At 74.5% G+C, this 57,671-nt stretch carries 10 protein-coding genes and 1 pseudogene (1 of these 11 running past the window's edge); 7 read left to right on the top strand and 4 right to left on the bottom strand.

Annotated features, from left to right (window positions below; genetic code table 11):
* From ACIOWN_RS31775 to ACIOWN_RS31760, 4 genes are all read left to right on the top strand, one after another.
* Positions 1–2,209: part of a type I polyketide synthase coding region (locus ACIOWN_RS31775; RefSeq protein WP_401984128.1), annotated on the top strand (this coding region is incomplete at its 5' end). Its footprint begins 19,736 nt before the window's first position; the window shows 2,209 of its 21,945 annotated nt.
* A 20-nt stretch (positions 2,210–2,229) separates the two neighbouring features.
* Positions 2,230–19,152, top strand: a complete 16,923-nt coding sequence (locus ACIOWN_RS31770) for an SDR family NAD(P)-dependent oxidoreductase (protein ID WP_401984126.1) — start codon at positions 2,230–2,232, stop codon at positions 19,150–19,152.
* A 51-nt stretch (positions 19,153–19,203) separates the two neighbouring features.
* The gene (locus ACIOWN_RS31765) at positions 19,204–25,347 is read left to right on the top strand and encodes an SDR family NAD(P)-dependent oxidoreductase (protein ID WP_401984124.1); all 6,144 of its coding nucleotides are present in this window, start codon (positions 19,204–19,206) and stop codon (positions 25,345–25,347) included.
* Between the two features lie 154 nt (positions 25,348–25,501).
* Complete coding sequence (locus tag ACIOWN_RS31760) at positions 25,502–26,695, top strand: cytochrome P450 (RefSeq protein WP_362357425.1); 1,194 nt, start codon at positions 25,502–25,504, stop codon at positions 26,693–26,695.
* 129 nt (positions 26,696–26,824) lie between these two features.
* Here the strand turns inward: ACIOWN_RS31760 and ACIOWN_RS31755 are convergent, their stop codons facing one another.
* Genes ACIOWN_RS31755 through ACIOWN_RS31740 form a run of 4 tightly spaced genes read right to left on the bottom strand, consistent with a single transcriptional unit; the run spans position 26,825 to position 30,742 of the window.
* Positions 26,825–27,025: a ferredoxin gene (locus ACIOWN_RS31755; protein ID WP_376491618.1), complete on the bottom strand. Its 201-nt coding sequence runs from the start codon at positions 27,023–27,025 to the stop codon at positions 26,825–26,827.
* A gap of 52 nt (positions 27,026–27,077) precedes the next feature.
* On the bottom strand, positions 27,078–28,277 hold the full coding sequence (locus ACIOWN_RS31750) for a cytochrome P450 (RefSeq protein ID WP_401984122.1): 1,200 nt from the start codon (positions 28,275–28,277) through the stop codon (positions 27,078–27,080).
* Positions 28,277–29,335 carry a DegT/DnrJ/EryC1/StrS family aminotransferase gene (locus tag ACIOWN_RS31745; protein ID WP_401984120.1) on the bottom strand — a complete coding sequence of 353 codons (1,059 nt, stop codon included), beginning with the start codon at positions 29,333–29,335 and terminating at the stop codon, positions 28,277–28,279. Before ACIOWN_RS31745 ends, ACIOWN_RS31750 begins: the two co-directional genes overlap by 1 nt.
* Before the next feature lie 15 nt (positions 29,336–29,350).
* A complete protein-coding gene (locus tag ACIOWN_RS31740; protein ID WP_401984119.1) occupies positions 29,351–30,742 on the bottom strand; it encodes a glycosyltransferase in 1,392 nt (463 codons plus the stop codon).
* 392 nt (positions 30,743–31,134) lie between these two features.
* On the opposite strand from ACIOWN_RS31740, the pseudogene ACIOWN_RS31735 reads away from it, so the two are divergent.
* The 3 genes and pseudogenes from ACIOWN_RS31735 to ACIOWN_RS31725 all read left to right on the top strand — a co-directional run.
* Positions 31,135–35,265 (top strand): annotated as a pseudogene (locus ACIOWN_RS31735) (beta-ketoacyl synthase N-terminal-like domain-containing protein); the annotation flags it as partial.
* 319 nt (positions 35,266–35,584) lie between these two features.
* A complete protein-coding gene (locus tag ACIOWN_RS31730; RefSeq protein ID WP_401984117.1) occupies positions 35,585–45,148 on the top strand; it encodes a type I polyketide synthase in 9,564 nt (3,187 codons plus the stop codon).
* Positions 45,149–45,165: 17 nt separating this feature from the next.
* On the top strand, positions 45,166–57,671 hold a 12,506-nt coding region (locus tag ACIOWN_RS31725), incomplete at its 3' end, for an SDR family NAD(P)-dependent oxidoreductase (RefSeq protein ID WP_401984115.1).

Below are 57,671 nucleotides of genomic sequence, written 5' to 3'. Positions count from 1 at the left end.
GGACAGCTTCTTCGACGCCGCCCCCGGCTCCTGGCTCGACCTGCCGACCTACGCCTTCCAGCGCGGCCGGTTCTGGCCGGACACCCTGCCCGCCACCGCGCAGGGCACCGTGTCCGCCGGGGAGGCCGACGGCACCGACACCGCCTTCTGGGACGCCGTCGCGCAGGAGGACTTCGGCTCGCTCGAGTCCGTCCTCGACGTCGAGGGCGACGCCCTGTCCAAGGTGCTGCCGGCCCTGCTCGACTGGCGCCGCCGCAAGTCCGAGGAGACACAGCTCGACAACTGGCGCCACCGCATCGTCTGGAAGCGTCTGACCGGCGCGGCGATGGCCCACCGCAAGCCGCTCACCGGCACCTGGCTGGCCGTCGTCCCCGAGGGCCTCGGCGAGGACCCGTGGGTGACGACCGCGCTGGACGCCCTGGGCACCCGGGTGGTGCGCGCCGAGGCCGGCAGCGCCGCCCGGGAGGCCATGGCCGCCACCCTGCGTGAGGCCACCGCGGAGGGCACCCGCTTCGCCGGCGTCGTCTCCCTGCTCGCCCTGCGCGAGACGGTGCACGGCGACGTGCCCGAGGGCGTCGCCCTCACCGGCACGCTGCTCCAGGCCCTCGGCGACGCCGGGATCGAGGCCCCGCTGTGGTGTGTCACCCGCAGCGCCATGTCCGCCAACCGCACCGACCGCCCGCGCCGGCCGCTGCAGGCCGCCGTGTGGGGCCTGGGCCGGGTGGCCGCGCTGGAGTACCCGCACCGCTGGGGCGGCCTGGTGGACCTGCCGGAGCGCGCCGACGAGCGTGCCGCCGCCGGACTCGCCGCCGTCCTCGCCGGACTCGACGGGGAGGACCAGGTCGTCGTGCGCGGCTCCGCCGTCCTCGCCCGCCGCCTCGTACCGGCCCCGGACCGCGGGCAGAGCGGCGCCTGGAACCCGGCCGGCACCGTGCTGATCACCGGCGGAACCGGCGCCCTCGGCGCCCATGTGGCCCGCCGCCTGGCCAAGGAGGGCGCCCAGCACCTGGTGCTGCTCGGCCGCCGCGGTCCCGAGGCGCCCGGCGCCACCGCCCTGCGCGACGAACTCCAGGAGCTCGGCACCGGCGTCACCCTCGCCGCCTGCGACGCCTCCGACCGGGATCAGCTCACCGCGGTGCTCGACGCGATCCCGGCCGACCGGCCGCTGACCGCGGTGATCCACGCGGCGGGCGTGCTCGACGACGGCGTCATCGACCGGCTCACCCCGGAGCGGTACCAGCAGGTGTTCCGCGCGAAGGTCACCTCGGCGCTGCTGCTCGACGAGCTGACCCGCGACCTCGACCTGGCCGCGTTCGTCCTGTTCTCGTCCGCCTCCTCCGCGGTCGGCAACCCCGGCCAGGCCAACTACGCGGCGGCCAACGCGGTCCTGGACGCCCTCGCCGAGGTCCGCCGGGCGCAGAACCTGCCCGCGACCTCCGTGTCCTGGGGCGCCTGGGCGGGCGGCGGCATGGCCGAGGGCCACGGCGCGGACGAAGCGGCCCGCCGGGCCGGTGTCGGCGCCATGGACCCGGACCTCGCCGTGGAGTCGCTGCTGCGGCTGGTCACCGGCAAGGAGCCGACCGCGGTGGTCGCCGAGGTCGCCCTCGACCGGTTCGCCTCCGCCTTCGGCGGCACCCGGCCGAGTGCCCTGCTGCGGGAGTTCCCCGGCTACCGGGAGACCGTCGCCGCGGCGGCGCCCGAGTCCCCGGAGGGCACCCTCGCCGACCGGCTGGCGGGCATGCCGCCGGCTCGCCGGCTCGACACCGTCGTGGACCTGGTGCGCACCCGTGCCGCGCAGGTCCTCGGCTACCCGGACACCGGCGCCGTCGGCGCCGAACGGTCCTTCCGGGACCTCGGGGTGGACTCACTGGGCGCTGTCGAGCTGCGTAACCAGCTCGGCGCCGCGACCGGCCTGAGCCTGCCCGCGACGCTGGTCTTCGACCACCCGACGCCGCTCGCGCTGGGTGAGTTCGTCCTCGCCCGGCTCGTCCCCGACGAGCCGGCCGTGTCCGACGAGGAGACCGAGATCAGGGCCGTACTGGCCTCCGTGCCGCTCGACCGGCTGCGTGAGATCGGCGTCCTGGAGCCCCTGCTCCAGCTCGCCGGACGCGGCGGTGGGGCCGGCGACGACGAAGACGACGAGTCCGTCGACTCGATGACAGTGGCAGACCTGGTGCGGGCCGCGCTCAACGGCCAGTCCGACCTGTAGCGCGAAGTGATGGAGCAGAGATGAACGCCCCTGCTGAGAACGTAGTCGAGGCACTGCGCGCCGCGGTCAAGGAGACCGAGCGGCTGCGGCGCCGCAACCGGACGATCGTGGCCGCGGCCCGGGAGCCGATCGCCGTGGTCGGCATGGGCTGCCGCTTCCCCGGCGGCGTCGACTCACCACAGGCCCTGTGGGAGATGGTCGCCGGCGGCACCGACGTGATCTCCGAGTTCCCGGACGACCGCGGCTGGGACCTGGAGGCGCTGCGCACCAGCGGCACCGACGACCGGGACACCTCGGTCAGCCAGCGCGGCGGCTTCCTGGACTCGATCGCCGGCTTCGACCCCGGCTTCTTCGGGATCTCGCCGCGCGAGGCCGTCACCATGGACCCGCAGCAGCGGCTGCTCCTGGAGACGTCCTGGGAGGCGATCGAGCGCGCCCGCATCGACGCCACCGGGCTGCGCGGCACCCGCACCGGCACCTTCATCGGCACCAACGGGCAGGACTACGCCTACCTGCTGGTGCGGTCCCTCGACGACGCCACCGGCGACGTCGGCACCGGCATCGCCGCCAGCGCCGTCTCCGGCCGGCTGTCGTACACCTTCGGCCTGGAGGGGCCGGCGATCACCGTCGACACCGCCTGCTCCTCCTCGCTGGTCGCGCTGCACCTCGCCGTGCAGTCGCTGCGCAACGGCGAGTGCACCCTGGCGCTGGCCGGCGGCGTCAACGTGATGTCGACGCCGGGCTCCCTGGTCGAGTTCAGCCGGCAGGGCGGCCTCGCCCGCGACGGCCGCTGCAAGGCGTTCGCCGACTCCGCCGACGGCACCGGCTGGTCGGAGGGCGCGGCCGTGCTCGTCCTGGAGCGCCTGTCCGACGCCCAGCGCAACGGCCACCCCGTGCTCGCCGTCGTCCGCGGCTCCGCCGTCAACCAGGACGGCGCCTCCAACGGCTTCACCGCCCCCAACGGCCCCTCCCAGCAGCGCGTCATCAGGCAGGCCCTGTCCAACGCGGGCCTGAACACCGGCGACGTCGACGCGGTCGAGGCGCACGGCACCGGCACCCCGCTCGGCGACCCCATCGAGGCCCAGAGCATCCTCGCCACCTACGGGCAGGACCGGGAACAGCCCCTGCTGCTCGGCTCGATCAAGTCGAACATGGGCCACACCCAGGCCGCGTCCGGCGTCGCCGGGATCATGAAGATGGTCATGGCGATGCGCAACGGGGTGCTGCCGAAGACCCTGCACGTCGACCGGCCCTCCACCCACGTCGACTGGACGGCGGGCAAGGTCGAGCTGCTCACCGAGAACCGCCCCTGGCCCACCGCGCCCGACCGGCCCCGCCGCTCCGGCGTCTCCTCCTTCGGCGTCAGCGGCACCAACGCGCACGTCATCGTCGAGCAGGCGCCCGAGACCCCCGCGGCCCAGCCGGAGGAGACCCCGGCCGCGCCCCGCACCGCGGGCGTCCTGCCCTGGGTGCTCTCGGCGCGCTCCGCCGCCGCCCTGCGCGAGCAGGTCGCCGCCCTCGTCGCCCACCTGGACACCCCCGGTGCCCCCGGCGCGCTGGACACCGCGTACTCGCTGGCCACCACCCGCGCGGCCCTGGAGCACCGGCTCGCCGTCGTCACCGGCGCGGACGGCACCGCCGGCCGCGAGGCGCTCACCTCCTGGCTGGTGGGCGGCCCCGCCCCGGACGCCCACGAGGGCCAGGCCGTCGGCCGCACCCGCAGCGCCTTCCTGTTCTCCGGGCAGGGCGCCCAGCGCCTCGGCATGGGCCGTGAACTCCACGCCCGCTTCCCCGTGTTCGCCGAGGCCCTGGACCGCGTCCTCGACCTGCTCGACGAGGAACTCGGCGCGAGCCTCGCCGACATCGTCTGGGGCGACGAGGAAGCCCCGCTGAACGAGACGGGGTTCACCCAGCCCGCCCTGTTCGCGGTCGAGGTCGCCCTCTACCGGCTGGTGGAGTCCTGGGGCGTCACCCCCGACTTCGTGGCCGGTCACTCGGTCGGGGAGATCGCGGCCGCGCATGTGGCGGGGGTGTTCTCGCTGGAGGACGCCTGCCGGCTGGTGGCCGCGCGTGCGGGTCTGATGCAGGCGCTGCCGGGGGGCGGTGCCATGGTCGCGGTGGAGGCGACCGAGGACGAGGTGCTGCCGCTGCTGACCGAGGGTGTCGCCGTCGCCGCCGTCAACGGTCCGACCTCCGTCGTGGTGTCCGGTGAGGAGGCGGCCACCCTCACGGTCGCCGAGCAGTTGGCGGCGAAGGGCCGTCGTACCAGCCGTCTGCGGGTGAGCCACGCCTTCCACTCGCCGTTGATGGACCCGATGCTGGAGGACTTCCGCGCGGTCGCGGAGACGCTCTCCTACGACGAGCCGCGCATCCCGGTCGTCTCCAACCTCACCGGCGCCATGGCGGCGGACGGGCAGTTGACCGACCCGGAGTACTGGGTGCGTCATGTCCGCGAGGCCGTCCGGTTCGCCGACGGCGTCCGCGCGCTCGCCGAGGCCGGCGCCGACGTCCTGCTCGAACTCGGCCCCGACGGCGTGCTCGCCGCCCTGGCCCAGCAGTCGGCCACCGCCGTCACCGTCCCGTTCCTGCGCAAGGACCGCCCCGAGGAGCACAGCGCCGTCACCGCGCTGGCCCGGCTGCACACGGCCGGCGTCACCGTCGACTGGGCGGCGTTCCACGACGGCACCGGCGCCCGTACCGCCGAACTGCCCACCTACGCCTTCCAGCACGAGCTTTACTGGCCCAAGGCGACCGCGACCGCCGTCGACGCCACCGGTCTCGGCCTCGCCTCCGCCGACCACCCGCTGCTCGGCGCCGCCATGTCGGTGGCCGGTTCCGACGAACTCCTGCTCACCGGCACCCTGTCGCTCGCCACCCACCCGTGGCTCGCCGACCACAGCGTCGGCGGAACGGTCTTCTTCCCCGGTACCGGCTTCCTGGAGCTGGCCGTGCGCGCCGCCGACCAGGCCGGCTGCGACCGGGTCGAGGAACTGGCCGTCGACACGCCGCTCGTGCTGCCTCCCACGGGCGCCGCGCAGATGCAGATCTCCGTCGGTTCCGCCGACGAGGACGGGTCGCGCGAGCTGCGGTTCTTCACCCGGCCCGGCGAGGACTTCGACGCCGAGTGGACCCAGCACGCCACGGGCCGTATCGGCTCGGGCGAACACCTCATCGGCTTCGACACCACCGTATGGCCGCCGCGTGACGCGGAGGCCGTCGACATCGAGGGACTGTTCGACCGTCTCGCCTCGGACGGCCTGGACTACGGTCCGGTCTTCCGCGGAGTACGTGCGGTGTGGCGTCAGGACGACACGGTCTACGCCGAGGTCGCGCTGCCCGACTCGGTCGAGGACGCCGTCGCCTTCGGTCTGCACCCGGCGCTTCTGCACGCGGCCCTGCACGGCACCGTGTTCCTGTCCGACGACAGCAGCCTGCTCCCCTTCGCCTGGGAGGGCGTGTCCCTGCACGCGGACGGGGCGAGCACGCTGCGGGTGCGGATCGCCTCGTGCGGCGAGGACGCGGTGCGGATCGCGGCGGTCGACCCGGCCGGTCAGCCGGTCGTCTCCGTGGAGTCGCTGACGCTGCGTGCCGCGGACGCGGAGGCCGGTGCCCGGCCACGTCGCGATGACGCCAACTCGCTCTTCCGCGTCGACTGGACCCCCCGTACGGTCGCCGCCCCGGCCGCTCCTGCCACCTGGGCCGTGCTGGGTGATGACCCGTTCGGTCTGACGGCCGCGCTCGCCGCGGACTCCGAGGCGGTCGCGGGCGTTCACGCTCCGGCCGCCACGCTTGAGGAACTGGCCGCCCGGAGCGGGGCCGTTCCGGACATGGTCGCCGTCACGGTCCGCGGCGATGTCGACCAACGGTGCGAGGCCGCACATGAGTTGGCCCGTGAGGTGCTTGCTCTGGTGCAGGAGTGGCTGGCCCAGCCCGCCTTCTCCTCCTCCCGGCTCGTCGTGGTGACCCGCAGCGCCGTCGCCGACGGCGAGCACGGCCCGCTCGATCTGGCCGCTGCCCCTGTGTGGGGTCTGGTGCGCTCCGCCCAGTCCGAGAACCCGGGCCGGCTGCTTCTGGCCGACGTCGACGACACGGCCGAGTCCCTGGCCCGACTGCCGCTGCTCGCGGGGCTGTTCGACGCGGAGGAGCCGCAGGCCGTCGTCCGTGAGGGCACCGTCCGTGTCGGCCGGCTCGCCCGCCTCGAGTCCGGTGGCTCTCCCGTGCGGTCCCTGGATCCCGAGGGCACCGTCCTGGTCACCGGCGGTACCGGTGGTCTGGCTTCCGAGCTGGCCCGCCACCTGGTCGCCGAGCACGGCGTCAGGCACCTGCTGCTGACCAGCCGCCGCGGACCGGACGCCCCCGGTTCCGCCGACCTCGTGCAGGCGCTGGCCGATCTCGGGGCCGAGGCCACGGTCGCCGCCTGTGACGTCGCCGACCGTGACGCGCTCGCCGCGCTGCTCGCCTCCGTCCCGGCCGGGCACCCGCTGACCGCCGTGGTGCACACGGCGGGTGTCCTCGACGACGGCATCGTCGCCTCTCTCACCCCGGACCGCCTCGACGCCGTGCTGCGGCCGAAGGTCGACGCGGCCTGGCATCTGCACGACCTCACCCGTGACCTCGACCTGGCCGCCTTCGTCGTGTACTCCTCGACGGCCGGTGTCATGGGCAGCCCCGGGCAGGCCAACTACGCGGCGGGCAACGCCTTCCTGGACGCCCTCGCCGCCCACCGCCATGCTCTCGGCCTGCCCGCCACCTCCCTCGCCTGGGGAGCCTGGGAGCAAGGCGTCGGCATGACCGGCCAGTTGAGCGGCCAGGACGCGCGCCGGATCAGTGACGCCGGTGGGATGCCGCTGCTGTCCGTCGAGCGGGGCCTGGCCCTCTACGACGCCGCCATGCTCGCCGGCGAGCCGCTCGTGGTGCCGCTCGGTCTGGCCGGCGGTGGCCCGTTGCCCGCCGGTGCCGGCGTTCCCGCCCTGCTGCGCGGACTGGTCCGTACCGGTGGACGCCGGGCCCGGGCGGCCACCGCCGCGGTCGCCCGCGCCGGACTGGCCGAGCGTCTCGCGGTCCTGCCCGAGGAGCGGCGCCGGCCGTTCGTCGTCGACCTGGTGCGTGCCGAGGCCGCCGCGGTCCTCGGACACGGTTCCGCCGATGCCGTCGACGCCCGCCGGGAGTTCCGCGGTCTCGGCTTCGACTCGCTCACCGCGATCGAACTGCGCAACCGGCTCGGCAAGGCGACCGGTCTCACCCTGCCCGCAACGCTCGTCTTCGACTACCCGACGCCCGAGCAACTCGCCGACCATCTCCTGGACGAACTGCTCGGCGCCGACGCCGTCGAGATCTTCGCCGCCCCTCGGACCGCTCCCGAGGTGACCGACGACCCTGTCGTCATCGTCGGGATCGGCTGCCGCTTCCCGGGCGGTGTCGGATCGCCCGAGGAACTGTGGGACCTCCTGGCGTCCGGTACCGACGCCGTCACAGGCATCCCCGCCGACCGTGAGTGGGAGTCGTCGGCGCTCCTCGGCGGTGAGGCCGGTGCCGTGGCCGCGCGGGGCGGATTCCTGCGCGACATCGCCGGCTTCGACGCCGGGTTCTTCGGCATCTCGCCGCGCGAGGCCCTGGCCATGGACCCGCAGCAGCGCATCCTCCTCGAGGTGGCCTGGGAGGCCGTGGAGCGCGCCGGTGTCGATCCGGCCACCCTGCGCGGCTCTCGCACGGGTGTCTTCATGGGCGTCAACGGCCAGGACTACTCCAGTCTGGTCATGAGCTCCCGCGACGACGTCGCCGGCCACGCCACCGCGGGCCTCGCGGTCAGTGTGGTCTCGGGACGTCTCTCCTACGCGCTCGGCCTGGAGGGTCCCGCCCTGTCGGTCGACACGGCCTGCTCCTCGTCGCTGGTGTCCCTGCACCTCGCCGCGCAGGCGCTACGGGCGGGGGAGTGCAGCATGGCGCTGGTCGGTGGCGTCACCGTGATGACCACGCCCGCCAACTTCGCCGGGTTCTCCCGGATGGGCGGTCTCGCCCAGGACGGCCGCTGCAAGGCGTTCTCCGACTCCGCCGACGGCACGGGCTGGTCCGAGGGCGCGGCGGTGTTCGTGGTGGAGCGTCTCTCCGACGCCCGTCGCGCCGGGCACCGCGTGCTGGCCGTGGTGCGTGGTTCCGCCGTCAACCAGGACGGTGCCTCCAACGGCCTCACGGCCCCGAACGGTCCTTCCCAGCAGCGGGTGATCCGCCAGGCGCTGGCCAACGCGGGCCTGAACACGAGTGATGTCGACGCCGTCGAGGCGCACGGCACCGGCACCCCGCTCGGCGACCCGATCGAGGCGCAGGCCCTGCTCGCCACCTACGGCAGCGACCGCGACCCGCAGCAGCCGCTGCTGCTCGGTTCGGTGAAGTCGAACATCGGTCACACCCAGGCCGCCGCGGGTGCCGCCGGACTCGTCAAGATGGTCATGGCGATGCGCAACGGCGTGCTCCCGCGCACCCTGCACGTCACCGAGCCGTCCACGCACGTCGACTGGTCCCTGGGCGCGGTGCGGCTGCTCACCGAGGAGACGGTGTGGCCGGAGACGGGACGGGCCCGCCGGGCCGGTGTGTCGTCGTTCGGTATCAGCGGCACCAACGCCCACGTCATCCTTGAGGGCGCTCCCGAGGAGCCGGTGCCCGCACCGGCTGCCGGCCGGCCGGTGCCCGGCGCGATCGCCTGGCCCGTCTCGGCGAAGTCCGAGGCCGCGCTCGACGCCCAGGTGGAGCGGCTGCGGGAGTCCGCCGACGCGCTGCCCGCGCTCGACACCGCGTACACCCTGGCCACCGGCCGCTCCCACTTCGAGCACCGGGCCGTCCTGCTCGCGGCCGACGGCACCCTCACCGAGGCCGCCCGGGGCGTCGCCGAACAGCGCCGTACCGCCTTCCTGTTCTCCGGGCAGGGCGCCCAGCGCCTCGGCATGGGCCGTGAACTCCACGCCCGTTTCACGGTGTTCGCCGAAGCCTTCGATGCCGTCGCCGCCCTCCTGGAGACCGGGCACGGTACGTCCGTCCGCGACGTGATGTGGGGCACCGACGAAACGGCCCTGAACGCCACCGCGTTCACCCAGCCCGCGCTGTTCGCGGTCGAGGTCGCCCTGTACCGGCTGGTGGAGTCCTGGGGCGTCACCCCCGACTTCGTGGCCGGTCACTCGGTCGGGGAGATCGCGGCCGCGCATGTGGCGGGGGTGTTCTCGCTGGAGGACGCCTGCCGGCTGGTGGCCGCGCGTGCGGGTCTGATGCAGGCGCTGCCGCGGGGCGGTGCCATGGTCGCGGTGGAGGCGACCGAGGACGAGGTGCTGCCCCTGCTGACCGAGGGTGTCGCCGTCGCCGCGGTCAACGGTCCGACGTCCGTCGTGGTGTCCGGTGAGGAGGCGGCCACCCTCGCGGTCGCCGAGCAGCTGGCTGCGAAGGGCCGCCGTACCAGCCGTCTGCGGGTGAGCCACGCCTTCCACTCGCCGCTGATGGACCCGATGCTGGAGGAGTTCAGGGCCGTCGCGGAGACGCTCTCCTACGACGAGCCGCGCATCCCCGTCGTGTCCAACCTGACCGGCGAGGTCGCCGCCGCGGGCACGCACACCGACGCCGGCTACTGGGTGCGTCATGTCCGCGAGGCCGTGCGGTTCGCCGACGGTGTCCGCGCGCTCGCCGACCGGGGCGTCACCGCCTTCCTGGAGATCGGCCCCGACGGTGTGCTCTCCGCCCTCGCCGCCGCCTGTCTGACCGACTCCGACGCGGTCGTCGTGCCGGCGCTGCGCAAGGACCGCGACGAGACCGTGTCCCTCCTCGGCGGCGTCGCCCGGCTGCACGTCGCCGGTGTCGACGTCGACTGGTCGGCCCCCCTGTCCGGCACCGGCGCCCGCATCGCCGAGCTGCCCACCTACGCCTTCCAGCACGAGCGTTACTGGCCCAAGGCGGCCCTTGCCGCCCTGGACGCCTCCGGCCTCGGTCTGGCCTCGGCCGACCACCCGCTCCTCGGCGCCGCCATGTCGGTGGCGGGTTCCGACGAACTCCTGCTGACGGGCTCCCTGTCGGCCGCCACCCACCCGTGGCTCGCCGACCACGTCGTCGGCGGCATGATCTTCTTCCCCGGTACCGGCTTCCTGGAGCTGGCCGTGCGCGCCGCCGACCAGGCCGGCTGCGACCGGGTCGAGGAACTGATGATCGCCGCGCCGCTCGTGCTGCCTCCCACGGGCGCCGTACAGGTGCAGATCTCCGTCGGCGCGGCGGACGAGGACGGGTCGCGCGAGCTGCGGTTCTTCACCCGGCCCGGCGAGGACTTCGACGCCGAGTGGACCCAGCACGCCACGGGCCGCATCGGCTCGGGCGAACACCTCATCGGCTTCGACACCACCGTATGGCCGCCGCAGGACGCGGAGGCCGTCGACATCGACGGCATGTTCGAGCGCTATGCGTCCGACGGCTTGGAGTACGGCCCGGTCTTCCGTGGACTGCGTGCCGTGTGGCGCCAGGACGACACGGTCTACGCCGAGGTCGCGCTGCCCGACTCGGTCGAGGACGCCGACGCGTTCGGCCTGCACCCGGCGCTCTTCGACGCCGCCCTGCACTCCACGGTCTTCCTGTCCGCCGAGGGCGACGACCGCAGCCTGCTGCCGTTCGCCTGGGAGGGCGTGTCCCTGCACGCGGACGGGGCGAGCACCCTGCGGGTGCGGATCACCTCCTGTGGTGACGACGCGGTGCGGATCGCCGCGGTCGACCCGGCCGGTCAGCCGGTCGTCTCCGTGGAGTCGCTGACCCTGCGTGCCGCGGGCCCGGAGCCCGAGTCGCGCCGTGACGACGCCAACTCGCTGCTCCGCGTCGACTGGACCCCCCGTACGTTCGCCGCCCCGGCCGCTCCCGCCACCTGGGCCGTGCTGGGTGATGACCCGTTCGGTCTGGCCGCCGCGCTCGCCGCGGACTCCGAGGCGGTCGCGGGCGTCCACACCCCGGCCACCACGCTTGAGGAACTGGCCGCCCGGAGCGGGGCCGTTCCGGACATGGTCGCCGTCACGGTCCGCGGCGATGTCGAACAACGGCCCGAAGCCGCACACGAGTTGGCTCGCGAGGTGCTTGCTCTGGTGCAGGAGTGGCTGGCCGGACCCGCTTTCGCCTCCTCCCGGCTCGTCGTGGTCACCCGGAACGCCGTCGCCGACGGCGAGCGCGCGCCGCTCGATCTCGTGGCGGCGCCGGTCTGGGGTCTGGTGCGCTCCGCCCAGTCCGAGAACCCGGGCCGGCTGCTGCTGGCCGATGTCGACGACACGGCCGAGTCCCTGGCCCGACTGCCGCTCCTTGCGGGACTGTTCGACGCGGAGGAGCCGCAGGCTCAGGTCCGCGAGGGCACCGTCCGCGTCGGCCGGCTCGCCCGCCTCGAGTCCGGTTCCTCTCTCGTTCCGCCGGCCGGGACGCCGTGGCGGCTGGGCAGCCGTGTCAAGGGCAGCCTCGACGGTCTCGCCCTGCTGCCGCATCCGGAGGCTCTGGAGCCGCTGGCCGGCCGGCAGGTGCGCATCGGGATCCGCGCCGCGGGCCTCAACTTCCGCGACGTGCTCAACGCTCTCGGTATGTACCCCGGTGAGGCGGGCCTGTTCGGCTCCGAGGCCGCAGGCGTCGTCACCGAGGTCGGCCCGGACGTGACGGGTCTCGCTCCCGGTGACCGGGTCATGGGCATGGTGTTCGGCGGGTTCGGTCCGTCGGGTGCCGCCGACGAGCGTCTGCTGACCCGGATCCCCGACGGCTGGTCCTGGGAGACCGCGTCGTCCGTGCCGCTGGTGTTCCTCACCGCTTACTACGCGCTGAAGGATCTCGCCGGGCTGAGGGCGGGGGAGAAGGTCCTGATCCATGCCGGTGCCGGTGGTGTCGGTATGGCGGCGATCCAGATCGCCCGTCACTTCGGCGCGGAGGTCTTCGCGACGGCCAGTGAGGGCAAGTGGGACGTGCTGCGCTCCCTCGGGGTCGCCGACGACCACATCGCGTCCTCGCGCACCCTCGACTTCGAGGCGGCCTTCGCAAAGGTCGCGGGGGAGGGAGGCCTCGATGTCGTCCTGAACGCTCTGGCCGGTGAGTTCGTCGACGCGTCGATGCGGCTGCTCGGCACGGGCGGCCGGTTCCTGGAGATGGGCAAGACCGACATCCGGGACGCCGGCTCCGCCTCGGACGGCATCACCTACCGGTTCTTCGACCTGGGCATGGTCGACTCCGACCACATCCAGCGGATGCTGCTCGACCTCGTCGGCCTCTTCGAGCGGGACGTGCTGTCCCCGCTTCCGGTCCGTGCCTGGGACGTCCGCCGCTCCCGTGAGGCCTTCCGCTTCATGAGCATGGCCAAGCACATCGGCAAGATCGTGCTGACCATGCCCCGAGCCCTGGACCCCGAGGGCACCGTCCTGGTCACCGGTGGCACCGGCGGTCTCGCCTCCGAGCTGGCCCGCCACCTGGTCGCCGAGCACGGCGTCAGGCACCTGCTGCTCACCAGCCGACGCGGGCCCGACGCCCCCGGTGCCGCCGACCTCGTCCAGACGCTGGCCGAACTCGGCGCCGAGGCCACGGTCGCCGCCTGCGACGCCGCCGACCGTGACGCCCTCGCCGCGCTGCTCGCCTCCGTCCCGGCCGAGCACCCGCTCACCGCGGTCGTGCACACGGCGGGTGTCCTCGACGACGGCATCGTCGCCTCCCTCACCCCGGACCGCCTCGACACCGTGCTGCGGCCGAAGGTCGACGCCGCCTGGCACCTGCACCACCTCACCCGCGACCTCGACCTGGCCGCCTTCGTCCTGTACTCCTCGACCTCCGGCGTCTTCGGCAGCCCCGGCCAGGCCAACTACGCCGCGGGCAACACCTTCCTGGACGCCCTCGCCGCCCACCGCCAGGCCCTCGGCCTGCCCGCAACCTCGCTCGCCTGGAACGCCTGGGAGCAGGGCAGCGGCATGACGAGCGGACTGAGCGACGAGGACATGCGCCGCATCAACGACAACAGCGGCATGCCGCTGCTGTCCGTCGAGCGGGGCCTGGCCCTCTACGACGCCGCCACCCTCGCCGACGAACCGCTCGTCGTGCCACTGGGCCTCGGCGGCAACGGCTCGCTGCCCCCCGGCATGAGCGTCCCCGCGATCCTGCGCGGACTGGTCCGCATCGGCGGACGCCGGGCACGGGCCGGCACCGCCGCGGTCGCCCGCGCCGGACTCGCCGAGCGTCTCGCGGTCCTGCCCGAGGACCAGCGCCGGCCGTTCCTGGTCGACCTGGTGCGTACCGAGGCCGCCGCGGTCCTCGGACACGGTTCCGCCGACGCCGTCGACGCCCGCCGGGAGTTCCGCGGTCTCGGCTTCGACTCGCTCACCGCGATCGAACTGCGCAACCGGCTCGGCAAGGCCTCCGGCCTCACCCTGACCGCCACCCTGGTCTTCGACTACCCGACGCCCCAGCAGCTCGCCGACCATCTCCTCGACGAACTGCTCGGCGCCGACGCCGCGGAGGCCTTCACCACCCCGCGGAGCGCCGCCGCCACGTCCGACGACGACCCCGTGGTCATCGTCGGGATGGGCTGCCGCTTCCCGGGCGGTGTCGGATCTCCCGAGGAACTGTGGGACCTCGTGGCGTCCGGTACCGACGCCATCACCGGTTTCCCCGCCGACCGTGAGTGGGAGTCCTCGGCGATCGGCGGCGAGCTGGGCGACCTGTCCGGACAGGGCGGATTCCTGAGCGACATCGCCGAGTTCGACGCCGACTTCTTCGGCATCGCGCCGCGCGAGGCCCTCGCCATGGACCCGCAGCAGCGCATCCTGCTCGAAGTCACCTGGGAGGCCGTGGAGCGCGCCGGGCTGGACCCGGCCGCGCTGCGCGGAAGCCGCACCGGTGTCTTCATGGGTGTCAGCGGCCAGGACTACTCCGGTCTGGTCATGCGGTCCCGCGACGACATCGCGAGCCACGCCACCACCGGCCTCGCCGTCAGCGTGGTCTCCGGCCGCCTCGCCTACACGCTCGGCCTGGAGGGCCCCGCCCTCTCGGTCGACACCGCCTGCTCCTCGTCGCTGGTCTCCCTGCACCTCGCCACCCAGGCACTGCGGTCGGGGGAGTGCAGCATGGCGCTGGCCGGCGGTGTCACCGTGATGACCACCCCCGCCAACTTCGCCGGCTTCTCCAAGATGGGCGGTCTCGCCCAGGACGGCCGGTGCAAGGCGTTCTCCGACTCCGCCGACGGCACGGGCTGGTCCGAGGGCGCGGCGGTGCTCGTCCTCGAGCGCCTCTCCGACGCCCGCCGCGCCGGACACCGGGTGCTCGCCGTCGTGCGCGGCACCGCTGTCAACCAGGACGGCGCCTCCAACGGCCTGACCGCCCCCAACGGGCCCTCCCAGCAGCGGGTGATCCGCCAGGCGCTGGCCAACGCGGGCCTGCGGCCCGGCGACGTCGACGCCGTCGAGGCGCACGGCACCGGCACCCCGCTCGGCGACCCGATCGAGGCGCAGGCCCTGCTCGCCACCTACGGCAGCGACCGCGACCCGCAGCAGCCGCTGCTGCTCGGCTCGGTGAAGTCCAACATCGGCCACACCCAGTCCGCGGCCGGTGCCGCCGGACTCGTCAAGATGGTCATGGCGATGCGCAACGGCCTGCTCCCGCGCACCCTGCACGTCACCGAGCCGTCCACGCACGTCGACTGGTCCCTGGGCGCCGTCCGGCTGCTCACCGAGGAAGCCGCCTGGCCGGAGACGGGACGGGCCCGCCGGGCCGGTGTGTCGTCGTTCGGCATCAGCGGCACCAACGCCCACGTCATCCTGGAAGGCGCCCCCGAGCCCGCCGCGGCCGAGCGTCCCGCCGAGGACGCCGTGACCCCCGCCGTCACCCCGTGGGTCGTCTCGGCCCGTTCCGGGCAGGCGCTCGACGCCCAGCTGGAACGGCTGCGCGCCCATGCCGCCGCACACCCCGAGGTGTCGGGCGCCGACATCGGCCTGTCCCTCGTGACGAGCCGGTCCTCCTTCGAGCACCGGGCCGTCCTGCTGGCGGGCCCCGACGGCGTCACCGAGGCCGCGCGCGCCGAGGCCGGCGCCCGTACACCGGCGTTCCTGTTCTCCGGACAGGGCGCCCAGCGCCTCGGCATGGGACGCGAACTCCACGCCCGCTTCCCGGTGTTCGCCGAGGCCCTGGACACCGTGCTGGACCTGCTCCACGCCGAACTCGGCTTCTGTCTGCGGGAGGTCATGTGGGGCGACGACCCGGAACAGCTCAACCGCACCCGCTGCACCCAGCCCGCGCTGTTCGCGGTCGAGGTCGCCCTGTACCGGCTGGTGGAGTCCTGGGGCGTCACGCCGGACTTCGTGGCCGGTCACTCGGTCGGGGAGATCGCGGCCGCGCACGTCGCCGGGGTGTTCTCACTGGAGGACGCCTGCCGGCTGGTCGCCGCACGCGCCCGCCTCATGGACGCGCTGCCCGAGGGCGGCGCCATGGCCGCCGTCGAGGCCACCGAGGACGAGGTGCTGCCGCTGCTCGGTGACGGCGTCGCCGTCGCCGCCGTCAACGGCCCCGCCTCCGTCGTCGTCTCCGGCCCCGAGGACGGCGTCGGGCAGGTCGTCGCCCGCCTGGAGTCGGCCGGCCGCCGTGTCTCCCGGCTGCGGGTGAGCCACGCCTTCCACTCGGCCTTGATGGAGCCGATGCTGGAGGAGTTCCGCACCGTCGCCGAGAGCATCGCCTACGCCGAGCCGCGCATCCCCGTCGTGTCCAACCTGACCGGCGAGGTCGCCTCCGCGGGCACGCACACCGACGCCGGCTACTGGGTGCGTCATGTCCGCGAGGCCGTGCGGTTCGCCGACGGTGTGCGCGCGCTCGCCGACCGGGGTGTCACCGCCTTCCTGGAGATCGGCCCCGACGGCGTACTGTCCGCGCTCGCCGCCGCCTGTCTGCCCGACTCCGACGCGGTCGTCGTGCCGGCGCTGCGCAAGGACCGCGACGAGACCGTGTCCGTCCTCACCGCCCTGGCCCGGCTGCACACCGCCGGCCTCGACGCCGACTGGACCGCCGTCCTCGCCGGTACCGGTGCCCGCACCGTCGAACTGCCCACCTACGCCTTCCAGGGCACCCGCTTCTGGCCCGACACCACCGCCGCCCCCGGCGACGCGGGCGGACTGGGCCTGGACGCCGGAGGGCACCCGCTGCTCACCGCCGCCACGGCGGTCGCGGGCTCGGACGAGACGCTGCTCAGCGGACGCCTGTCCGCCGCCGCACAGCCCTGGCTCACCGGCCGCGTGAGCGACGGCACCACCACCCTGCCCACCGCGGTCCTCGCCGAACTCGCGCTGCACGCCGCCGACGCCTGCGACCGCACCACCGTCGAGAACCTCACCGTCAGTGCGCCCCTGGTGCTCACCGACAAGCGCCCCCAGCGCCTCCAGGTACTGGTGGCCGCCCCCGACGGGACCGGCCGGCGCGCCCTCACCGTGCACACCCGCGCGGACGGCGACGGCGCCCCGTGGATCGAGCGGGCCACCGCGGCGCTCACCGACGCGCCCGCCGCCCCCGCCGCGCCCGACACCGTATGGCCGCCCGCCGACGCCACCCCGGTCGACGAGCTGCCCGAACCCACCGGCGCGGCCGTGCTGCGCGCCGCCTGGCGGCACGGCGAGGACCTCTTCGCCGAGGTCGAGATCACCGAACAGGGCCCGGCCGAGCAGGCGTTCGCCCTGCACCCGGCGCTGCTGGACACGGCGGTCCGCGCCGCCGTCGTTCTCAACGGAGACGGAGACGGAGACGGAGACGGAGACGGAGGCGGAGGCGGAGACGGCGACGACACCCTCGACGCCGTCGCCTGGGACGGGCTCGTCCTGCACGCCGCGCACCCCGCCCTCCTGCGGGTACGGCTCACCGCCACCGGCGACGACACCTGGGCGCTGGAGGCGACCGACCCGCAGGGCGGCCCCGTCCTCTCGGTGGCCTCGCTCACCCTGGGCGCCGCCGCCGCACACGGCACGGACGCCCCCGCCGCGGACGACGCCGCACTGCTCAGCCTCGACTGGGTCGCGCCCGCCCCGGCCCCGCGCCCCGGCGGCAACGGCCCGTGGACGGTGCTCGGCGACGGGCTGCCCGGCCTGGACACCGCGCTCGCCGCGGTGGACAACGTCCTGCCCGCCCGCGCGCACTCGCTCACCGAACTGCTGGACAGCGGGGCACCCCTGCCGTCGCTGATGCTCCTGCCGGTCGAGGGCGACCCCGCCGCCGGGGACGACCTGCCCGCCGCCATCCGCGCCGCCACCGCGACGGTGCTCGACCTGCTGCGCGAGTGGACCTCCGAACCCCGCACCGCGGACTCCCGCCTCGTGATCGTCACCCGCGGGGCCGTCGCGGCCGGCCGGGAGGACGTGACCGACCTGGCGGCGGCAGCCGTCTGGGGCCTGGTCCGCTCCGCCCAGTCCGAGAACCCGGGCAGCTTCCTGCTCCTGGACCTCGACCCGGCCGCCGGCGCCGACGCGACCGGCGCCGCCGTCCTGGCCTCGCTGCCCGCCCTGTTCGACGCGGGCGAGACCCAGGCCGCCGTCCGCGGCGGCGCGCTCACCGTCGCCCGCCTCACCCGCACCGAGTCCGCCGTCACCCCGGCCGCCGACCAGGTCCGTGCCTGGGACCGCGACGGCACCGTACTGATCACCGGCGGCACCGGCGGCCTCGGAGCCGTACTCGCCCGCCACCTGGTGACCGGCCACGGCATCAAGCACCTGCTGCTGGCCGGCCGCCGCGGACCCGACGCACCCGGCACGACCGCCCTGTGCGAGGAACTCTCCGCGCTCGGCGCCGAGGTCACCGTACGGGCCTGCGACGTCTCCGACCGGGCCGCCGTCGACGCGCTCCTCGCCTCACTGCCGCCCGAGCACCCGCTGACCGCGGTCGTGCACACGGCCGGTGTCCTCGACGACGCCACGATCGGATCGCTCACCGCCGACCGGCTCAACACCGTGCTGCGCCCCAAGGCGGACGCCGCCTGGCACCTGCACCGGGCGACCTCGGCCCTGCCGCTCGCCGGATTCGTCCTGTACTCCTCCGTGGCCGGCGTCACCGGCGGCCCCGGACAGGGCAACTACGCCGCCGCCAACACGTTCCTCGACGCGCTCGCCGCGCACCGGGCGGCCCAGGGCCTGCCCGCCCTCTCGCTCGCCTGGGGACCCTGGGGCCAGGGCGCCGGCATGACCGGCACACTCACCGACGCCGACATCGAGCGCATGGAGCGCTCCGGGATGCCACCGCTCACCGAACGCCAGGGCCTCGCCCTGTTCGACGCGGCGAACGGCCAGGACGAGGCACTCGCCGTGGCGATCCGGGTCGCCCGGTCCGCCGCGGCCGCCGACACCGGCGACGTCCCCGCGGTGCTGCGCTCCCTGGTCCGCACCCGGCGCCGCGCGGCGGCCACGGCCGGCGCCGACGGGCTCGCCCGCCGCCTGGCCGGCCTCGGCGCCGAGCAGGGGCACGAGACCCTCGTCGCCCTGGTCCGCCAGGAGACGGCCGGGGTGCTCGGCCACTCCGGTGCCGACGCGGTCCCCGCCGACCGGGACTTCAGCCGGCTGGGCTTCGACTCGCTGATGGCGGTCGAACTGCGCACCCGGCTCTCCGCGGCCACCGGTGTGCGGCTGCCGTCCACGCTCGTCTTCGACCACCCGACGCCCACCGCCGTCGCCCTGCACCTGGCCGGCTCCCTGGTGGGCGGGGAGCGGAGCGGCACGGCCGCGTTCCCGCTGGCGGCGCTCGACCGGCTGGAGGCGGAACTGTCCGCCGACGGCATGGACGAGGCCACCCGCCGCGGGGTCGCGGGCCGGTTGCGGCGGCTGCTGGCCGCCTGGGACGGCTCGGGCCCCGGCTCGGACGGGGACGGACCGGCCGTCGGTGAGCGGATCGAGGCGGCGAGCGCCGAGGAGATCTTCGCCTTCATCGACAACGAACTCGGCCGGTCGTCGAACTCCTGACCCGGGCCCACTGCAACTACGCGAGAAACATCTGAGGAAGGTTCACGGACGATGCCGGACGAAAGCAAGCTCGTCGATTACCTGAAGTGGGTCACGGCGGATCTCCACCAGACCCGCAGGCGCCTCCAGGAAGCCGAGTCGGGCCGCCACGAGCCCGTGGCGATCGTCGGCATGGCGTGCCGCTTCCCGGGAGGCGTGCGATCCCCGGAGGACCTCTGGGAGCTGCTGGCCGACGGCGGCGACGCCATCGGCGGGTTCCCGGCCGACCGCGGCTGGGACCTGGAGACGCTCGCCGGTGACGGAGAGGGCCGCAGCAGCACGCAGAAGGGAGGATTCCTCCACGACGTCGCCGACTTCGACCCCGGCTTCTTCGACATCTCGCCCCGCGAGGCGCTGGCCATGGACCCGCAGCAGCGGCTGCTCCTCGAAACCGCCTGGGAGGCCGTGGAGCGCGCCGGGATCGCCCCCGGCAGCCTGCGCGGCAGCCGCACCGGCGTCTTCGTCGGCACCAACTCGCAGGACTACGCCCACCTCGTCCTCGCCTCCGACGACGACATGGGCGGCTACGCGGGCAACGGCCTCGCCGCCAGCGTGATGTCCGGCCGGCTGTCCTTCGCGCTCGGCTTCGAAGGACCCGCCGTCACCCTCGACACCGCGTGCTCCTCGGCCCTGGTCGCCCTGCACCTGGCCGCCCAGTCCGTACGCTCCGGCGAGGCCGACCTCGCGCTGGCCGGCGGTGTCACCGTCATGACCACCTCGGCCGGCTTCGTCGGCTTCAGCCTCCAGGGCGGCCTCGCCGCGGACGGCCGCTGCAAGGCGTTCGCCGACTCCGCCGACGGCACCGGCTGGTCCGAGGGCGTCGGCATGATCCTCGTCGAGCGGCTCTCCGAGGCCCGGCGCAAGGGCCACCCGGTGCTCGCCGTGCTGCGCGGCTCCGCCGTGAACCAGGACGGCGCCTCCAACGGCCTCAGCGCCCCCAACGGGCCCGCCCAGCAGCGCGTCATCCGCGACGCGCTGGCCTCCGCGGGGCTCTCGCCCGCCGACGTCGACGCCGTCGAGGCGCACGGCACCGGCACCACCCTCGGCGACCCCATCGAGGCACAGGCCCTGCTCGCCACCTACGGCCAGGACCGTGACGCGAGCCGCCCGCTGCGCCTGGGCACGGTGAAGTCCAACATCGGCCACACGCAGGCCGCCGCCGGTGCCGCGGGCGTCATCAAGATGGTCCTGGCCCTGCGCCACGGGCTGCTGCCCCGCACCCTGCACGTCGACGCGCCCTCCACGCACGTCGACTGGGACGCCGGCCACGTCAGCCTGCTCACCGAGGCCGCTCCCTGGCCCGCGGGCGAGCGGGTGCGCCGGGCCGGTGTGTCGTCCTTCGGCATCAGCGGCACCAACGCCCACGTCATCCTCGAAGAGGCTCCCGCGCCCGAGGAGGACACGGACGCCGGGCAGCGGCCCGAGCCCGTGGTCCCGCACGCCGTGCCGTGGCCCGTGTCGGCCCGTACCGCCGCCGCCCTCGACGCCCAGCTGGCGCGGGTACGGCCGCTCGCCGCGTCCGGCGCCGACCCCGTCGCCGTCGGCCACGCGCTGGCCGCCACCCGCACCCCCTTCGAACACCGGGCCCTGCTCGTCGCCGCGGACGGCGGCCTGACCGAGGCCGCCCGCGGCACCGTCCCCTCCGGCGACAGCCCCGGCCTCGCCGTGCTGTTCTCCGGCCAGGGCGCCCAGCGTCTCGGCATGGGCCGTGAACTCCACGCCCGCTTCCCGGTGTTCGCCGCCGCCCTGGACGAGACCCTGGCCCTCCTCGGCGAGCGCCTCGGCCACTCGCTGCGCGACGTCATGTGGGGCGACGACCCCGCGGCCCTCGACGACACCGGCCACACCCAGCCCGCCCTGTTCGCCGTCGAGGTCGCCCTCCACCGCCTGTTCGCCTCCTGGGGGGTGCGCCCCGACCACCTCGCCGGGCACTCCGTCGGTGAGATCGCCGCCGTGCACGTGGCCGGCGCGCTGTCCCTTCAGGACGCCTGCACGCTGGTCGCCGCCCGCGCCGGCCTCATGCGGGAGCTGCCGGCCGGCGGAGCCATGGTCGCGCTGCACGCCACGGAGGCCGAGGTGCGGCCGCTCCTTGACGAGCGGGTCTCGCTCGCCGCGGTCAACGGCCCCGAGTCCGTGGTGGTCTCCGGCGCCGAGGACGCCGTCCTCGCCATCGCCGGGCACTTCCGTGAGCAGGGCCGGCGCACCACGCGGCTCTCCGTGAGCCACGCCTTCCACTCGCCGCTCGTCGACCCGATGCTCGACGCGTTCCGGGACGTCGTCGCCGGGCTCACCTTCGGTGAGCCGTCGGTCCCCGTCGTCTCCACCCTCACCGGCGGCGTCGTCACCGCCGAGGAACTGGCCACGCCGCACTACTGGGTGTGCCACGCCCGGCAGGCCGTCCGTTTCGCCGACGCCGTACGCACCCTCGTCGACGAGGGCGCGCGGACCTTCCTCGAACTCGGCCCCGGCGGCGTGCTGTCCGCGCTCGTCGGCGAGAACACGCAGGCCGCCGACCTCACCGACGTCACCGCCGTGCCCGCCCTGCGCAAGGACCAGCCGGAGGAGGCCGCCGTGCTCGGCGCGCTCGGCACCCTGTGGACCCGGGGCACCGGGGCCGACTGGGACGCCGTGTCCGACGGCACCCTTCCCGCGCGTCCGGCCCCCGTGGACCTGCCGACGTACGCCTTCCAGCGAGACCGGTACTGGCCGAACGTGCGCGCCCGCTCCGGCGACCCCGCCGGCCTCGGCCTCGGTGCCGCCGCGCATCCGCTGCTCGGTGCCACCGTCGCCCTCGCCGACGCCGACGAGTCCGTCCTCACCGGACGCCTCTCGCCGCTGACCCACCCCTGGCTCGCCGAGCACCGCGTCGACGGCCGGATCACCGTCCCCGGCACCGCCTTCGCCGAGATCGCGGTCCGCGCGGGCGACGAGAACGGCACCCCGCGCCTGGACCGGCTCGACCTGCTCGCCCCGCTGACCCTCGGCGACCGCGACGCGGTCCTGCTCCAGGTGCGCGTCGGCCCCGCGGACGCCTCCGGCCACCGGACGCTCTCCGTGCACGCCCGCCCGGCGACCGCGGACGACGCCCCCTGGACCACGTACGCCCGTGGTGTCCTCGCCCCCGACGAGGGCGCCGAGTACGCCGAGTACGCCGAGGACACGGCCACGGACCTCGTGGAGTGGCCGCCCGCCGACGCCCGCCACGTCCCGCTCGAGGAGCTGGAGTCCGACGGGCGCACCCGCGGTCCGCTGTTCAGCGGCCTGGCCGGGGTGTGGCGGACCGAGGGCGAGGTGTTCGCCGAGGTGGAGCTGCCCGCGGGGCCCGACAGCGGCTTCGGACTGCACCCCGCGCTGCTGTCCACCGCCCTGCGCGCGGCCGCCGCCCTCGACGGCGCGGCAGTTCCCGAGCCGACCGGCTTCGACGGGCTCACGCTGCACGCCACCGGCGCCACCGCGCTGCGCGTACGGCTGAGCACCACCGGACCCGACACGGTCGCCCTCACCGCCGCCGACACCGCGGGCAGCCTCGTCCTGACCGCCGACACCGTGCGCCTGGGCACCCCGGACTCCACCGCCGGGACCCCGGCCGCCACCGGCCAGGGCGACCTGTTCGCCGTCAAGTGGGCGCCCGTCAAGGCCACCGCCCGCGCCACCGGCACCCGCTGGGCCGTCGTCGGCTCCGACGAACTCGACCTCGGCTACGCCATGCACCGCGCCGACGAGACCGTCACCGCCTACGCGGAGTCCCTGGGCGACGCCATCGGCGACAGCGGAGTCGCGCCCGACGTGTTCCTGATCCCGCTGGCGGGGGGCCTGCCGGGGGACGAGGACTCCGGAGCGGACGGCGTGCACGCCCTCACCGCCCGCGTCCTCGGCCACCTCCAGGAGTGGCTGTCCGAGCCGCGACTCGCGGGCACCCGCCTCGTCTTCGTCACCCGCCGCGCCGTCGCCCTCGACGACGAGGACGTACTCGACCCGGCCGGCGCGGCCGTCTGGGGCCTGGTCCGCTCCGCGCAGACCGAGAACCCCGGGAGCCTGCTGCTCGTCGACCTCGACGACACGTTCCTCTCCGCCGGCGTGCTGCCCGACATCCTGACGCTCGACGAGCAGCAGCTCGCGGTCCGCAACTACGAGGTGCGCGCCGCCCGGCTCGCCCGGCTGCCGCGCACGGCCGACGACGCCCCCGCCGCCGACTGGGACCCGGACGGCACCGTCCTGATCACCGGCGGCACCGGCGGTCTCGGAGCCGCGCTCGCCCGTCACCTGGTCACCGCCCGGGGCGCCCGGCACCTGCTGCTGGCCGGCCGCCGCGGCCCGCAGGCGCCCGGCGCGGCCGAACTGGTCGCCGAACTGACCGGCCTGGGAGCCCAGGTGACCGTCTCCGCCTGCGACGTCGGCGACCGCGACGCCGTCGACGCGCTCGTCGCGTCGGTGCCGGCCGAGCACCCGCTGACCGCCGTCGTGCACACCGCGGGTGTCCTGGACGACGCCCTGATCGGCTCGCTCACCCCGGAACGACTGGCCGGTGTGCTGCGTCCCAAGGCCGACGCGGCCCACCATCTGCACGAGGCGACCCTCGGCCAGGACCTCGCCGCGTTCGTGCTGTACTCGTCGATCTCCGGCGTCATCGGCGGCCCCGGCCAGGGCAACTACGCCGCGGCCAACGCCTCCCTCGACGCGCTCGCCCACCGGCGCAGGGCGGCCGGTCTGCCCGGCGTGTCCCTCGCCTGGGGACCCTGGGGCCGCGGCAGCGGCATGACCAGCCAGGTCAGCGACACCGACCTGGGGCGGATGGACCGCGGCGGCACCCCGCCGCTGAGCGTCGAGGACGGCCTCGCCCTGTTCGACGCCGCCCTCGCCCGCCCCGAACCGGTGGTCGTGCCCACCCGGGTCAACGTCGCCGGACTCCAGGTCCAGCAGACGCTGCCCGCCCTCTGGCGCGACCTGGTGCCGCGCACCCGGCGCGCCGCCGCCGCGGACCGCTCGCCCAGGACCGTGCTCGACGGGCTGCGCACGCTCGACACCGCCGGCCGGGAGAAGCTGCTCACCGAGCTGGTCGTCGGCTTCACCGCGGGCCTGCTCGGCCACGCCGACCCCTCCGCCGTCGACCCCGAGCGCGGCTTCCTGGAGCTGGGCTTCGACTCGCTGGTCTCGGTCAGCCTGCGCAACCAACTCGGCGAACTCCTCGGGCTGCGCCTGCCGACGTCGGTGGTCTTCGACAGCAAGACGCCGGTGAAGCTGGCCCGTCACCTCAACGAGGAGCTGGGTGACCTGTCCGCTTCCGGCCCGGCGTCCGCCGCCGCCGTCGCCGGCACCACGGTGCACCCCGACGACACGCTGGTCGGCCTGTTCCACAACGCGGTGCGCGACGGCAAGCTCGTCGAGGCGATGCGGATGCTGAAGGCGGTCGCCAACACCCGGCCCACCTTCGAGACGCCCGCGGACCTGGAGGAGCTGTCCGAGGGCGTCACCCTGGCCACCGGTCCCGGCTCCCCGCGCCTGATCTTCGTCAGCGCGCCCGGCGCCACCGGCGGTGTCCACCAGTACGCGCGCATCGCCGCCCACTTCCGCGGCAGGCGCCATGTGTCGGCGATACCGCTGATGGGCTTCGCCCCCGGCGAGCTGCTGCCCGCCGACAGTGACGCGGCGGCCCGGATCGTCGCCGAGAGCGTCCTGATGGCGAGCGACGGCGAACCGTTCGTGATGGTCGGCCACTCCACCGGTGGCTCCCTGGCCTATCTCGCGGCCGGAGTCCTGGAGGACACCTGGGGCGTGAAGCCGGAGGCCGTCATCCTGCTCGACACGGCGTCCATCCGGTACGACCCCTCGGAAGGCAACAACCTCGACCAGACGACCCGCTTCTACCTGGCCGACATCGACTCGCCGTCCGTGACGCTCAACAGCGCCCGGATGTCCGCGATGGCGCACTGGTTCATGCTGATGACGGACATCGACGCGCCCGCCACGACCGCCCCCACCCTGCTCCTGCGCGCCACGCAGGCCAGCAACGGCTTCATGCTCGACACCTCCGCGGTGCCGGCCGACGCCGTACGCGACATCGAGGCCGACCATCTGTCCCTGGCCATGGAGCACTCGGCACTGACCGCCGAGGCCATCGAGAGCTGGCTCGCCGGACTTCCGGACGGCGACGCCTGATCCGGGCCCGGCCGGCGCACGGCAACCCGGCCGGGTCCTTGTCCCCCCACCGCATCCGGGGCGCCGCCCTCCCACACGGCGCCGCCCCGGGTGCGACCGCGGACCCCGCAGTCGGGGACCCGCGCACACCCCCCACATAAGGAGTAGCAGTCCCATGGGCAACCCCACACCGCCGCCCTGCTTGGAGGACGACGCCGCGCCCTCGGTGCTCCACCTGAGCCCGCTTCTGCGCGAGCTCCAGTCACGCGCTCCCGTCACGAGGATCACCACCCCGGCCGGCGACGAGGGCTGGCTGGTGACCCGGCACGCGGAGCTGAAGCAGTTGCTGCACGACGAGCGTCTGGCCCGCGCGCACGCCGACCCGGCCAACGCGCCCCGCTACGTCAAGAGCCCGCTGATGGACCTGCTCATCATGGGCGACGTCGAGGCGGCCCGCGCCGCGCACACCGAGCTGCGCACCCTGCTCACCCCGCAGTTCTCCGCCCGCCGGGTGCTGAACATGACGCCCATGGTGGAGGCCGTCGCACAGCAGTTGCTGACCGGTTTCGCCGCCCGGGAGCGCCCCGCCGACCTGCGCGCAGACTTCTCGCTGCCGTACTCGCTGACCGTGCTGTGCGCCCTGATCGGCATCCCGGTGCGGGAGCAGGGCCGACTGCTGGCGGTGCTGGCCGAGATGGCCACCCTGAACGACGCGGAGAGCGTCGCCAGGAGCCAGGCGGAGCTGTTCGGGCTGCTGGTCGAGCTGGCCGGCCGCAAGCGGGCCGAGCCCGCGGACGACGTGATCTCCCGGCTGTGCCAGGCGGTCCCGGAGGACGAGCGCATCGGCCCCATCGCCGCGAGCCTGCTCTTCGCCGGCCTCGACAGCGTCGCCACCCATGTCGACCTGGGCGTCGTGCTGTTCACGCAGTACCCGGACCAGTTACGGGAGGCACTCGCCGACGAGAAGCTGATGAGGAGCGCCGTCGAGGAGATCCTGCGGGCCGCGAAGGCCGGCGGCTCGGGTGCGGCGCTGCCGCGCTACGCCACCGACGACATCACCATCGGCGACGTCACCATGCGCACCGGCGACCTGGTGCTGCTCGACTTCACGCTCGTCAACTTCGACGAGGCGGTCTTCGACGAGCCGGAGGTCTTCGACATCCGCCGCGCGCCCAACGAGCACCTGACGTTCGGGCACGGCATCTGGCACTGCATCGGGGCCCCGCTGGCCCGCACGATGCTGAAGACCGCCTACACGCAACTGTTCACCCGGCTGCCCGGTCTCAGGCTGGCGCGCCCGGTGGAGGAGCTCCAGGTGACGTCGGGCCAGCTCAACGGCGGCCTCACCGAACTCCCCGTCACCTGGTGACACCCGGCCCAGAGACCGGCGGCGGCCCCCACTGCCTGACGAGTGGGGGCCGCCGCCTTTTCCGTACTCGGGCCGTACTGGGCCGTACTCGGGCCGTACTCGGGCCGTACTCGGGCCGTACGAGAGGACCTAGTCCTCCACCACCGTGATCGCCATCGAGGGGCAGACCACCGCGGCCTCGCGGACCGCGTCCAGCGTCTCCGGGTCCGACGGCTGTACGAGGACGGTCACCAAACCGTCGTCGTCCTGGTCGAACACGTCCGACACGGCCAGCACGCACTGTCCGGCACCGACGCAGCGATCGGTGTCCACGTTGACGCGCACCATCATTCCTCCAGGGTCGTTCCAGCGGGCCGGCCGCCGCAGCGGACCGGCCCGTCGCTCAGCTCCAGGTGACGGGCAGCTCGTGCAGACCGAACAGCACGCCGTCGTACTTCAGGGACAACTCCTCGACGGGCACGCCCAGTTCGAGGGTCGGAATGCGCTCGAACAGGGTCCGGTAGGCGATCTCCATCTCCATCCGCACCAGGTTCTGCCCGAGACACTGGTGGACGCCGTACCCGAAGGCCACATGCGAGCGCGCGGAGCGCTCCGGGTCGAACTCGTCGGGCCTGTCGAAGACCGAACCGTCGTGGTTGGCCGCGGCGAGCAGCGGCACGATGCCCTCACCGGCCCGGATCAGCTGGCCGCCGATCTCCACGTCCTCCACCGCCACCCGGAAGGACACCAGGTCGGCGACCGAGTAGTAGCGCAGCATCTCCTCCACGATGCGGTCGTCGCCGATCCACTTCGGGTTGGTCAGCAGCTGGACGACGCCGAGGCCGATGTTGTTCGCCGTGGTCTCGTGCCCCGCGATGAGCAGGAGCATCGACACCCCGGACAGCTCCTGCCGGGACATGGTGCCGGCCTGGATCAGCCGGCTGATCAGGTCCTCGCCGGGGCGGCGGGTCTTGATCTGGATGAGCCGGGTCAGATAGCGCAGCAGTGCCTTGGAGGCATCGTCGCGTTCCTCGTCGGTGGAGGAGAGGGTCACCAGGACCCTCGTCTTCGCCTCGAAGAAGTCCCGGTCCGCCTTGGGTACTCCGAGCAGGTCGGAGATGACCAGCGACGGCACGGACAGTGCGAAGTCCGCGATCAGGTCGGCCGAGTTGCCCGCAGCGAGCATCGCGTCGATCCGCTCGTCCACGATCTGCTGGATCGCCGGACGCAGCTCCCGCACCTTGCGCACGGTGAACTCCGGGATCAGCGTCTTGCGGAACCGGTCGTGCTCCGGGGGATCCAGCGCCACGAACCAGCCCGGGATCTCCGACTGCGACGGGGCGCCGCCGGTGCGCCTGGCCCTCGGGAAGCCGGGGTGGGAGGGGTCCGCGCTGATCCGGGAGTCCGTCAGCACGGCCCGCACGTCCTGGTGCCGGGTCACCAGCCACAACGGGCCGCTGGCGGGCAGTTCGGAGCGGACCAGGCCCTCGCCCGCCCGGTAGTCGGCGTACTCCGGCGGCGGGAACGGACGTCCGGGCCGGCGCAGCGGGAAGGCGACGGGGCAGCCCGGAGCGTACGTCGTCGTCTCCGTGTCGGCGGTCATCACTTGGCTCCGTAGAAGTCGCGGATCCGGTCGGTGATGAACTCCTGGTCCTGCGCGGTCAGTCCGGTGTGCGTCGGCAGGTAGAACCCGTCCTCGCTGAGCCGGGAGGCGTTCAGCGACGGCCAGTCGGCGTCGTAATAGCCCGGCTGACGGCTCATCGGCTTGAAGAACACCCGGGTCTCGATGCCCTGGTCGGCCAGGTAGGCGCACAGCTCCTCGCGGCGCTCGGCCCGCAGGTCGTACATCCACAGCACGTCGCGGGCCGGCATCAGCGTGATGCCGGGCACGTCCCGCAGCGCGTCGTCGTAGCGCTTCTCGATGTCGCGGCGGGTCGCGAGGATGGTGTCGAGCTGCTCGGTCTGCGCGAGCGCCACCGCGGCCTGCATGTTCGTCATGCGGTAGTTGTAGGCCAGCTTCTTGTGCAGGAAGCTGTGGTCCTTGGTGAACGCCATCGCCCGCAGATGCGCCATCTGCTCGGCCAGATGCGCGTCCCGGGTCAGGCACACGCCGCCCTCGCCCGCCGTGATGATCTTGTTGGCGAAGAGGGAGAAGCAGGCGATGTCACCCACCGGCCGCACCCCGTGCGCCTCGGCCGAGTCCTCGACCACCCGCAGGTTGTACTCGTACGCCAGGTTCATGATGGCGTCCATGTCGCACTGCCGGCCGTAGATGTGCACCGGCATGATCACCTTGGTGCGCGAGGTGATCTTCTCCTCGATGCGGGAGACGTCGATGTTCAGGTCGTCGCCGCAGTCGACGAACACCGGGGTCGCCCCCGTGTAGGTGACCGCCCACGCGGAGGCGATCATCGTGAACTCCGGGACGATCACCTCGTCGCCGGGGCCGACGCCCAGCGCGCGCAGCGCCAGCGTCAGCGCGGTGGTGCCCGAGGAACAGGCGACACCGTGCGGCATGTCGTTGTGGGCGGCGAACGCCTCCTCGAACTGCCGGACGTAGGGGCCCTGCGACGAGATCCAGCCGCCGCTGACGGCCTCCGTCACATACTCGAGTTCGCGGCCCTTCAGCCACGGCATGGAGACCGGATACGTATAGGACATGCTTGACTTCCTCGGTCAGTCGTTTGCCAGGACGGGGAGGCCGAGCAGCAGGTCCGCGGCGGCGGTACGGCCACCCGCGTCCTTCAGCAACCCGGCGTAGTACTCGGCGCGTTCGGTGAAGGACGGCTCGTCGAGCACGCGGGTGATCTTGTCGAGGACGTCGTCCGTGTCCACGGTCTCGGGGTGGTCGACGGTCAGGCTCACGCCGAAGTCCTGGCCGCGCACGGCCTGGTCGTCGCAGTCCACCCACAACGGCCGTACCACCAGCGGCTTTCCGAAGTACAGGCCCTCGTGGTAGCCGTTGCCCCCGGCGTGCGTGAAGAACACCTTGACGTTCGGGTGCGCCAGCACGTCCAGTTGCGAGGGCACCCAGTTCTCGATCCGCAGGTTCGCGGGCAGTTCCCCGGCCGGGGGCAGCAGGTGCTGCTGCTCGCGCGGCAGCTTCCACAGCACCTGGTGGCCCTCGCCCTCGAGCCGGCGGGCCACCTCCACCAGCGAGGCGACCTGCTCCCGGGTGAGACGGGTGATGGTGCCGAAGCCCATGAAGACCACGGACTTCTGCTCCGTCAGCCAGTCCGACAGCTCGTCGTCGTCCGGCGCCTGCGGCAGCGGCGGCACCAGCGTGCCCACCAGCCGCACCTTCTCGTGCATCGGGAACGGGTAGTCCAGCTCGGCCACCGAGTAGCACAGCACCTGCTCGGCGTGGTCGATGCGCGCCATCATCTGCCGCGCCTCGGGGGAGATGCCCAGCTCGCCGCGGATGCGGTTGTCCTTCTCGACGACCTCGCGCATCTCCTTCGTCATGAACATCCCGAGCGTGCGCACCCGGAACAGCTCGTTCTCCACCCGCTGGGCGATCGTCATGTTCCCGGGCAGGCCGGAGTGCGGCACCGGGAACCCGGACGGCGTGTACGACTTGGCGAACGGCACGTGCGAGGTCAGCACATTGCTCGGCAGGAACGGCACCCCGAGCACGAACGGGATCTTCTTGGTGATCGCCAGCTCGTACCCGAACTGGCACATGCTCTCGATCACCATCAGGGCGGGCTGGACCTCCTCGACGATCCTCTCCAGCGCCCGGTACTTCTCCACCCGGGTCTCGGGCGCGAAGGAGTGCCGGATGACCGCGCGGTGCGCCTTGAAACGGGACCGCTGCGTCACCTCGGCATAGGTGTCGTCGTCCCAGGTGACCGCCGACATCTGCGACACGGTGTCGCCGAGCGAGGCGAACCGCAGCGGACTGTCCACCGAGGACGACTCGATCTGGTCCCGCGCCTTCTCGTCCGTGGCGAACCACAGATCCTCCACACCGCGCCGGGACAATTCCTCGGCCAGTACGAGCAGCGGATTGAGAAGACCGCTTTCGGCATAACTGACGAACAGGATCGGCCGCCTGTGCGCGCCCATGGACAACACCCTCCGGAAAGTGGCGGACCACGCGGGCCCGCACGCCTCGCGCCCACCCACCGAATGTCGCCGGATGATCGCATTCGCCGACGCCGCCGCCTGTCGCGCACGCCGTCAGCAGGACACCGCCGACCCCGCCGCGCGGCGCACCGTGCCGCGCGGGAGAAGCGTGCCGCTGACTTCTTCTCACGCCGGGGTCCGGGGAATCCCTAGTCTTCGCCGCGGAGCGGGGGTTTTCGTGCCGTCGGGGCGCGGGCGGGCTCCGAACGGAGAGATTCCTTTAGGGAAAAGTACAGCCTTTGCGCCTCTACGATCCGGCAGGCAGAGGTGGCAGAGGTGTCCACAGGACCGACTTTTTCCGCAGGGGTGAGCGAGGCATGACGATCGGAGCCGACGAGGACCCGGTAGTGGTCGTCGGAATGGCCTGCCGCTTTCCGGGCGGCGTCGAAGGGCCCGAGGACCTGTGGGAACTGGTCCGCTCCGGCCGCGACGCCACCGGGCCGTTCCCCGGCGACCGCGGCTGGGACCTGGCCGCCCTGACCGGCGACGGGCCCGGCCACAGCGTGACCCACCGGGGCGGATTCCTCGCCGCGGCGGCCGACTTCGACGCCGGCTTCTTCGGTATGTCCCCCCGCGAGGCCGTCTCCACCGACCCGCAGCAGCGGCTCGTCCTGGAGACCTCCTGGGAGGCCCTGGAACACGCCGGCATCGACCCGCACACCCTGCGGGGCACCCGCACCGGCGTCTTCGTCGGCACGGGCGGCCAGGACTACGCGACCGTCACCAACGCCTCCTCCGAGGACCTCGCGGGACACGCCCTCACCGGCCTGTCGCCGAGCATCGCCTCCGGGCGGCTCGCCTACTTCCTCGGCCTCGAAGGACCCGCCGTCACCCTCGACACGGCGTCCTCCTCGTCCTTGGTCGCCCTCCACTACGCGCTGCGCTCGCTGCGGTCGGGGGAGTGCGCCACCGCCCTGGCCGGCGGCGTCACCGTGATGTCCACGCCGGTCGGGTTCGTCGCCTACACCCGGCAGGGCGGTCTCGCCGCCGACGGCCGCTGCAAGGTCTTCTCCGACGACGCCGACGGCACCACCTGGGCGGAGGGCGCCGGCATGGTCGTGCTGGAGCGCCTGTCCACCGCCCGCGCCGCCGGGCACCGGGTGCTCGCCGTGCTGCGCGGCTCCGCCGTCAACCAGGACGGCGCCTCCGACGGCCTCACCGCACCCAGCGGACCGGCCCAGGAACGCGTCGTCCGCGAGGCCCTCGCCGACGCCGGGCTCTCGCCCGCCGACGTCGACCTCGTCGAGGCGCACGGCACCGGCACCCGGCTCGGCGACCCCGTCGAGGCCCGGGCCCTGATCGCCACCTACGGCCAGGACCGCGACGGCGGCCGGCCGCTGCGCCTGGGCTCCCTGAAGTCGAACATCGGGCACGCGCAGGCCGCCGCCGGCATCGGCGGACTCATCAAGGCCGTCCAGGCGATGCGCCACGGCCTGATGCCGCGCACCCTCAACGTCTCCGCACCCACCCGGCACGTCGACTGGTCGGCCGGCGCCGTCGAACTCCTCACCGAGGCCCGGCCCTGGCCCGCCACCGCCCGCCCGCGCCGGGCCGCGGTCTCCTCCTTCGGCATCAGCGGCACGAACGCCCACGTCATCGTGGAGGAGGCCCCGAAGACCGAGCCGACGACCGGTGCCGCAGTGGGGCCCGGCGGCCGCCGGGCTGCCTCCGCCCCCGCCGGGGAGCCCGCCGACACCTCCGCCGCCGAGCCCGCCCACCGCCGCGCGGTCCCCGCCGTCGAGTCCGTCGAGCGGCCTGTCACCCCGCCCGTCGAGTCCGTCGAGCGGCCTGTCACCCCGCCCGTCGAGTCCGTCGAGCGGCCTGCCACCCCGCCCGTCGAGTCCGCCGAGCGACCCGCTTCCCCCGCCGGGGAGCCCGCCGAGACCTCCGCCGACGTCGCCGTTGCCGCCGGGGCTGTCGGCCGACCCGGTGTCCCCGCCGCCGAGCGTGCCGCTCAACTCGCCGCCCCCGCCGCCGTCGTGCCCTCGGCGGACGCCGTGGTGTGGCCGGTGTCCGCGGCCTCTCCGCAGGCGCTCGACGCGCAGATCGAGCGGCTCACCTCGTTCGTCCGTGCGCACCCCCGGCTCGATCCGCTGGACGTCGGTCACTCGCTGGCCACCGGACGGGCCGCGCTGCGGCACCGTGCGGTGCTGACGCCGTCCGGTGACGGCGTCGTGGAGCGCGCCCGCGGTGAGGCCGCCCCCCGCACCACCGCCGTCCTGTTCTCGGGACAGGGCTCCCAGCGGCTCGGCATGGGCCGTGAACTCGCCGCCCGCTTCCCGGTGTTCGCCGAGGCCCTGGAGGCCGTCCTGGCCGCCCTGGACCCCGAGCTGGAGCGCCCGGTGCGGTCGGTGATGTGGGGCGAGGACCCCGCCGAACTCGACCGCACCGGGTGGACCCAGCCGGCGCTGTTCGCCTTCGAGGTCGCCCTCCACCGGCTCGCCGAATCCTTCGGGCTGCGCCCCGCTGCCGTCGGGGGCCACTCCGTCGGCGAGATCGCCGCCGCGTACGTCGCCGGGGTGTTCTCGCTGGAGGACGCCGCCCGCCTGGTCGCCGCCCGTGCCACCCTGATGCAGGCGCTGCCCGCCGGCGGCGCCATGTCCGCCGTCGAGGCGACCGAGGACGAGGTGCTGCCGCTGCTCGGCGGCGACGTCTCGCTCGCCGCCGTCAACGGCCCCACCGCGGTCGTCGTCTCCGGCGCCGAGGACGCCGTGGAGCGGATCGCCGCCCACTTCGCCGCCCAGGGCCGCCGCACCAGCCGCCTCGCGGTCTCGCACGCCTTCCACTCGCCGCTGATGGAGCCGATGCTCGACGCCTTCCGGGACGTCGCCGCGGGGCTCACCTTCCACGAGCCGACCCTGCCGGTCGTGTCCAACCTCACCGGCGGACTGGCCGGCGCCGAGATCGCCACCCCCGACTACTGGGTGCGGCACGTGCGCGGCACCGTCCGCTTCGCCGACGGCGTGACCGCCCTGCGCGAGCACGGCGCCGACCTGCTGGTCGAACTCGGGCCCGGCAGCGTCCTCACCGCCCTCGCGCGCACCGTCCTCGGCCCGGACACCCCGGTCGGGGCCGTAGCCACCCTCCGCAAGGACCAGCCGGAGGAGACGTCCCTCACCACCGCGCTCGGCCGGCTCCACGTCCTCGGCGTGCCCGTCGACTGGTCCGCCCTCTACACCGGCACCGGAGCCCGCCGCACCGACCTGCCGACGTACGCCTTCCAGCGCGCCCGGCACTGGCCCGCCCCGGCCAGGCCCGGCGCCCCCGCCCCCGCGGGCGGCGGCCACCCGCTGCTCGGCCCGGCCGTCGAACTCGCCGACGGCGGCACGGTGTCGGGCGCGACGCTCTCCGTCGCCACCCACCCCTGGCTCGCCGACCACGCCGTCGCCGGACGCGTCCTGCTGCCCGCCGCCGTGCTCGTGGAACTCGCCGTCCGCGCGGGCGACGACACCGGCTGCGACGTCCTGCACGAACTCGCCCTGGTCGAGGCGCCCGTCCTGCACGACGGCGACACCCTGAACCTCCAGGTCCGGGTCGGCCCCGCCGACGAGACCGGCCGGCGCACCGTCACCGTCCACTCCCGGCCCGGCGGCACCACCACCGAGCCCTGGACCCTGCGGGCCGGCGGCTTCCTCGGCACCGAGCCCGGCACCGACGCCGCCCCCGACACCTCCTACGCGACCGCCTGGCCCCCGCCGGGCGCCGAACCCCTCGACCTCGACGACCACTACGAGCGGCTCGTCGACGACGGCCTCGACATCGGCCCCGCCCTCCGCGGCCTGCGCGCCGCCTGGCGTCACGACGGCGCCGTCCTCGCCGAGGTCGAACTCCCGGCCGGCACCACCGACGACCCCGGCGCCTACGGAGTGCACCCGGCGCTCCTCGACGCCGCCCGGCACGCCGTCCTCACCACGAGCGGCACCCTCCCCGTCGCCTGGCACGGAGTCCGGCTGCACGCCGTCGGCGCCACCGCCCTGCGGGTACGGATACGCACCGCCGACGACGGCACCCTGACCCTGACCGCCGCCGACGTCACCGGCGCCCCGGTGCTCACCGCCGACGCCGTCCTCGTACGGCAGCTCACCGAGCAGGAGCGCACCGCCCCCCGGCCGCCCACGCGCACCCGGATCCAGGACACCGCCGCGCCGCGCCGCACCCGGCCCGTCGCCGCGGCACCCGGCGCCGCCCCCGCCGAACCGGCCCCGGCCCCGGCCCCCGGCACCTTCGCCACCGAACTGGCGGTCCTCGCCCCGGCCGAACGCGAGCGCCGGCTCGTCGGCCTGGTGCGCGCCCAGGCGGCGGCGGTGCTCGGCCACCCCGGACCGGACGCGGTCGGACCCCGCTCGGTCTTCAAGGAACTCGGCTTCGACTCGCTGGCCGGCGTGGAACTCGGCGACCGCCTCACCGCGCTGACCGGACTGCGGCTGCCGGCCACCCTCGTCTTCAACTTCCCCACCCCCGAACTCGCCGCCCGGCGCATCGGGGAACTCCTCGTCGCATCCGCCTCCCCGCCGCAGGGATCGTGCGACGACGAACTCACCAGGTTCGAGGCCGTCGTGCGGACCCTGCCGGACGACGGCCCCGACCGCCAGGCCGTCGCCGACCGCCTGGACGCACTCGTCGCCTCGCTCCGCCGGGACTCCGCCCCGCGGGAGAACTTCTCCGACGAGGACCTCGAATCGGTGTCGGTCGACAGACTGCTCGACATCATCGATGAAGAGTTCGAAACCACATAGCGGATTTGCAGCTTTCGTTCGCGACCCGATGACGAGGACGGACCCGATGCCGGAACCCGAGCAGAACCAGCAGGAAAAAGTTGTCGACTACCTTCGCCGGGTCACCAACGATCTGCGGCGCGCCCGCCGCCGTATAGGCGAGTTGGAATCCCGCGACACCGAGCCCGTCGCGATCGTCGGAATGAGCTGCCGGCTGCCCGGCGGAGTGAGCTCGCCGGAATCCCTGTGGGACCTCGTGGAATCCGGCGGGGACGCCATTTCCGGATTTCCCGCCGACCGCGGCTGGGACATCGAGGCGCTCACCGGAAAGGGAAAGGGAAGCAGCTCCACGCACGAGGGCGGATTCCTCTACGAGGCCACCGACTTCGACGCCGGTTTCTTCGGCATATCGCCGCGCGAGGCGACCGCGATGGACCCGCAGCAGCGCCTGCTGCTCGAAGTCTCCTGGGAGGCCCTGGAGCGGTCCGGCATCGCCCCCACCTCCCTGCGCGGCAGCTCGACCGGCGTGTTCGTGGGCTCCTACCACTGGGGCGCCCCCTCCGCCGACACCGCCGCCGAACTCCACGGCCACGCCCTGACCGGCACCGCCGCCAGCGTGCTGTCCGGCCGTCTCTCCTACGTCTACGGTCTCGAGGGCCCGGCGGTCACCGTCGACACCGCCTGCTCGTCCTCCCTGGTCGCCCTGCACATGGCGGCCCAGTCGCTGCGCCGCGGGGAGTCCTCGCTCGCCGTCGTCGGCGGCGTCACCATCCTCGCCGAGCCCTCCGTCTTCGTGGAGTTCAGCGCCCAGGGCGGCCTGGCCCCCGACGGCCGCTGCAAGGCGTTCTCCGACGAGGCCGACGGCACCGGCTGGGGCGAGGGCGTCGGTGTCCTCGTCGTCGAGCGACTCTCCGACGCCCGCCGCAACGGCCACCCCGTGCTCGCCGTGCTGCGTGGCTCCGCCGTCAACCAGGACGGCGCCTCCAACGGCCTGACCGCCCCCAACGGCCGCGCCCAGGAGCAGGTCATCCGCCAGGCGCTGAGCAACTCCGGCCTCACCGGTGCCGACGTCGACGTCGTCGAGGCGCACGGCACCGGCACCCGGCTGGGCGACCCCATCGAGGCAGGGGCCCTGCTCGCCACCTACGGCCAGGAGCACGACCCCGAACAGCCCCTGTGGCTGGGCTCCCTGAAGTCCAACATCGGCCACACCCAGGCCGCTGCGGGTGTCGCCGGCGTCATCAAGATGGTCATGGCGCTGCGCCACGGCCTACTGCCCGCGACCCTGCACGCCGCCTCGCCCTCCACCCACGTCGACTGGGAGTCGGGCCACGTCCGCCTCCTGGACGAGACCGTCGCCTGGCCTCGGACCGGCCGTCCGCGCCGGGCCGCCGTGTCCTCGTTCGGCATCAGCGGCACCAACGCCCACGCCGTCCTGGAGCAGGCCCCCGTGCCCGCCGAGGACGCCGGGGCCGAGGAGGCCCCGCGGCAGCCCGCCGTCGTGCCGGCCGCCCTGCCGTGGCTGCTCTCCGCCCACTCCGGGCAGGCGCTCCGCGACCAGGCCGCCGCCCTCGTCACCCGCCTCGACGCCGACACCGAGCCGCGCCCCCAGGACGTCGGCCACAGCCTGCTGGCCTCCCGGGCCCTGCTGGAGCGCCGGGCCGTCGTCGTCGCGTCCGGCCGGGACGATCTGCTCACCGGCAGCCGCGCGCTGGCCGAGGGCCAGTCCTGGAGCGGACTCGTCGAGGGCGCCGCCGACGTCGACGGCCGTACCGTCTTCGTGTTCCCCGGTCAGGGTTCGCAGTGGGTGGGCATGGGTGCCCAGCTCCTGGATGAATCACCGGTGTTCGCGGAGCGGATCGCCGAGTGCGCCGCCGCGCTCGCCGAGTTCGCGGACTGGAACCTCGTCGACGTCCTGCGGGGTGCGGAGGGTGCTCCGACATTGGAGCGCGTCGATGTGGTCCAGCCCGCGTCGTTCGCGGTGATGGTGTCGCTGGCCGCGGTGTGGCGGGCGCAGGGCGTGGAGCCGGACGCGGTGGTGGGTCACTCGCAGGGCGAGATCGCCGCGGCCGTGGTCTCGGGTGCGCTGTCGCTGCGTGACGGTGCCCGGGTGGTGGCGTTGCGTAGCCAGGCCATCGGGCGCAGCCTCGCCGGCCGGGGCGGGATGATGTCGGTGGCGCTGCCCGTCGGGGACGTGGAGGCCCGTCTCGAGGCGTTCGGCGGGCGGGTGTCCGTCGCCGCTGAGAACGGCCCCCGCTCCTGCGTGGTCTCCGGCGAACCCGGCGCCCTGGACGAGCTGTCCGGCCTGCTCACCGCCGAGGACGTGCGGGTGCGCCGCGTCCCCGTGGACTACGCCTCGCACTCCCACCACGTCGAGGACCTGCACGACGAGATCCTTCAGCTGCTGGCCGAGGTGGAGCCGTCCGCGCCGCGGATCCCGCTGTTCTCCACGGTCACAGGCGACTGGCTCGGCACCACCGTCATGGACGCCGGCTACTGGTACCGCAGCCTGCGCGGCCGGGTCCTGTTCGCTGACGCCGTGCGCGGTCTGATCGCCGCCGAGCACCGCGCCTTCATCGAGGTCAGCTCCCACCCCGTCCTCGCCATGTCCGTCCAGGACATGCTCGACGACGCCCAGGTGGCGGGCGTCGCCTCCGGCACCCTGCGCCGCGACAACGGCGGCCTGGACCGCTTCCTGCTGTCCGCCGCCCAGGTGTTCGTCCGCGGCGTCCACGTCGACTGGGCCCCGCTGTTCGAGGGCACCGGCGCGACCCGCGTCGACCTGCCCACCTACGCCTTCCAGCACGAGCGCTACTGGATCAGCCGTGCCGTCGTGGACCGTTCGGCCACCGCGCCCATGGACGCCGAGTTCTGGGCGGCCGTCGAGCAGGCGGACGTCTCCGCCCTCACCGAGGCGCTCGGCACGGACGAGGAGTCCGTCGCCGCGATCCTTCCCGGCCTCGCCTCCTGGCGCCGCACCCGCGGCGAGCGCTCCACCGTGGACTCCTGGCGCTACCGGGTCACCTGGGAGCCGCTGGCCCGGATCCCCCGCGCCACCCTCGACGGCACCTGGCTGCTGGTGACCGCCGACGGCGTCGACGGCACCGACGTTGCCGAGGCGCTGGAGACGGGCGGCGCCCAGGTGCGGCGCCTCGTCCTCGACGAGACCTGCACCGACCCCGCCGTCCTGCGTGAGCGCCTCACCGACACCGACGGCCTCACCGGCATCGTCTCCGTCCTCGCCGACGCCGAACAGGACTCCGCCCGCCACCCCGGACTGACCCTCGGACTCGCGCTGTCCGTGTCGCTGGCGCAGGCCCTCGGCGAGGCGGACGTCCCCGCCCCGCTGTGGTTCCTGACCCGCGGCGCCTTCTCCACCGGCCCGTCCGACACCGTCACCCGGCCGCTGCAGAGCCAGGTCGCCGGTCTCGGCTGGACCGTCGCCGTCGAGCACCCCCGCCGCTGGGGCGGCGTCGTCGACCTGCCCGAGACGCTCGACACCCGCGCCGCCCAGCGGCTCGCCGCCGCACTCGCCGGGGCACTCGAAGACGAGGACCAGCTCGCCGTCCGTCCCGCCGGCGTGCTCGCCCGCCGCATCGTCCGCGCGAGCGGCGACACCCGCCGCAAGGCCCGCTCCTGGAAGCCGCGCGGCACCACCCTGGTCACCGGCGGCTCCGGCACCCTCGCCCCCGGACTCGCCCGCCACCTGTCCGCCCACGGCGCCGAGCACCTCGTGCTGCTCAGCCGCCGCGGCGCGGACGCGCCCGGCGCGGCCGAACTCGCCGCCGAACTCCGGGCGGCGGGCACCGAGACGCAGTTCGTGGCCTGCGACATCACCGACCGCGACGCGGTCGCCGCCCTCCTGGACGGACTGAAGGCCGAGGGCCGCACCGTCCGCACGGTCGTGCACACCGCCGCCGTCATCGAACTGTCCGCCCTCGCCGACACCACCGTCGACGCGTTCGCCGAGGTCGTGCACGCCAAGGTCACCGGCGCCCGGATCCTCGACGAACTCCTCGACGACGAGGAACTGGACGACTTCGTCCTGTACTCCTCCACCGCCGGCATGTGGGGCAGCGGCGTGCACGCCGCGTACGTCGCGGGCAACGCCTACCTGTCCGCGCTCGCCGAACAGCGCCGCGCCCGCGGCGCCCGCGCCACCTCCATCCACTGGGGCAAGTGGCCCGACGACCTCGAACGCGAGCTGGCCGACCCGCACCAGATCCGCCGCAGCGGCCTCGAGTACCTCGACCCCGAGCTGGCGCTGACCGCCCTCCAGCGCGTCATGGAGGACGACGAGACCGTCATCGGCCTCATGGACATCGACTGGGGCACGTACCACGACGTCTTCACCGCCGGACGCCCCTCGCACCTGTTCGACCGGATCCCCGAGGTCGCGCGGCTGCTGGCCGACCGGGCCGCGCCCGCCGCGACGGCCACCGCGACCAGCGGCCTGGCCGCCCGCCTCCAGGGCGTGTCCGCCGCCGAGCAGGACCGGATCGTGCTCGCCCTGGTCCGCGAGGAGACCGCCGCCGTCCTCGGCCACGCCTGCGCCGACACCGTCCCGGAGCGCCGCGCCTTCCGCGACATCGGCTTCGACTCGGTGACCGCCGTCGACCTGCGCAACCGCCTCGTCGCCGCGTCCGGGCTCACCCTGCCGTCCACCATGGTCTTCGACCACCCGAACGCGGTCGCGCTCGCCACGTTCCTCAAGACCACCGCGCTCGGCACCACCGGCACGGCCGGCGACCGGCCCGCCGCCGCGGTCACCGCCGCCGACGACGACCCGATCGTCATCGTCGGCATGAGCTGCCGCTTCCCCGGCGGCGCGAACACCCCGGAGGAGCTGCTGCGGCTCGCCCTCGACGGCGCCGACGTCATCTCCGAGTTCCCCGCCGAACGCGGCTGGGACGCCCACGGCCTCTACGACCCTGACCCCGACCGGCAGGGCCGCACCTACTCCGTGCACGGTGGGTTCCTGCACGAGGCGGCCGGCTTCGACCCCGCCTTCTTCGGCATCTCGCCCCGCGAGGCGCTGTCGATGGACCCGCAGCAGCGGCTGCTCCTGGAGACCTCCTGGGAGGCCCTGGAACGGGCCGGTATCGACCCCGAGTCGCTGCGCTCCACCGCCACCGGCGCCTTCTTCGGCGCCAGCTACCAGGACTACTCCAGCAGCGTCCAGAACGGCACCGAGGGCACCGAGGTGCACATGATGACCGGCACCGCGGCCAGCGTGCTGTCCGGCCGTGTCTCCTACCTGCTCGGCCTGGAGGGCCCGGCGGTCACCGTCGACACCGCCTGCTCCTCCTCCCTGGTCGCGATGCACCTGGCCTGCCAGTCCCTGCGCAGCGGCGAGAGCAGCCTCGCCCTGGCCGGCGGTGCCGCCGTCATGGCCACCCCGCACGCGTTCGTCGGCTTCAGCCGGCAGCGCGCGCTGGCCAGGAACGGCCGCTGCAAGCCGTTCGCCGAGGCCGCCGACGGCATGACCCTCGCCGAGGGCGTCGGCGTCGTCCTGTTGGAGAAGCTCTCCGACGCCCGCCGCCACGGCCACCGCGTCCTCGCCGTCGTCCGCGGCTCCGCCATCAACCAGGACGGCGCCTCCAACGGCCTGACGGCGCCCAACGGCGTTTCCCAGCAGCGCGTCATCCGCCAGGCCCTCGCCAACGCCGGACTCGGCGCCGCCGACGTCGACGTGGTCGAGGCGCACGGCACCGGAACCAAGCTCGGCGACCCCATCGAGGCCGGCGCCCTGCTCGCCACCTACGGCCAGGGCCGCGACGGCGGACAGCCGCTGCTGCTCGGCTCGGTGAAGTCCAACATCGGCCACACCCAGGCCGCCGCGGGCGTCGCCGGCGTCATCAAGATGGTGATGGCCATGCAGGCCGGCGAACTGCCCGGCACCCTGCACATCGACGAGCCCTCCAGCCACGTCGACTGGACCTCGGGCGCCGTCACCCTGCTGCGCGAGCGCACCGCCTGGCCGGCCGCCGAGGACCGCCCCCGCCGGGCCGGCGTCTCCTCCTTCGGCATCAGCGGCACCAACGCCCACCTCCTTCTTGAGCAGGCCCCGCCCGCCGAGGAGCCCGCCGCACAGCCCGTCGAGGAGCCCGCCGGGGACGCTCCGCTCGTCCCCTGGCTGCTGTCCGCCAAGTCCGCGCAGGCGCTGCGCGAGCAGGCGTCCCGGCTGCTGACCTCGACGGCCGGCGCCACCACCGCACCGGCCCGCGTCGGACACGCCCTGGCCACCACCCGGTCCGTCTTCGACCACCGCGCCGTCGTCCTCGGCTGCCGGCCCGAGGACTTCGCCCGCGGCCTGGAGGCCGTGGTGTCCTCCGCGTCCGCCCCCGGAGTCGTCACCGGCACCGCGGGACCGGACTCCGCCGGACCCGTCTTCGTCTACCCGGGCCAGGGCTCCCAGTGGTGGGGCATGGGCCGCGAACTCCTCGCCGGCTCAGAGGTGTTCCGCACCGCCGTCGACGACTGCGCCGCCGCGCTCGCCCCGTACACCGACTGGTCCCTGCACGAGGTGCTGGCCGGCGAGGGCGACCCGGAGCTGCTCGAGCGCGTGGACGTGGTCCAGCCCGCCCTGTTCTCGATGATGGTCGCCCTCACCGCGCTGTGGCGGGCACACGGCGTCGAACCGGCCGCCGTCGTCGGCCACTCGCAGGGCGAGATCGCCGCCGCCTGCGTCGCCGGGGCGCTCAGCCTGGAGGACGCCGCCCTCGTCGTCGCGCTGCGCAGCCAGGCCCTGCCCCAGCTGTCCGGGCTCGGCGGCATGATGTCCGTCTCCGCGCCCGCCGAACGCGTCACCGAACTCCTCAAGACCTGGGGCGAGGCGCTGTCCATCGCCGCCGTCAACGGCCCCTCCTCCGTGATCGTCTCCGGCGACGCCGACGCCCTCGACGAACTCCTCGAGACCTGCCGCGAGCAGAACGTACGGGCCCGCAAGGTGTCCGTGGACTACGCCTCGCACGGCCGGCACGTCGAGGCCGTGCGCGACGAACTCGCCCGCGTCCTCGCCCCCGTCAGCCCCCGCACCCCCGAGGTGCCGTTCTACTCGACCGTCACCGGCGCCCGGCTCGACGAGGCCGCCTTCGACGGCTCCTACTGGTACACCAACCTGCGGCAGACGGTGCTGATGGAGGACGCCACCCGCGCCCTCGTCGCCGCCGGACACCGCGTGTTCGTGGAGATCAGCCCGCACCCGGTGCTCGCCGCCCCGATACAGGAGACGCAGGAGAGCCTCGCCGAGGACGCGGTGGAGCCGGCCGGGACCGCCGCCGTCCTCGGCACGCTGCGCCGCGACGACGGCGACCGCCGCCGGTTCCTCACCTCGCTCGCCGAGGCGCACACCCACGGCATCGCCGTCGACTGGACCACCGTCTTCGACCGCCCCGCGTACGCGCCGGTCGACCTGCCCACCTACCCCTTCCAGCGGCAGGACTTCTGGCCCGAGCCGAAGGCCGCCGCCGCGGGCACCGCCGACGCCTCCGACGCCGCGTTCTGGGAACTGGTCGAGAACCAGGACCTCGCCGCGCTCGCCGGTGAACTCGGCATCCCCGCCGACGACGGCGCCTCCCGGCTCGGCGACGTGCTGCCCGCGCTGTCCGCCTGGCGCACCCGCTCCCTCACCCGCTCCCGTGTGGACGCCCTGCGCTACCACGTCGAGTGGAACCGCGTCGCCGAACCCGGCACCTCCCGGCCCGCCGGCCGCCTCCTCGCGGTGATCTCACCGGACCACGCGGGCGCCCCCTGGGTCGCCGCCGTCCTCGACGCGCTCGGCCCGGACACCGTCCGCTTCGAGGCCAAGGGCACCGACCGGGCCGCCTGGGCCGCACAGCTCGCCCAGCTCCGCGAGGACGAGGGCGAGTTCCACGCCGTGGTCTCCCTGCTCGCCGCCGCCGAGGCACTCCACGCCGACTTCGGATCCGTGCCGCTCGGCCTCGCCCAGACCCTCGCCCTCGTCCAGGCCCTCGGCGACGCGGAGCTCACCGCGCCCCTGTGGTGCCTGACCCGGGGCGGTGTCGCCGCCGGCCGCGGCGACGTCCTCAGCAGCCCCGTGCAGGGCGCGCTGTGGGGCCTCGGCCGCGTCATCGGCCTCGAACACCCCGACCGGTGGGGCGGTCTCGTCGACCTGCCGGAGACGGTCGACTCCCGGGCCGCCGCCCGGCTCACCGGACTGCTCGCCGACGCGGGCGGCGAGGACCAGCTCGCGATCCGCGGGTCGGGCGTGCTCGCCCGCCGCCTCGCCCACGCCGCCCCGGCCGTACCCGGCTCCGGGAAGCGCCCGCCGGTCCGCGGCTCCGTCCTCGTCACCGGCGGCACCGGCGGCATCGGCGGCCGGGTCGCCCGCCGCCTCGCCGAGCAGGGCGCCGAACACCTGGTGCTGACCAGCCGGCGCGGCGCCGACGCCCCGGGAGCGGCCGAACTCCGCGCCGAACTCGAGCAGTTGGGCGTCGGGGTGACCATCGCCGCGTGCGACGCGGCCGACCGGGACGCGCTCGCCGCGCTCCTGGCAGGACTGCCCGAGGACGCGCCGCTCACCGCCGTCTTCCACTCCGCCGGTGTCGCCCACGGCGACGCCCCGGTCGCCGATCTGACCATCGACCAGCTCGACGCGCTGATGCGCGCCAAGCTGACCGCCGCCGGGCACCTGCACGAGCTGACCGCCGGCCTCGACCTGGACGCGTTCGTCATGTTCTCGTCCGGCGCCGCGGTCTGGGGCAGCGGCGGCCAGCCCGGCTACGCCGCCGCCAACGCCTACCTCGACGCCCTCGCCGAGCACCGCAGGTCCCTCGGCCTGACCGCCGCGTCGGTGGCCTGGGGCACCTGGGGCGAGGTCGGCATGGCGACCGACCCCGAGGTCCACGACCGGCTCGTCCGCCAGGGCGTCCTGGCCATGGAGCCGGAACACGCGCTGGGCGCGCTCGACCAGATGCTTCAGGACGACGACACCGCGCTCGCCGTCACCCTGATGGACTGGGAGCTGTTCGCGCCCGCCTTCACCGCAAACCGCCCCAGCGCCCTGCTGAGCACCGTCCCGGAAGCCGTTTCGGCCCTCACCGACGAGGGCCCGGCCGCCGACGGCGGCTCCGGCGCGGCCGTGCCGCCGCTGCGCGCCCGCCTGGACGGGCTGCCCACCGCCGAACGCGCCCGTGCCCTCGTCGAAGCCGTCCGCGCCGAGGCGTCCGCGACCCTCGGCCACGACAGCCCCGACGCGGTGCCCGCCTCGCGAGCCTTCCGCGACGTCGGCTTCGACTCCGTCACCGCGGTCGAACTGCGCAACCGGCTCCGCTCCGCCCTCGGGCTGCCGCTGCCGGCCGCCCTGGTCTTCGACTACCCGAGTCCCACGGCCCTCGCCCAGCACATCGGTTCGCTGCTCTACGGCACCGCACCCGATGACGCCGACACCGGCCGCGCGGACGACCCCGACGCCCGCATCCGTGAGGCCCTCGCCACCGTCCCGATCGGACGGCTGCGCAAGGCGGGCCTCCTCGACATGGTGCTGAAACTCGCCGAGTCCGACGACGTTGAGGACAGCGCCCCCGCCGACGACGGCACGGCGGACTCCCTCGACGACATGGACGCCGAAGAACTGCTGCGGCTGGCCGCCCAGAACTCGGCGAACTGAAAGAGAGCTGGAACACGATGAGCACGTCCCCCAACAAGTACGTCGAGGCGCTGCGGTCGTCCCTCAAGGAGATCGAACGGCTGCGCAAGCAGAACGAGCAGCTGGTCGCCTCGGCGGCGGAGCCGATCGCCGTCGTCGGCATCGGCTGCCGCTTCCCCGGCGGCGTCGCCTCCCCCGAGGACCTGTGGGAGCTCGTCGCCCAGGGCCGCGACGTCATCGGCCCGTTCCCCACCGACCGCGGCTGGGACCTGGACCGGCTTGCGGGCGGCGGCGAGGGCAGCAGCCTCGCCCAGGTCGGCGGCTTCCTTCAGGACGCCGCCGGCTTCGACCCCGCCTTCTTCGGCATCTCGCCTCGCGAGGCCGTCGCCATGGACCCGCAGCAGCGCATCCTCCTGGAGATCGCCTGGGAAGGACTGGAGCGGGCCGGCATCGACCCCTCCACGCTGCGGGGCAGCCGCACGGGCGTGTTCATGGGCACCACGGGCCAGGACTACGCGGAGGTCATCAAGGCGTCCGACGAGGACGCCGAGGTGTACTCCACCACCGGCCACGCCGCCAGCGTGATCTCCGGCCGGCTCTCTTACTTCCTGGGCGCCGAGGGCCCGGCGGTCACCGTCGACACCGGCTGCTCCTCGTCGCTCGTCGCCCTGCACCTGGCCGTGCAGGCCCTGCGGGGCGGCGAGTGCTCCCTGGCCCTGGCGGGCGGCGCGTCCGTCATGGCCACGCCCCACCCGTTCATCGCGTTCACCTCACAGAGCGGACTGGCCGCCGACGGCCGCTGCAAGCCGTTCTCCGACGACGCCGACGGCACCGGCTGGGCCGAGGGCGCCGGACTGTTCATCCTGATGCGGCTGTCCGACGCCCAGCGCGAGGGCCGTACGGTCCTCGCCGTGCTGCGCGGCTCCGCCATCAACCAGGACGGCGCCTCCAACGGCCTCACCGCCCCCAACGGCCCGTCCCAGCAGCGGGTCATCCGCGCAGCCCTGGACAGCGCGCACCTGACCGCCGCGGACGTCGACGCGGTCGAGGCGCACGGCACCGGCACCACCCTCGGCGACCCGATCGAGGCGCAGGCGCTGCTCGCCACCTACGGCCAGGACCGTGAGCGGCCGCTGCTGCTCGGCTCCGTCAAGTCGAACATCGGCCACGCCCAGGCCGCCTCCGGCGCCGCCGGCGTGATCAAGATGATCATGGCGATGCGGCACGGTGTGCTGCCGCAGAGCCTCCACGCCGAGCGGCCGACCAGCAACGTCGACTGGACCGCCGGCTCGGTCGAACTCCTCGACCGCGCCGTCGACTGGCCCGAGACCGGCCGAGCCCGCCGGGCCGGTGTCTCCTCCTTCGGCATCAGCGGCACCAACGCCCACCTCATCCTCGAACAGGCCCCCGCCGTGCCCGAGCGCCCCGCCACGGACCCCGCCGTCCGCCCCGCGCTCGTCCCGTGGACCCTGTCCGGCCGCAGCGCCGCCGCGCTCGACGCCCAGCGCGAGCGCCTCGCCGCCCACCTCGCGGGCCACCCGGGCGCCGACCCGCTCGACATCGGCTTCGCGCTCGCCGACGGACGCGCCACCTTCGAGCACCGCGCCGTCCTGCTCTGCGCCGGCACCGACGCCTCGGGCGCCACCGAGATCGCCCACGGCTCGGTCGACGACGGCGCCTCGGCCGTCCTGTTCTCCGGCCAGGGCTCCCAGCGCCTCGGCATGGGCCGCGAACTGCACGCCCGCTTCCCGGTGTTCGCCGAGGCCTTCGACGAGATCGCCGCCCTCCTCGACGGCCACACCGACCGCCCGCTGCGCGACGTCGTCTGGGGCTCCGACGCCGAACTCCTCAACGAGACCGGCTGGACCCAGCCCGCGCTGTTCGCCGTCGAGGTCGCCCTCTACCGCCTCGTCTCCTCCCTGGGCGTCACCCCCGACTACGTCGGCGGCCACTCCGTCGGTGAGATCGCCGCCGCGCATGTCGCCGGGGTGTTCTCGCTGGAGGACGCCTGCCGGCTGGTCGCGGCCCGCGCCCGCCTGATGCAGGAGCTGCCGCGGGGCGGTGCGATGCTCGCGGTGCGTGCCACCGAGGAGGAGGTGCTCCCGCTTCTGACGGAGCGGGTGTCGATCGCCGCGGTCAACGGTCCTTCGTCGGTGGTCGTCGCCGGTGACGAGGACGAGGTCGCCGCGATCGCCGCGCACTTCGAGGCGCAGGACCGCAAGACCACCCGGCTCAGGGTCAGCCACGCCTTCCACTCGCCGCTCATGGACCCGATGCTGGAGGAGTTCCGGAGCGTCGCCCGGGGCCTCACCTACCACGAGCCGCGCATCCCGGTCGTCTCCAACCTGACCGGCACCGTCGCCGACCCCGCCGACCTGTGCACCGCCGACTACTGGGTGCGACACGTCCGCGAGGCCGTACGCTTCGCCGACGGCGTCACCACCCTCGCCGCCCGCGGCGTCACCACCCTCCTCGAAGTCGGCCCCGACGGCGTGCTGTCCGCGATGGCGCAGGAGTCCCTGCCCGAGGGCACCGCCGCCGTCCCGCTGCTGCGCAAGGACCGCCCCGAGGAGGAGTCCGCCCTCACCGGACTCGCCCGGGTGCACGTCCGCGGCCTCACCGTCCGCTGGGCCCGCCTCTTCGACAGCAGCGGCGCCCTCCGCGCCGACCTGCCCACCTACCCCTTCCAGAACCAGCGCTTCTGGCCGGCCGCGGGCCGCTCCACCCAGGACGTCACCGCCGCCGGACTCGGTTCCGCCGACCACCCGCTGCTCGGCGCCGCCGTCGAACTCGCCGACGGCGAAGGGTTCCTGTTCACCAGCAGGCTCTCCGTCCACTCCCACCCCTGGCTCGCCGACCACGGCGTCCAGGGCCGCGCCCTGCTGCCCGGCACCGCCTTCGTCGAACTCGCCATCCGCGCGGGCGACGAGGCCGGCTGCGACCGCGTCGAGGAACTCACCCTCGCCGCCCCGCTGGTGCTCCCCGAGCGCGGCGCCGTCCAGCTCCAGGTCCGGGTGGGCGCCCCTGACCCCGCGGGCCGCCGCCCGCTCGGCATCTTCTCCCGCGTCGAGGACGGCTTCGACCTGCCCTGGTCGCAGCACGCCACCGGTGTCCTCACCACCGGGGCCGGCGCCCCGGACGCCGCCTTCGACGCCACCGTCTGGCCGCCCGCCGGCGCCGAACAGGTCGACCTCGACGGCTGCTACGAGCGCCTCGCCGGCCTCGGCTTCGACTACGGACCCGCCTTCCGGGGCCTGCGCGCCGCCTGGCGCCGCGGCACCGACGTGTTCGCCGAGGTCGCCGTCCCCGAGAACGCGGGCACCGACCCCGCCGACTTCGGCCTGCACCCCGCGCTCCTGGACGCCGCCCAGCACTCCGCCGCCTACACCGACCTCGGCGCCATCAGCCAGGGCGGACTGCCGTTCGCCTGGCAGGGCGTGCACCTCGCCGCGTCCGGCGCCACCACCGTCCGCGCCCGGATCACCTCCGCGGGCGAGGACACCGTCTCCATCGCCGTGTACGACACCGCGGGCGGCACCGTCCTCTCGGTGGACTCCCTGGTCTCCCGCGTCGTCCCCAAGGACACCCCCGGCACCGCGGGGGCCGTCCACCGCGACTCCCTCTTCCAGGTCGAGTGGACCTCGCTGCGCGGCCTCCCCGAGCGCCTCCCGGAGACCGTCGCCCTCGTCGGCGCCGACCCGGCCGGCCTCGCCGACGCGCTGCGCGCCACCGGCGTAAGGGTCGCCTGCCACCCCGACCTGGCCGCGCTGGCCGCGGACACCGCCCCGGTGCCGGAGATCGTCCTCACCGCCGTGCCCGGCGAACAGGACACCCCGGCCGCCGACGCCGCCCACACCACCGCCGCCGCCGTACTCGGCCTGGCCCAGCACTGGCTGACCGAGGACCGGTTCGCCGACGCCCGGCTCGTCCTCGTCACCCGCGACGCCACCGCGGGCCGCGACCTGCCGGCCGCCGCGGCCGCCGGCCTGATCCGCACCGCCCGCACCGAGAACCCCGGCCGCTTCGCCCTCCTGGACCTCGCCACCGACACCCCCGCCGCCCCCGCGGCCCTGGTTGCGGCCCTGGCCGCCGCGTACGACGAACCCGACCTCGCCGTACGCGGCTCCGACGTGCTCACCGCCCGGCTCACCCGGGTGCCCGCGCCCGGCACCCCCGGCGACTGGAACCCGGACGGCACCGTCCTGATCACCGGCGGCACCGGCGGACTCGGCGGCGTCCTCGCCCGCCACCTCGTCACCGAACGCGGCGTCCGCCGGCTGCTGCTCGCCAGCCGCCGCGGCCCGGCCGCCGACGGCGCCGGCGCCCTCGCCGACGAACTCACCGCACTCGGCGCCTCCGTGGACATCGCCGCCTGCGACGTCACCGACCGGGAGGCGCTCACCGCCCTCCTCGCCCGGATACCCGCCGCGCACCCGCTGAGCGCCGTCGTGCACACCGCCGGCGTCGTCGACGACGGCGTCATCGGCTCCCTCACCCCCGAACGCCTCGACACCGTGCTGCGGCCCAAGGCCGACGCCGCCTGGCACCTGCACGACCTCACCCGGGACCTGGACCTCGACGCGTTCGTCCTCTTCTCGTCCGTCGCCGCCACCCTCGGCAGCCCCGGGCAGGGCAACTACGCGGCCGGCAACGCCTTCCTGGACGCACTCGCCGCCCACCGCCACGCCCTCGGCCTGCCCGCCACCTCCCTCGCCTGGGGCCCCTGGACCCAGAGCGTCGGCATGACCGGCAACCTGTCCGACATCGACGTCGAGCGCATCGCACGCTCCGGCATGCCGCCGCTCACCGTCGAACAGGGCCTCGCCCTCTTCGACGCGGCCCTCGCCACCGGCGGCCCCGCCCTCCTGACGGTCCGCCTCGACCTGGCCGTGCTGCGCACCCAGGGCGAGATCGCGCCGCTGCTGCGCGGCCTGATCCGCACCACCGTGCGCCGCGCCGCCGCCCAGGTGTCGGTGACCGCCGACAGCCTGGCCCAGCGACTGGCCGGCCTGGACGCCGCCGCCCGCCGCGAGACCCTCCTCGGCCTGGTCCGCACCCAGATCGCCCAGGTCCTCGGCCACGCCGACGCCGACCAGGTGGAAGCCGCCCGCCAGTTCCAGGACCTCGGCTTCGACTCGCTGACCGCGGTCGAGTTGCGCAACGGCCTCAACGCCGCCACCGGACTGCGCCTGCCCGCGACCATGGTGTTCGACTACCCGACACCGAACGCGCTCGCCGACCACCTGAGCGACGAACTCCTCGGCACCGGCGACGACACACCCCTGCCCACCCCCGCCGGCGCCCTCCCGGCCACCACCGACGACCCGATCGTCATCGTCGGCATGGCCTGCCGCTACCCGGGCGGCGTCACCTCGCCCGAGGACCTGTGGCGCCTGGTCAGCGAGGGCGCCGACGCCACCGGCCCGTTCCCCGTCAACCGCGGCTGGGACGTCGACAACCTCTACGACCCGGACCCCGACCGCCCCGGACACACCTATGTGCGCGCCGGCGGGTTCCTGCACGACGCCGGCTCCTTCGACGCCGACTTCTTCGGCATGAGCCCGCGCGAGGCGCTCTCCACCGACTCCCAGCAGCGCCTGCTGCTCGAACTGTCCTGGGAGGCAGTCGAGCGGGCCGGCATCGACCCGCTCAGCCTGCGCGGCAGCCGCACCGGCGTCTTCGCCGGCGTCATGTACAACGACTACGGCACCATCCTCACCGGCGACGAGTACGAGGCCTTCCGAGGCAACGGCAGCGCCCCCAGCGTCGCCTCCGGCCGCGTCTCGTACACCCTGGGCCTGGAGGGCCCCGCCGTCACCGTCGACACGGCCTGCTCCTCCTCCCTCGTCGGCATGCACCTCGCCGCCCAGGCACTGCGCACGGGGGAGTGCACGCTCGCCCTGGCCGGCGGTGTCACCGTGATGTCGACGCCCAGCACCTTCGTCGACTTCTCCCGCCAGCGCGGCCTCGCCGCCGACGGCCGCTCCAAGGCGTTCGCCGAGGCCGCCGACGGTGTCGCCTGGTCCGAGGGCGTCGGCATGCTCGTCCTGGAGCGCCGGTCCGACGCGATCCGCAACGGCCACGAGATCCTCGCCGTGCTCCGCGGCTCCGCCGTCAACCAGGACGGCGCCTCCAACGGCCTGACCGCCCCCAACGGCCCGTCCCAGCAGCGCGTCATCCGCCAGGCCCTCGCCAGCGGCGGACTGTCCCCCGAGGACGTCGACGTCGTCGAGGCGCACGGCACCGGCACCACCCTGGGCGACCCCATCGAGGCCCAGGCCCTCATCGCCACCTACGGCCGCGACCGCGACCCCGAGCGGCCCCTGTGGCTCGGCTCCGTGAAGTCCAACATCGGCCACACCCAGGCCGCCGCGGGCGTCGCCGGCGTCATCAAGATGATCATGTCGATGCGGCACGGCGTGCTCCCGCGCACCCTGCACGTGGACGCCCCGTCCTCGCACGTCGACTGGGACGCCGGCGCCGTCGAACTGCTCACCGAGCAGACCGAGTGGCCCGAGAACGACCGGGTGCGCCGCGCCGGTGTCTCCTCCTTCGGCATCAGCGGCACCAACGCCCACGTCATCATCGAGCAGCCGGCCGCCACCCCGGCCCAGGCCGCCCCGCGCGACCCCGCCGGGGAACTCCCGGCCACCCCCTGGCCGCTGTCCGCGAAGACCCCCGAGGCCCTGCGCGACCAGGCCGCCCGCCTGCTCGCCCACGTCGAGGCCCACCCCGACGCCCACCCGGCCGACATCGCCTACTCGCTGCTCACCAGCCGCTCCGCCTTCGACCACCGCGCCGTCGTCGCCGGCGCCGACCGCGCCGAGTCGCTGCGCGCCCTCGCGGCCCTCGCCGCCGGGACCGACGACAGCGCGCTGCTGACCGGCACCGCCCGCGGCGGCCGCACCGCGTTCCTGTTCTCGGGCCAGGGTTCGCAGCGGCTCGGGATGGGCCGTGAGCTGTACGGCCGGTTCCCGGTGTTCGCCGAGGCCCTGGACGCCGTACTGGCACTCCTGGACGGCGAGTTGGACGGTTCGCTGCGGGAGGTGATGTGGGGTGAGGACGCCGGTCCGCTGAACGGGACCGGCTGGACCCAGCCCGCCCTCTTCGCGGTCGAGGTCGCCCTCCACCGCCTGATGGAGTCGTGGGGCATACGGCCCGACTACGTGGCCGGTCACTCCATCGGCGAGATAGCCGCCGCGCACGTCGCCGGGGTGCTCTCCCTGGAGGACGCCTGCCGTCTCGTCGCCGCCCGCGCGACCCTCATGCAGGCGCTGCCCGGGGGCGGCGCCATGATCGCCGTCGAGGCCACCGAGGACGAGGTCCGCCCGCTCCTCACCGACGACGTCTCCGTCGCCGCCGTCAACGGACCGTCGTCCGTGGTCGTCTCCGGCACCGAGGCCGCCGCCCTCGCGGTCGCCGCGCACTTCACCGAGCAGGGACGGCGCACCAGCCGGCTGCGCGTCAGCCACGCCTTCCACTCGCCGCTGATGACCCCGATGCTCGACGAGTTCCGGGCGGTGGCCGAAGAACTGACGTTCGCGGCACCGGCGATCCCGGTGGTGTCGAACCTGACCGGCGCCCTCGCCACGGCCGAGGAACTGTGCTCGGCCGACTACTGGGTGCGCCACGTCCGCGAGGCCGTACGGTTCGCCGACTGCGTCGGCACCCTCGGCGAGCACGGCGTCACCACCTTCGTCGAAATCGGCCCCGACGGCGTGCTGTCCGCCATGGCACAGCAGTCCGCCACCGAGGGCACCGTCACCGTGCCGCTGCTGCGCAAGGACCGGGACGAGGAGCAGGCCCTCCTCACCGCGCTGTCCCGGCTGCACGTCCTCGGCATCGACGCCGACTGGACGTCCGCGTTCGCCGGCGCCGGCGCCGCCCGCGTCGACCTGCCGACCTACGCCTTCCAGCACCGCTGGTTCTGGCCCGCTGCCGGAGCGGCACGTCCGCACGACATGCGCGCCGCCGGACTCGGCTCCGCCTCCCACCCGCTGCTCGGCGCCGCGGTGGAACTTCCCGGCGGGGAAGGCGTGCTGCTCACCGGCCGCCTCTCCCTCCAGTCCCACCCCTGGCTCGCCGACCACGCCGTCCACGGCACCGTCCTGCTCCCCGGAACCGCCCTCCTCGACCTCGCGATCCGCGCGGGCGACGAGGCCGGCAGCGCTCACCTCGAGGACCTCACCCTCGCCGCGCCGCTGACCCTGCCGCAGGACGGCGCCGTCCTGCTCCAGGTCCGCGCCGGCGCCGCCGACGACGCCGGCCGCCGCACCGTCACCGTGCACGCCCGCCCCGAGGACGCCACCGACGGCGTCTGGACGCTGCACGCCACCGGCACCCTGTCCGCCACCGCACCCACCGGCACCGGCCTCGACACCACCGTGTGGCCGCCGGCGGGCGCCCAGGCACTCGACACCGACGGCTGCTACGAGCGCTTCGCCGCCCGCGGCTTCGCCTACGGCCCGCTCTTCCAGGGCCTCACCGCCGCCTGGAGCGCGGGGGACGCGCTGTATGCCGAGGTCACGCTGCCCGAGGAGGGCAACGACGACGCGGCCGGCTTCGCCGTGCACCCCGCCCTGCTCGACGCGGCCCTGCACCCCGCGCTGCTCACCGACGACGACGGTGGCCTCCCGTTCTCCTGGGAGGGCGTCAGCCTGCACGCCTCCGGTGCCACCGCACTGCGCGTCCGGCTCGCCCCGGCGGGGCCGAACGCGCTGTCCGTCACCGCCGCCGACCCGGCCGGCCGGCCCGTGGTCTCCATCGCCCGGCTGCTCGCCCGGCCGGTCGACGCCGACCGGCTGACCGGCGACGCCGGACATCTGCGCGACGCGCTCTTCCGCCTCGACTGGACCCCGGTCCCGCTGCCCGACGGCACGGGCTCCGGGAGCCTCGCCCTGCTCGGCCCGGACACCGGTGACCTGGCCGAAGCCCTCGGCGACGGCGCCGTCCGGTATGCGACTCTCGCCGACCTGCTCGCGGCCGACGGGCCCGTTCCCGGTGCCGTACTGGTTCCGCTGACGGCCGGCTCCGACATCGACGACACGCCGGGTTCCGTGCACACGCGGACCGCCGCGGCTCTGGCGCTTCTTCAGGAGTGGGCGGCGGAGGACCGGCTCAGCGGTTCCCGTCTGGTCGTCGTCACCCGAGGAGCCGTCGCCACCGACGACGCCCCGGTGACCGACCTCGCCGCCGCAGCCGTGCTGGGCCTGGTCCGTTCCGCGCAGACCGAGAACCCCGGCGCCTTCGGGTCGGTCGACCTAGACGGTGCCTCCGACTCCGTCCTCATGCGCGCCCTGGCCCTCGACGAGCCGCAGCTCGCGCTGCGCGGCGGCCGTGCCCTCGCCGCCCGCCTGACCCGCGCCACCGCCGACCCCGCCGCCCGGACCGTCTGGTCGCCGGAGGGGACGGTGCTCGTGACCGGTGGAACCGGTGGTCTCGGCGGTCTGGTGGCCCGTCACCTCGTCACGGAGCGCGGGGTGCGGCGTCTGCTGCTGACCAGCCGTTCCGGTCTCGACGCCGCGGGCGCCGGTGAGTTGGTGGCGGAGCTGGAGGGGCTGGGTGCCGAGGTCTCGGTCGCGGCGTGCGACGTCGCCGACCGGGACGCGGTGGCCGCGCTGGTCGCGGAGTACCCGCTCACCGCTGTGGTGCATACGGCGGGCGTCCTTGACGACGGTGTGCTCGGCTCGCTGACCGGTGAGCGGCTTTCCACGGTGCTGCGTCCCAAGGTGGACGGCGCGTGGAACCTGCATGAGGCGACGCGGGACCTGGATCTGGACGCGTTCGTGGTCTTCTCGTCCGTCGCCGGTGTCTTCGGCGGCGCGGGCCAGGCCAACTACGCAGCCGGCAACGCCTTCCTGGACGCGCTCGCCGCCCACCGCCAGGCCCTCGGCCTGCCCGCCGTCTCTCTCGCCTGGGGTCCCTGGCAGCAGGGCGCGGGCATGACGGCCGGGCTCGACGAGCGTGACGTCCGCCGGGCCGCCGAGTCCGGGATGCCGCTCATCACGGTCGAGCAGGGCCTCGCCCTCTTCGACGCCGCTCTCACCACCGGTGAGGCCGCTCTCGTCACCAGCCGCCTGGACCTCGCCGCCTTCCGCGGCCGTCCGGAGATGCCGGCTCTGCTGCGCGGGCTGATCCGTACCCCCGTCCGCCGCGCCGCCGCGACCGGGGCCGCCGAGGGCGCCGACGCCGGACTCGTCCAGCGGCTCGCCCGGCTCGACCGGGAGCAGCGCCACGAGGTCCTGCTGGACCTGGTGCGCGCGAGCGCCGCTCTGGTCCTCGGCCACGCCGCCGGTGCCGACATCGACGCCGACCGTGCCTTCCGCGACCTCGGCTTCGACTCCCTCACGGCCGTCGAACTCCGCAACCGTCTGCGCACCGCGACCGGTCTGCGCCTGTCGGCCACCATGGTCTTCGACCACCCCACTCTGTCCGCGCTCGCCGACCACCTGCTCACCGAGCTGTTCGGCGCCGAGACCGAGCCCCTCACTCCCGTCACGCCGCTGCCGCCGACCGACGACGACCCGATCGTGATCGTCGGCATGGCCTGCCGCTTCCCGGGCGACGTCACCTCGCCCGAGGACCTGTGGCGCCTGGTCAGCGACGGCACCGACGCCATCACCGAATTCCCGGCCAACCGCGGCTGGAACGTGGACAGCCTCTACCACCCGGACCCCGAACACACCGGCACCTCGTACAGCCGCTCCGGCGGCTTCCTGCACGACGCGGGCGACTTCGACCCCGGCTTCTTCGGCATGAGCCCCCGCGAGGCACTGGCGACGGACTCCCAGCAGCGCCTGCTCCTCGAGACCTCCTGGGAGGCCATCGAGCGGGCCGGCATCGACCCGCTCAGCCTCCGTGAGAGCCGCACCGGCGTCTTCGCCGGCGTCATGTACCACGACTACGGCAGCCTGCTGGGCGGCAAGGAGTTCGAGGGCTTCCAGGGCCAGGGCAGCGCGGGCAGCGTGGCCTCCGGCCGGGTCTCGTACACCTTCGGCTTCGAGGGCCCGGCGGTCACCGTCGACACCGCCTGCTCGTCCTCCCTGGTCGCCCTGCACTGGGCCGCCCAGGCACTGCGCTCGGGCGAGTGCTCGCTCGCCCTGGCGGGCGGCGTGACCGTCATGTCGACGCCCAGCACGTTCATCGAGTTCTCCCGCCAGCGCGGTCTCGCTCCCGACGGCCGCTCCAAGGCGTTCGCCGAGTCGGCGGACGGCGTCGGCTGGTCCGAGGGCGTCGGCATGCTCCTGCTGGAGCGGCAGTCCGACGCGATCCGTAACGGCCACGAGATCCTCGCGGTCGTCCGCGGCTCCGCCGTCAACCAGGACGGTGCCTCCAACGGCCTCACGGCCCCCAACGGCCCGTCCCAGCAGCGCGTCATCCGCCAGGCGCTGGCCAGCGGCGGACTCTCGACCGGCGACGTGGACGCCGTCGAGGCGCACGGCACGGGTACGACGCTGGGCGACCCGATCGAGGCCCAGGCCCTGATCGCCACCTACGGCCAGAACCGCACCGACGAGCGGCCCCTGTGGCTCGGCTCGCTGAAGTCGAACATCGGTCACACGCAGGCCGCGGCCGGTGTCGCCGGTGTCATCAAGATGGTCATGGCGATGCGCCACGGCGTGCTGCCGCGCACCCTGCACGTGGACGCACCGTCGTCCCACGTCGACTGGAGCGCCGGCGCCGTCGAACTGCTCACCGAGCAGACCGAGTGGCCCGGGACGGACCGGGTGCGCCGCGCCGGTGTCTCCTCCTTCGGCATCAGCGGCACCAACGCCCACGTCATCCTGGAGCAGCAGGTCGCCGCACCGGCCCCGGAGACGGCCGGAACGGAGGGTGCCGAACCCGCCGTCGTCCCGCTGGTCCTCTCCGCCAAGTCGCCCGAGGCTCTGCGCGACCAGGCCGCCCGCCTGCTCGACACGGTCCGCGAGCGCACGGCGCTGCGCCCGCTCGACCTCGGCCACTCGCTGGCGACCAGCCGTTCCGCGTTCGAGCACCGCGCCGTCGTCCTGGCCGCCGGCCGCCAGGACGCCCTCCGCGCCCTGACCGCCCTCGCCGACGGCGAGGCGGACTCCGCCGCGGTCACCGGCCGCACCCGGTCGGGCCGTCGTGCGGCGCTGTTCTCGGGTCAGGGTTCGCAGCGGCTCGGGATGGGTCGTGAGCTGTATGGCCGTTTCCCGGTGTTCGCGGAGGCCCTGGACACTGTTCTCACCGCTTTGGACGGTGAGTTGGAGGGCTCGCTGCGGGAGGTGATGTGGGGTGAGGACGCCGGTCTGCTGAACGAGACCGGGTGGACTCAGCCCGCGCTGTTCGCGGTTGAGGTGGCGTTGTACCGGCTGGTGGAGTCGTGGGGTGTGCGGCCGGAGTTCGTGGCCGGTCACTCGATCGGCGAGGTTGCGGCGGCGCATGTGGCCGGGGTGTTCTCGCTGGAGGACGCGGCGCGTCTGGTGGCTGCTCGTGGTCGTCTGATGCAGGCGCTGCCGGCCGGTGGTGCGATGGTGGCTGTCCAGGCCACCGAGGACGAGGTCATTCCGTACCTCACCGACGA

Source organism: Streptomyces sp. NPDC087787 (assembly GCF_044743035.1).
Taxonomy (GTDB): domain Bacteria; phylum Actinomycetota; class Actinomycetes; order Streptomycetales; family Streptomycetaceae; genus Streptomyces.
The sequence above is the reverse complement of the archived record's forward strand: the minus strand, read 5'-3'. Positions and strand labels throughout refer to the sequence as shown.

Excerpts from the sequence above, each read along its gene's own strand:
- ACIOWN_RS31770 (WP_401984126.1), top strand. The coding sequence starts at position 2,230 with ATGAACGCCCCTGCTGAGAACGTAGTCGAGGCACTGCGCGCCGCGGTC.
- ACIOWN_RS31765 (WP_401984124.1), top strand. The coding sequence starts at position 19,204 with ATGCCGGACGAAAGCAAGCTCGTCGATTACCTGAAGTGGGTCACGGCG.
- ACIOWN_RS31760 (WP_362357425.1), top strand. The coding sequence starts at position 25,502 with ATGGGCAACCCCACACCGCCGCCCTGCTTGGAGGACGACGCCGCGCCC.
- ACIOWN_RS31755 (WP_376491618.1), bottom strand. The coding sequence starts at position 27,025 with ATGATGGTGCGCGTCAACGTGGACACCGATCGCTGCGTCGGTGCCGGA.
- ACIOWN_RS31750 (WP_401984122.1), bottom strand. The coding sequence starts at position 28,277 with ATGACCGCCGACACGGAGACGACGACGTACGCTCCGGGCTGCCCCGTC.
- ACIOWN_RS31745 (WP_401984120.1), bottom strand. The coding sequence starts at position 29,335 with ATGTCCTATACGTATCCGGTCTCCATGCCGTGGCTGAAGGGCCGCGAA.
- ACIOWN_RS31740 (WP_401984119.1), bottom strand. The coding sequence starts at position 30,742 with ATGGGCGCGCACAGGCGGCCGATCCTGTTCGTCAGTTATGCCGAAAGC.
- ACIOWN_RS31730 (WP_401984117.1), top strand. The coding sequence starts at position 35,585 with ATGCCGGAACCCGAGCAGAACCAGCAGGAAAAAGTTGTCGACTACCTT.